This window comes from Streptomyces sp. NPDC002669 (assembly GCF_042889165.1).
GTDB lineage: Bacteria > Actinomycetota > Actinomycetes > Streptomycetales > Streptomycetaceae > Streptomyces.
This window is the reverse complement of the sequence record NZ_JBIAQQ010000031.1, coordinates 55,533-104,389: the sequence shown is the minus strand read 5'-3', so window position 1 is coordinate 104,389 and position 48,857 is coordinate 55,533. Positions and strand designations below refer to the sequence as shown.

Sequence of the window (48,857 nt, the reverse complement as noted above, 5' to 3'; positions counted from 1 at the left end):
ATGACCGCGCCTGCACCCGGCCCCGTAGCCGCGACCACTCCCCAACCCGTACCCTCCTCGGCTACCGCCTCAGCCCCGGCGCGCACTCCGATGGACGTGCTCGCTGAGGGAGCCGTCATCCCCGCTCATCCACTCGCCCTCGGCGCCGACCGCAAGCTCGACGAGCGCCGCCAGCGCGCGCTGACCCGCTACTACCTCGCGTCGGGGGCGGGCGGGGTCGCCGTCGCCGTGCACACCACCCAGTTCGAGATCCGCGAGCCGGAGGTCGGGCTGCTGCGGCCGGTCCTGGAGCTGGCGGCCGAGACGATCGACTCCGAGGCCGGCCGCCCGTTCGTCAAGGTCGCCGGGGCCTGCGGATACACCGCGCAGGCCGTCGCGGAGGCCGAGACCGCCGCCTCGCTCGGCTACGACGCGGTGCTGCTGAGCCCCGCCGTGCCCGGCGCGGACGAGAAGGGGCTGCTGGACCGGGCGCGGGCGGTCGGCGAGGTGCTGCCGGTGATCGGCTTCTACCTCCAGGAGGCCGTCGGCGGCCGCTATCTGTCGCCCCACTTCTGGTCGGCGTTCACCGACCTGCCGAACACGGTCGCCGTGAAGATCGCCCCGTTCGACCGCTACCGCACCGCCGACGTCGTCCGCGCCGTGGCCGCCGCCGACCGCGCCGCCGAAGTCGCCCTGTACACCGGCAACGACGACGACATCATCGGCGACCTCCTCACCCCCTACGGCACCACGGACGACGGGCCCCGCTGGTTCGCGGGCGGCCTCCTCGGCCAGTGGGCCGTGTGGACTAGCTCCGCGGTGACCCTCCTGGACGACGTCCGCAGGGCGCGCGGCGGGGACCACGGGGCGATGGTGCGCTGCCTGGCCCGCCGCCCGGAGCTGACCGACGCCAACAGCGCGGTGTTCGACGTGCGCGGCGCATTCCGCGGCTGCATCGCCGGCGTCCACGAGGTGCTGCGCCGGCAGGGCCTGCTGGCGAACATCCGGTGCCTGGACCCGGCCGAGACGCTCTCCCCGGGGCAGGCCGAGGAGATCACCCGGGTGGCCGCGGCCTACCCCTGGCTGACCGACGACGCCTTCGTCGCGGAGCACCTCGATGCCTGGCTCTCCTGAACCGGCCGGCCGCCCCCGGGTGGTCGTCGCCGTGCCGCCCGCGCTGCGTGTCCAGCTGTTCACCACCGAGGTGTGGCGGGAGCTGGAACGGGCCGCGGAGCTGACGGTCCTGGACGAGCACACCGACCGGGACGCACTCGGTGCGGCGCTGCCCGGCGCCCGTGCCCTGATCACCTCGTGGGGGGCGCCGCGGGTGGACGCCGGGCTTCTCGCGTCGGCCGACCGGCTGGAACTGGTGGCGCACACCGGTTCGGCGGTCGCGCCGTACGTCACCGAGGAGGTGTTCCGGCGGGGCGTCCTGGTCACCCAGGCCGGTGACGAGATGGCCCGGCCGGTCGCCGAGGTCGCGCTCGCGTTCACCCTGTCCCTGCTGCACCGCGTGCACCGCTTCGACCACGCCCTGCGCGGCGGGGCGACGTGGGAGGCGGCGGGCCAGGCCCCGCCGCGCCACGAGATCCACGGCAGCGACATCGGGGTGATCGGCGCCTCCCGCACCGGGCGCGCGTACATCGCCCTGGTGCGGGCGATGGGGGCGCGGGTGTGCGTGGCCGACCCGTACCTCTCCGGGACGGACGCGCGGGAGCTCGGCGTGGAACGCGTACCGCTCGACGCGCTGCTGTCGCGCAGCCGGATCGTCGCCGTGCACGCCCCGGTCACCGAGGAGACCCACCGGATGATCGGTGCCGCGCAGCTGGCGCTGATGCCGGACGGGGCCGGTCTGGTGAACACCGCGAGGTCGTGGCTGGTCGACGAGGAGGCGCTGCTCGCCGAGTTGTCGTCGGGCCGGCTGGACGCGGCGATCGACGTCTTCGACGCGGAGCCGCTGCCGGTGGACCACCCGTTCCGTTCCCTGCCCAACGTGCTGCTCACCCCGCACCAGGCGGCGGGCAGCGTCGAGTGCCGGCAGCGGCTCGGGGCGAGCGCCGTCGACGAGGTGCTGCGCCTGTTCTCCGGGCGGCCGCCGCTGCACGCCGTCACCGCCGACGCCCTCGCCCGTCTGCACTGAACCCCCGACCCCCCTCCCTCCCGAGAGAGTTCCTCCCATGCGACTGATGCGCATCGGCGAGCCGGGCCACGAGCGCCCGGTCCTCGTCCGCCCCGACGGCCGTCACCACGACCTGTCCGGCATCACCGACGACATCGACGGCGCGTTCCTCGCCGCGCTCGCGGACGACCCGCGCCTGGTTCCGGCCGGCCCCGTGCTCCCCGAGACCGACGTCACGGGCCTGCGGATCGGCGCCCCGGTGGCCCGGCCCTCCGCGCTGCTCTGCATCGGCCAGAACTACGCGGCCCATGCCGCGGAGTCGGGTGCCGAGCCGCCCGAGCAGCCGATCCTCTTCTACAAGTCGCCGAACACGGTCGTCGGCCCGTACGACGACGTGCTCATCCCGCGCGGTTCGAAGAAGACGGACTGGGAGGTGGAGCTGGCCGTCGTCATCGGCCGCCGCGCCTCCTACCTGGACTCCCCCGCCGACGCCGCCGCGCACATCGCGGGCTACGCCGTCAGCAACGACGTCTCCGAACGCGCCTTCCAGCTGGAGGAGTCGGGCGGCCAGTGGTCCAAGGGCAAGAGCTGTGCCACGTTCAACCCGCTGGGCCCGGTGCTGGTGACGGCCGACGAGGTCGGCGACCCGCAGGACCTGCGGCTGCGCAGCTACGTCAACGGCGAGCCGCGGCAGGACTCCGTCACCGCGGACATGATCTTCAGCGTGGCGCACCTGGTGCACCACCTGTCGCAGTACCTGGTGCTGGAGCCCGGTGACGTCATCAACACCGGTACCCCGCAGGGTGTGGCGCTGTCCGGCCGCTTCCCCTACCTGGGGCCGGGCGACGTGATGGAGGTCGAGATCTCGGGCCTCGGTCGGCAGCGCAGCGTCTGCCGGCCCGCGTAGCACCGGACCGGCTCGTGCGAAGGACGGGCGCACGGGGGTTGGGGGCCTCCCGTGTGCCCGCCGGTCCCGGGGCCGCCCGGCGGGCTCTCGCAGCCTGCCGGGCGCTCGGTGTTCCGGGAGCTCAGTCCTCCGGGAGCTCGACCGGGGCGATGTCGTCGAAGACGTCGCCGGGGCCGGGGTTCGTCGGGTCCGTCGCGCCGCCGAACTGGTGCATCACGCCCCACACCGCGTTGAGCGCGGTCTGCACGGCGCCCTCGGCCCATCCGGCCGTCCAGGAGATGTCGTCGCCCGCGAGGAACAGCCCGCGCCGGTCGGCGGGCAGCCGGTCCTGCATGAAGTGGGTGAACAGCCTTCGCTGGTAGCGGTAGTGGCCGGGCAGGTTGGCCTTGAACGCCCCCATGAAGTAGGGCTCGTTCTCCCAGGAGACCGTCACCGGGTTGCCGATGACGTGCTTCCGGATGTCCACGTCCGGGTAGATCTCGCCGAGCGACTTGAGCATGACGTCCATGCGCTCGGCCGGGGAGAGCGGCAGCCACTTCAGGCTGTCGTCGCACCAGGTGTACGAGAGGCAGATGACGGCGGGCCGGTCGGGGCCGTCGTCCAGGAGGTACGTGCCCCGGGTCATCCGGTCGGTGAGCGTCATCGACATGGTGTCCCGGCCGGTCGACTCGTCCCGGTCCAGCCAGAACGGCCGGTCGACCGGGACGAACAGCTTGGACGACTCCATGTAGTGGGTGCGCTCCATCGCCGTCCAGTGGTCGATCGGGAAGAGCGTGTCGTCGCAGTCGACCTTCGAGAGCAGCAGCCAGGACTGGCCGGTGAAGATCGCGGCCGGGTAGGTGCGGATGTCGCCGGTGGCGTCGGTGACGGTGATCCGGTTGCCCGCGGTGCGGTTCATCCGGATCACGGCCGGGCGCGGCTCGCCGCCGTGCAGCGAGGACAGCGACGTGCCGAGCGGCCAGTGGACGATCTTCTGCGGTTCGCGGTCCCACAGCCGCAGCGGGAGCTGCTGGCTGCCGCCGACGATGCCCCGGTGGTGGTCGTCCGCCTCGGTGTAGACGACGCGCAGGATCTCCAGGATGGAGTTGGGGAAGTCGGTGTCCCAGCCGCCGGTGCCGAAGCCGACCTGGCCGAAGATCTCCCGGTGCCGGAAGGACTTGAAGGCGTCGGAGTCGCAGAGGAAGCCGTAGAAGGTCTGGTTGTCGAGCTTCTCGACGAGCCTCGCCCAGATCTCCCGGATGCGCGGCACGTCGCGCTCGCGCATCGCGCGGTTCATGTCGGAGAAGTCGGCGCCCTCCTCCAGACAGCGGTTCCAGGCGTCCATCACGTCGCGGTAGACCTGCGGGAGGTCGTCGATGGTCCGCGCGTAGTGGGACTCGCCCTTGAGGTCGACGACGGTCGACGGGGTGGCCGGGGAGAGCGGGTTGGGGAACGGCTTCGTCTCCAGGCCGACCAGATCGATGTAGTGCTGGAGGGCGGTGGAGGACGGCGGGAAGCGCATCGCGCCCATCTCGGCGGTGAGGCCCGGGTCGCAGCCGTCGAACCCGACGGTGCGCAGCCGGCCGCCGATCTGGTCCGCCTCGTAGACGACGGGCTTGAGCCCCATCTTCATCAGTTCGTACGCGGCGACGATGCCGGACAGTCCGCCGCCGATGACGGCCACCTCGGTGCCGTGCGCGGTCGCCGGTATCTGTCCGATGCCGGCCGGGTGCGCCAGGAAGTCGTCGTACGCGTAGGGGAAGTCCGGCCCGAACATGGTGATCGGCTCGGCGGCGGCGTCGGTGTGCTGGACGGCGTTGGGCACCGTGGACGTCATGGGGTACGGACTCCTTGCGCGGAACGAGAGGTGGAACGAAGGGGGGTGCGGGCTCGGGTCAGGGAGCCGTACGGGCCGGGGCGAGGGCGCCGTACAGACCGGGGCGGCGGTCGCGCAGATACGGGTTGGCGGCGCGCGAGGCGCTCAGGAGGCCGGGGTCCACCTCGCCGACGACCAGTTCCTCGCCGCGTCCGGCGCGGGTGCGGGCGGTGCCGTCGGGTCCGGCCAGGCAGCTCAGTCCGACGAACTCGAACTCGCCCTCCTGTCCCGTCCGGTTGGCGTACGCCACGTACATCTGGTTCTCGAAGGCGCGGACCGGCACGAGGGACTCGGCGACGAACGGGAAGGGGTGCATCAGCGCGGTGGGCACCAGGAGCAGATCGGTGCCCGCGAGGGCGTGCGCGCGGACGTTCTCCGGGAACTCGACGTCGTAACAGATCATGATCCCGACGCGTACGCCGTCCAGTTCGGCCTGGACCACGGTCTGCTCGCCCGGGGTGAACCACTTCTGCTCGAAGTCGCCGAACAGGTGCGTCTTGCGGTAGCCGGCCAGCACCGCCCCGTCCGGGCCGACGAACTGTGCGGCGTTGAAGATCCGCTCGCCCGCGCGTTCCGGGTAGCCGTGGAGGACGGCGATTCGGTGGCGGGCGGCGATCTCGCCGACGGCGCGGAGGGACGGCCCGTCGGCCGGCTCGGCCAGCCGGGCGACGTCGGCCCCGATCGCGTAGCCGGTCAGGAAGAGTTCGGGGCAGACCAGCAGCCGGGCCCCGGCGCCTGCCGCCCGCCGCGCGGCGTCGTCGAGCGCCTCGATGTTCTCGTCCACGCGCCCGGGGCGTCCGGAGCTCTGGAGCAGGGCGGTGCGCAACGGCGGCATGGCTGACCTCGGTCGGTACGGGCGGGGCGGGGACGTATCGACGGTACGGTTTGCCGCTCGCGCCGGACAAGACGCGACCGTTGCGCGTGCACCGTCGATCCGTTGCGTGGGCACCGCCTGTTCCGGCGATTCATTGCGCGGGGCGTCTTCGCAGGTCACACGCGTGATCCAGGTCTCACCCGGCCCTTTGTCCGCAGGCCCGTGCCGGTCGGCGGCGGGGGCCGGGAGCGCTACTCGGGCACGCCCGACGAGTACCGTCGCAGCAGCGGCGACAGCACCAGGACGGACTTGGTCCGCTCCACGTAGGGTTCGCCCGCGATCCGCTCCAGGACCTGCTCGAAGTGGCGCATGTCCGCGGCGAAGACCTGCACGATCGCGTCGGCGTCGCCGGTCACCGTGGAGGCCGACGCGATCTCCGGGTACCGGGCGAGGCCCTGTTTGATCGCCTCCGGCGAGGTGTTGCGGCTGCAGTAGATCTCGATGAACCCCTCGGTCTCCCAGCCCAGTGCCGCCGGGTCCACCCGGACCGTGAAGCCGGTGATGGCGCCCTCGGCGCGCAGCCGGTCCACCCGGCGTTTCACGGCGGGCGCGGACAGGCCGATCATGGCTCCGATGTCCGCGTAGGAGCGCCGGGCGTCTTCGGCGAGGGCGTGGACGATGCGTTCGTCGAGGTCGTTCAGGCGCACGGCGGGTGGTTCACTTCTCTGCGATGGCCGGTGTCGGGGGCGGCAGGGGCCGCCACCGAAGTAGACCACGGCCCGGCGCCGTGCGGCGCCCCCCTCACGGCGGCGGCCGTGCCGCCCCGTCCCGGGCGGTCGGGACGGGGCGGCACGGCCGCGAAGAAGCCGGAACGGCGGTACGGCGGACCGCTCAGAACGGGAACCGCGACCGGCCGTGCTGCACCGAGATCCACTTCTGGGTGGTGAACGCCTCGATCATCGAGTCGCCGTTGAGCCGGCCGAGGCCCGAGTTCTTCTCGCCGCCGAACGGGACGATGGGCTCGTCGTGGACCGTGCCGTCGTTGATGTGGATCATGCCGGTGCGGATGCGCTGCCCGACCCGTATGCCGCGTTCGATGTTGCCGGTGTGCACCGCGCCGCTCAGCCCGTACGGGGTGTCGTTGGCGATCCGGACCGCCTCGTCCTCGCCGTCGAACGGCACGAGGAGCGCGACCGGGCCGAAGATCTCCTGGGACAGGACGGGGGAATCGGCGGCCAGCCCGGTCAGCACGGACGGGCTCACCAGGTTGCCCTCGGTCCGGCCGTGCAGCAGCGCCGTGGCGCCGCCCTCCACGGTCTGCTCCACGAGCGAGGAGACGGCCTCGGCCTGCGAGGAGTTGATCAGCGGGCCGATGACGGTCTCGGGGTCGGCCGGGTCGCCGACCTTGAGGGAGGCGACCTTCGCGACGAACTTCTCGGTGAACTCCTTCTCCACCGCCCGGTCGACCAGGATGCGGTTGGCGGCCATGCAGACCTGCCCCTGGTGCACGTACCGGCTGAAGACGGCCGCGTCCACGGCGTAGTCCAGGTCGGCGTCGTCGAGGACGATCAGCGCGCTGTTGCCGCCGAGTTCGAGCACGGCGCGCTTGAGGTTCGCCGCGCACACCGTGGCGACGTGCCGCCCCACCCGGTCCGAGCCGGTGAAGGAGATGACCTGGGGCACGGGGTGCTCCAGCAGCGCGTCACCGATCTCGGCGATGTCGGTGACCACGACGTTCAGCAGACCGGCGGGCAGCCCGGCCTCCTCGAACACCTTCGCCACCAGCGTGCCGCCGCAGACCGGGGTGTTCTGGTGCGGCTTGAGCACCACGGCGTTGCCGAGCGCCAGGGCCGGGGCCACGGACTTCAGCGACAGCAGGAACGGGAAGTTGAAGGGGCTGATGACCCCGACGACGCCGACCGGCATCCGGTAGACCCGGTTCTCCTTGCCCTCGGTCGGCGAGGGCAGTATCTGGCCCGAGGGCCGCAGCGCGAGCTGGATCGACTCCCGCAGGAACTCCTTGGCCAGGTGCAGCTCGAAGCCCGCCTTCACCCGGGTGCCGCCCAGCTCCGCGACGATCGCGTCGCCGATCTCCGCCTCGCGCTCCTCGACGACGCGCAGCGCCCGCTCCAGCACCAGCCGGCGGGCGTACGGGTTGGTGTCCCCCCAGGTCTGCTGGGCGGCCTCCGCCGCGCGGTACGCCTGGTCCACCTCGCCGGCCGTGGCGACGGTGATCTCGGCGAGCTTCTCCCCGTTGTACGGGTTGAAGTCGATGATGTCCCAGGAGCCCTTGCCCGGCCTCCATTCTCCGTCGATGTACTGCTGGGCCAGGTCGGTGAAGAAGGACATGAGATCCCTTACCACAGAGGAACAGGAAGCTGATTGAGGTTCATGTTACTTACATTCCAACGGGGTTGATGAGCGCTGTCGTGCCATGGATTTCCGGGAGCCGGACGCCCTCGGACCCCGGCGCCCGCCCCCGGACGCACCGGTGCCCCTCCGGGCTCGAACGGCCCGGAGGGGCACCGGTTCCATGGACCTCGCGGGTCCCGGGAGATCAGCTCCAGCTGGCGTGCAGCGGCTTGCCCTCGGCGTATCCGGCGGCGCTCTGCACCCCGACGACCGCCTTCTCGGCGAACTCCGCCAGGGAGGCCGCTCCGGCGTAGGTGCAGGAGGAGCGGACGCCCGCGATGATCGAGTCGATCAGGTCCTCGACGCCGGGCCTGGCCGGGTCGAGGAACATCCGCGAGGTGGAGATGCCCTCCTCGAAGAGCGCCTTGCGGGCCCGGTCGTACGCGGACTCGTCCGAGGTGCGGTTCTTCACGGCGCGCGCGGAGGCCATGCCGAAGGACTCCTTGTAGAGACGGCCGTCGGCGGACTGCTGGAGGTCGCCGGGCGACTCGTACGTACCGGCGAACCAGGAGCCGATCATCACGTTGGAGGCACCGGCGGCGAGCGCCATGGCGACGTCGCGCGGGTGGCGCACCCCGCCGTCCGCCCAGACGTGCTTGCCGTGCCTGCGGGCCTCGGCTGCGCACTCCAGCACGGCGGAGAACTGCGGACGGCCCACTCCGGTCATCATCCGGGTGGTGCACATGGCGCCGGGACCGACACCGACCTTGATGATGTCCGCGCCGGCCTCGACGAGGTCGCGCACGCCCTCGGCGGCGACGATGTTGCCCGCGACGATCGGCACCTTCGGGTCGAGCGCGCGCACGGCCCGGACCGCACCGATCATGGACTCCTGGTGGCCGTGGGCGGTGTCCACGACGAGCGTGTCGGCCCCCGCGTCGAGGAGCTGTGCGGCCTTGCCCGCGACGTCGCCGTTGATGCCGACGGCGGCGGCGATCCGCAGCCGGCCCGCGGCGTCGGTGGCGGGGGTGTACAGGGTGGCGCGCAGGGCGGCCTTGCGGGTGAGGATGCCGACGAGCCGGCCGTCCGCGTCGACCGCGGGGGCGAGCTTGCGGTTGGCGCCGTCGAGCCGGTTGAACGCGTCGCGCGGATCGATGCCCGCGTCGAGCAGCAACAGGTCCTTGGACATGACCTCGGAGAGCTGGGTGAAGCGGTCGACGCCGTTCAGGTCGTGCTCCGTGACGACGCCGACGGGCCGGTGCTCCCCGTCGACGACGACGCCCGCGCCGTGCGCGCGCTTGTGGAGCAGGGACAGCGCGTCGGCGACGGTCTGGCCCGGGGCCAGCACGATCGGCGTGTCGAGCACCAGGTGGCGCGTTTTCACCCAGGAGATGACGTCGGTGACGACTTCGATCGGGATGTCCTGCGGGATGACGACGAGGCCACCCCGACGGGCGACGGTTTCGGCCATCCGGCGGCCCGCGATGGCCGTCATGTTCGCGACGACCAGCGGAATGGTGGTGCCGGTGCCGTCGGGCGAGGAGAGGTCGACACCCTGGCGGGAACCGACCGCGGAACGCCCCGGAACCATGAAGACGTCGTCGTACGTGAGGTCGTACGGGACCGAGGGGGAATCTGTGTAGCGACCGGTGCCGGGCTCAAGAAAACGCATAAGGCTCATTTTTTCATACAAAAAAGAGCAGGTCGCCTCCAGCAAGACACAGCAAATGACCCCCGCGTTCGTATGTTCCTCCGAAAGGAAGCGGACGGGGGCCCCGGGCAAGCGGAACCTGCCTTGGCGGGTGACCCTACCCGAAGCGCTTTCGAATCATTCCCGATCATCTTCCCTGGACCTGGTGTCAAGGGGTCAGGTAGCTTCAAATCCGCAGGTCCCGTGGGTCACGACTACGCCCCGGAGGAACAGTCGGAAGGGTCACAACTTCCGTCACCCGTACGACCGGAGAGGATCACGACCCACCCGTGGAGAGCGAACTGCCGGACATCTACTGCCCGTTCCCCCAGCGGACCAACCCGCACGTCGGACACACCCGGATCCACCTCGCCGAATGGATCCGCAACACCGGTCTGGTGCACCGGGATTCAGCCAGAGAACGCTTCGAGCAGGCGGACTTCGGAGCGTTCGTCGGCATGGTCTATCCGACCGCCGACCGCAAGAACCTCGACCTCGTCGCCGACTGGTTCGTGTGGCTGTTCCTGGTCGACGACCAGCTCGACGACGGCCGGCTCGGCCGCAGCCCGGAGCGGGTGCGGGACGTGGTCCGCGTGATGCGTTCCGTGATCGAGAGCCCCGGCCCGGTCGTCCTGCCGGACGAGGAGCTGCCCGCGGCCGTGATCGCCCTGGCCGACCTGTGGGAACGCACCACGCCCGGCACGTCCGCGCACTGGCGCACCCGGTTCGCCTGGCACGTGACCACCTACCTCACGACGGCCACCACCTGGGAGGCCGGCAACCGGGCCGCGGGCGTGGTGCCGTCCGAGGAGACGTACATCGCCAAGCGGCGCCACACCGGTGCGATACATGTCTGCATGGACCTGATAGAGATCGTGGCCGGCATCGAGGCCCCGGAGTCGATACACAACGACTCCCGGTTCATCACGGCGCTGGAAGCCTCGTGCAACGTCGTGTGCTGGGCCAACGACGTGTACTCCTACGAGAAGGAGCAGGTGCTCGGGGAGATCCACAACCTGGTCCACCTGGTCCGGCACCACCGCGGCCACGGCAAGCGGCAGGCGCTCGAACACGTCTGCGCGGAGATCGAGACCGAGACCCGGCGCTTCCTCGCCGCGGAGGCCGAGCTGCTGGGTGCCTACCCCCAGCTGTCGTGGATGCTCGCGCCGTACCTGGACGGGATGCGGAGCTGGATGCGCGGCAACCTGGACTGGTCGCGGCAGACGCCCCGCTACAACCCGGCCGACGTGGGGCAGTACGAGGAGCCCGAGGAGTACCTGGAGGCGACGGTCCTGGGCGTGGCCCCGGACTGAGACCCGCCGCGGACCTCGCGGAAGGGGCCCCCGGCCCGGCACGGTGTGCCGGGCCGGGGCCCCTTCCGTTTCCCGTCCCCCGTCAGTCGCCGTCCGGGTCGGCCCGCTCCAGCGCCGGACGCTGCGGCGCGGGCGACTCCGTCAGCAGGTAGTCGGCCGCCGCCGTGTCCGTCACCAGGCTGGTGACCAGACCGGACCTCAGCACCGCGCCGATCGCCGCGGCCTTGCGCTGGCCGCCCGCGATCGCCACCACCTCGGGGATCCGGCGCAACCGGTCCGCCTCGACCGTGATGCACCGCTCCCCCAGGTCCCGGCCGACCCGCCGCCCCTCGGTGTCGAAGAGGTGCGCGGACATCTCCGCGGCGACGCCGAGCGAGGCGTAGTGCGCCCGCTCCTCGTCCGAGAGCATGTCGTGGACGGTCGAGATGCCCGGCTCCCAGGAACCGATGGAGACCGCGGCCACGGTCACCTTGTCGAAGTACTCGAAGGCCCGGGCGATACCGGTCTGGTGCCGCAGCGCGGCGGCCGTGGCCGGGTCGGGCAGCAGCATCGGGGCGTAGATGGGGTGGGCCTCGCCGCCCGACACCTGCGCCGCCCGCCGGACCGCCTCGACGGAGCCGCGCTCGGCCGTCCCCGCGTCGTACACCCCGGTGAGCTGCACGACCGTGCACGGCGGCAGCCGGTCGAGCGCCGCCGCCATGTGGATGGTCGACCGGCCCCAGGCCAGGCCGAGCACATCGCCCTCGTTCACCAGTTCGCCGAGGAGATCGGCCGCGACCTCGCCCAGGTTCTCCGGGTCGGGTGCGTCGTCCTGCTCCTCCGCGGGGGATTCGACGACGACCGCGTGGCGCAGCCCGTAGCGGGCCCGGAGCGCGTCGGAGCGCTCGGCGTCCAGCTCGGCGGGAACGCGGATCTCGATCCGTACGAGGTCGCGCTCAAGAGCCGTCTCCAGGACCCGGGCCACCTTGAAACGGCTGACGCCGAACTCCTCGGCGATCTGGATCTTCGACTTTCCCTCGAGGTAGAAGCGGCGGGCCATGGCCGCCGCCTGCACCAGCTCCGCGGGCCCCATCCGCAGGGCGGACCGACCCGCCGACATTGCAGACACCGCGATCTCCTCACTGCTGTTCACACTCTCGATACGCCGTTCATCCTGTCAGATGCGGCGCTCCCTGATCGGTCCCGTCGGACCGAGTTCATCTGCCCTTGGCCGGGCCGACCCGCGAACGGAAACCCGGCGCCCGGACGTCAGTGGCCGCAGGACCGGGCCGCCGGGGCGATGGCCCCCTCGGCCCTGGTGCGCAGCGCCCGCACCGCTTCGGCCGGGTCCTTCGCCCCGTACACCGCGGAACCCGCGACGAACACGTCCGCCCCGGCCTCGGCGCACCGCTCGATGGTGGACTCGGAGACCCCGCCGTCGACCTGGAGCCACAGTTCGAGGCCGTGCTTGGAGATCAGCTCACGGGTGCGGCGGATCTTCGGCAGCATGATGTCCAGGAACGCCTGGCCGCCGAAGCCCGGCTCCACCGTCATGATCAGCAGCATGTCGAGCTCGGGCAGCAGGTCCTCGTACGGCTCGATCGGCGTCGCGGGCTTGAGCGCCATCGAGGCGCGGGCCCCCTTGGCCCGGATCTCCCGCGCCAGCCGCACGGGCGCCGCCGCGGCCTCCACGTGGAAGGTGACGGAGCCCGCGCCGGCCTCGACGTACTGCGGCGCCCAGCGGTCCGCGTCCTCGATCATCAGATGGCAGTCCAGCGGGATGTCCGTGGCCCGGCTGAGCGATTCCACGATCGGCACGCCGAGGGTCAGGTTGGGCACGAAGTGGTTGTCCATCACATCGACATGGAGCCAGTCGGCACCTTCGACTGCCTTCGCCTCCTCGGCGAGGCGGGCGAAGTCTGCGGACAGGATGCTGGGGTTGATCTGGGCCATGTGCCAAGCCTGCCATGTTCCGCGCCCCTTCCCCGCCCCGGTGCGGGCCAAAGCCTCACGGGATCATTACAGTTCGCGCGATCCGGGCGCTCCCGGCCGCACGATCCGGACGTTTCGGCCCGGGGCGGGCGCCCGGGGGGCCGTTGCAGGAACACGCAGCGGCACCCCCGGGCCGGCCGGGTCCTCAGGCGGTGCGCCGCAGCAGCGCCAGGTACATCGCGTCCGTGCCGTGCAGGTGCGGCCACAGCTGGACGTCCGGGCCGTCGCCCAGCGCGGGCACCCCGGGCATCAGCGGGCGGGCGTCCACCCACTCCGCCTCCACGGGCCGGCCGCCGCGCCCCTTGAGCACGTCCTCGACGACCACCCGGGTCTCCGCGAGGTGCGGCGAGCAGGTCGCGTAGCCGACGACGCCGCCGACCCGCACCGCCGCCAACGCCTCGCGCAGCAGCGACCGTTGCAGCGGGGCGAAGTTCTCCAGGTCCTCCCGGCGGCGGCGCCAGCGCGCCTCCGGGCGGCGGCGCAGCGCACCGAGGCCGGAGCACGGCACGTCCATCAGCACCCGGTCGAAGCTTCCCGGCCGCCACGGCGGGCGGGTGCCGTCGGCGGTGATCACCTGGTACGGGCCGGGGTTGCCGGACAGGGCGCGCTCGACGAGGCGGGCCCGGTGCGGCTGCTTCTCGGCGGCGAGCAGGGACGCGCCCCGTCCGGCGGCGAGCGCGGCGAGCAGGGCGGCCTTTCCGCCCGGTCCCGCGCAGCCGTCGAGCCAGCGGCTGTCGCTCCCCTCCACGGGGGCGGCGGCGAGGGCCAGGGCGACCAGCTGGCTGCCCTCGTCCTGGACCCCGGCCCGGCCCTCCCGGACCGCGTCCAGGGCGCCGGGCTCGCCGCCCTCCGCCATCCGCACGGCATGCGGCGACCAGCGGCCGGGCAGGCCGTTCCCGTCACCGAGGGCGGTGAGCAGTTCGTCGGCGGTGGCGCGGCCGGGGCGGGCGACCAGGGTGACCTCGGGGCGTTCGTTGTCCGCCTCCAGGAGGTCCTCGATCCCGGCCCGGCCGCCGCCCAGCGCGTCCCACAGGGCGGAGACGATCCAGCGCGGATGCGAGTGCACGATCGCGAGGTGGTCCTCGGGGTCCTCCTCGTACGAGGGGGCCACCCGTGCGACCCAGCCGTCGAGGTCGTCGGCGGAGACCTTCCGCAGGACGGCGTTGACGAACTTGGCCCGTCCCTCGCCGAGCACCACCCGGGCCAGCTCCACGCTGGCGGAGACCGCGGCGTGGGTGGGGATGCGGGTGCCGAGCAGCTGGTGCACGCCCATGTCGATCACGTCCAGGACCGGCGGATCGACCTCGCGCAGCGGCCGGTCGATGCAGGCCGCGACGATCGCGTCGTACGTTCCCTGGCGGCGCAGCGTCCCGTAGACCAGCTCGGTCGCCAGCGCCGCGTCCCGGTGGTCGAAGTCGCCCTTGGCGCGGGCCTTCTTCAGCAGCGGGGGCAGGACGAGGTTGGCGTACGCGTCGCGTTCGTCGACGGCCCTGAGCGCCTCGAAGGCGAGGAACCTGACCGGATCCTTCTTGGGACGGCGGTGCGGCTTGGCGGGACGGGGACGCTGCTGGTCGTTCACGTGAAAGGTGCTCCGCTGAAGGTCGAGAGAACTAATCCTCCCAGCGTATCGCCGCCCCGGCCGTGAAGGGTCCCGGCGCCCGCCGGCCGGCGGGCGCCCGGCGGCTCTCAGACGCCCAGCAGCTCGCCGTGGGCGATGCGCACCCCGCGGGCCCAGTCGGCGGCCCGCATCGGCTTCTTGCCCTGCGGCTGGACCCAGAGCAGCTCGACGGCGTGCGATCCGGTGCCCACGTACACGTTGTTCTTGGCCGCCGACAGCTCGCCGGGGGCCAGGTCGGCACGGTCCTGCACGGGCGCCACCTGGACCAGCTTCAGGCGTTCCCCGCGAAACAGGGTCCAGGCGCCGGGGGCGGGCGTGCAGCCGCGCACCACGCGGTCGACCCGCAGGGCGGGGGCGGACCACTGCACCTGGGCGTCCTCGACGGTGATCTTCGGTGCGAGGGTGACCCCCTCGGCCGGCTGCGGAACGGCGTGCAGGGTGCCGTCCTCGATGCCGTCCATCGTCGCGGCGAGCAGCCCCGCACCGGCGAACGCGAGCCGGGTGAGCAGGTCACCGCTGGTGTCGGTGGGGCGCACCTCCTCGGTGAGGACGCCGTACACCGGGCCGGAGTCCAGGCCCTCCTCGATCAGGAAGGTCGACGCCCCGGTCACCTCGTCGCCCGCCATGACCGCGTGCTGCACGGGGGCGGCGCCGCGCCAGGCGGGCAGCAGCGAGAAGTGGAGGTTGACCCAGCCGCGGGCGGGCACGGCCAGCGCCTCCTTGGGGAGCAGCGCCCCGTAGGCGACGACCGGGCAGCAGTCCGGGGCGATCTCCCGCAACCGGGCAAGGAAGTCCTCGTCGCGCGGCCGGGCGGGCTTGAGCACCTCGATGCCGGCCTCCTCGGCGCGCTCGGCGACGGGGCTGGCGACCAGTCGGCGGCCCCGTCCGGCGGGGGCGTCGGGCCGGGTGACGACGGCGGCCACCTCGTGCCGGTCGGAGGCGATCAGGGCGTCCAGGGCGGGTACGGCTACCTCGGGGGTGCCTGCGAAGACGAGCTTCATGGGTGGCTGACTGCCTCTCGGGCCGGAACGTACGGTGACGAGCGACGCGTGGGACCGACCGGCAGCCCCGTGACGCCGCCCCCTGTTCGCCGGTCGGCCCCACAGTCTATGGGCCGGGCCGCCGGGGGGCGTACGCACGGCCGCGCGCCCCTTTGACGGGCGCACGCGCCCCTGATGCGTGACCAGATCCACAGCTCGGGCGTTGGTCAAGAGAGATTGACCGAAGCGAGCCGCCACGATGCGGCCCGATCCCTTTCAACGCCGGTTCGAGAGGCTTCTTCATGGCCGACCACGCAACCCACGACGCCCAAGCGAGGGCCAGCCTGCATCTGTTGGTGCGGGACATCGAGCGGGTCCGGCGGCAGGTGGACGCGCTGCGCACGCTCACCGCCCAACTGGGCAACGTCTACCGTCCCCGCCGCTCCGGCCCGTCCACGGGCTTCGTCGTCTACGGCCGGGCCCCGGCCCCCACCGTCAGGCTGGCCCAGGAACTGCGCGACAGCGTCGAGACCCTGGTCACCGCGGCGGTGGACTTCGACCGTTCGCTGGGTTTCTCCTGGGACGCGGTGGGCTCCGCGCTCGGAGTCACCAAGCAGGCGGTGCACCGGCGCTACGGCGCCCGCCGCAACGCCCGGCAGACGGGGGCGGGCGAGACCGCCGCGGAGACGGCGGTGCCGCGCGCGCTGCCGGGTCCGGCGAACCCCTCCGCGCTGCCCGTGGTGCCCGCCGCGCGCTCCATGCCCCCGCAGCCGGGGGACCGTCCGGCCCTCCGGGACGACCTGCGCCCCGGCGTCTTCCCCGGCCCGCGCAACGGCTGACCGCTCTGCCCCTGCCCCGCCGTGTCCGACGCCCGGCGGGGCGGCCGTACCTCCACCACACACACCCCCCACCACCGAACCCACCGGCGGTCGGCCGCATCCGCGGCCGGCCGCCGTACGGGTCCTTCGCCCCTCCGCCGCGCCGTCACCCGATGTCCGGCGGATCCACCCTGATCCGGACCTGCTCGCCGCCGCCCCGGGAGGTACGCGCCGCCTGCGCGGCCTTCAGCGCGGCGGCCAGCGCCGCCCCGCGGCCCGGCGGCACCCTCAGGAGCGCCCGCTCCCAGGACTCCCCCTGCGGCGCCTCCCCGGGTCTGCGGGGCCTGCCCGGCACGGCGGACGGCACCGGGACCGGGCCGAGCACCTCGGCCTCCGGCGGCAGCTCGACCGCCGCCATGAACGCGGCGAGCGCCTCCGGCGTCCCCGTCACCGCCGCCATCCGGGAGACCGGGGGGAAGCCCAGCTCGGCCCGTTCCGCCAGTTCGCGGCGGGCGTGGCCGACCGGGTCCCAGCGCACCAGGGCCTGCACCGGCCGCAGCGTCGGCTCGGCGACGATCACCACCGTGCCCCGCTCCCGCTGCCCGCGCACCAGCGCGGCCGCGGCCGTCCAGCGGCGCAGCGCCTCCTCGCCCGCCCGCAGGTCGGGCCGGCCGACCATCGCCCAGCCGTCCAGCAGCAGGGCCGCCGCGTAACCGCCCTCGGCCACGGGTTCGGCGCCGGGAGTGCTGACCACCAGCGCCGGGGCCGCCGGTACGGAGTCGAGGACGTGGTCGCGGCCCGAGGTCCGCACCGGCACGTCCGGGAAGGCCCGGCCCAGCTCCTCGGCCGTGCGGCGGGCGCCGACGACACTGGCCCGCAGCCGGGCCCCGCCGCAGGCGACACAGCGCCAGGCGGTCTCGGCCCGTCCGCACCAGGCGCATTCGAGGTCCTGCTGGTCGACCGCCTGGAGCGGCCCGGAGCAGTGCCGGCACCGGGCGGGTTCGCGGCAGCGCTCGCAGGCCAGCCGGGGAACGTAGCCGCGGCGCGGCACCTGGATCAGGACGGGGCCGCTGCGCAGCCCGTCCCGCACCGTCTGCCAGGCCAGGCTGGGCAGCCGCGCGGCCCTGGCGGCGCCGTCCCTGGCCAGCTCCCCGTCGCCCACCGTGCGCACCAGGGGCGCCGCGGTCCGCAACTGTTCCCGGTCCGCGGCCAGCGGCAGCGCCCAGCCGCTCTCCACCAGCTGGGCGGCCTCCACGGTGCAGCTCGTGCCGCCGAGCAGGAACGCGCACCGGCTCTGCGTCGCCCGCAGTTCGAGCACCTCGCGGACGTGCGGGAAGGGGGCGTTGTCGTCGCTGTGGCTGGAGTCCCCGTCGTCCCAGACGGCGACCAGGCCGAGGTCGGCGACGGGCGCGAACATCGCGGCCCTCGTCCCGACGACCGCGCGCACCGAACCGCGCCGGATCGCGAGCCACTGGCGGTAGCGCTTCTCCGGCCCGGACTCGGCGGTCAGCAGCGCGTGCCGGCCCGGTCCGAGCAGCTCGGTGAGCGCCGCGTCCACCCGGCCCGCGGTCCGTCCGTCCGGCATGACGACGAGTGCGCCGCGCCCCGATGCGAGGGTCGCGGCCATGGCCCTGGCGATCTCCTCGGGCCAGTGGGGGCCGGGCAGCGCCGTCCACACGGCCCGGGGCGCCCCGCCCCCGGCCAGGGCCCGCAGGAACGCCGGTCCCTGCGGATACCGCTCCCAGCTGCCCGCCGAGGGGGCGGGCGGCGGGGGCAGGGGCTCGGGCGAGGGCGCGGCCTCGGCCTTGCCGTTGCGGGGCGGCACGGCCAGCTGGAGCACATCGGCGAGGCTGCCGGCGTAGCGGTCGGCGACGGCGCGCGCGAGGGCGAGCAGTTCCGGCCCCAGCACCGGTTCGGGCGACACGACATAGGCGAGCGCGGCCAGGGCCCCGGGATAGTCCGACTCGGCGAGCCGCTCGACGAGGAAGCCGTCGATCAGGCCGCCGCCCTCGCGCCGTCCGCCCCGGACGTTGCGCCCGCCGGCCCCGAAGCGCACCCGCACCCGCACCCCGGGCCGGGCCTCGGCGTCGAGCTCCTCGGGCACCGCGTAGTCGAAGTACTGGTCGAGGTGGAGGGCGCCCTTGTTGACCAGGACGCGGGCGACGGGCAGCTCCGGGGCGAGGGCGGCGTCGCGCCAGGTGCGCGGCTTGGCCCGCGGCACCTTGGCCCTGCGCACCGTCTCCCGGATCAGCGCAAGCTGCTCCGGGGCCCCACTGCCGGGGTCCTCGGACCGCTCGTCTTCGCTGCTCACAGCCAAATTCCTACCAGACGCCACCGACAGCGGCCCCGGCCCCGGACACCGCACGCGCCGGGGCCCGGACACCGCGCGTGGTGTCCGGGCCCCGGCGTACGGGCGAAGTGCGGGGGGCCTACAGCCCGGCCGCCGCGCGCAGCGCGTCCACCCGGTCGGTGCGCTCCCAGGTGAAGTCGGGGAGCTCGCGGCCGAAGTGGCCGTACGCCGCGGTCTGGGAGTAGATCGGGCGCAGCAGGTCGAGGTCGCGGATGATCGCGGCCGGGCGCAGGTCGAAGACCTCGCCGATGGCGTGCTCGATCTTCTCGGTGTCGATCGCGGCGGTGCCGAAGGTCTCGACGAACAGGCCGACCGGCTCGGCCTTGCCGATCGCGTACGCGACCTGGACCTCGCAGCGGGCGGCTAGGCCGGCCGCGACGACGTTCTTGGCGACCCATCGCATCGCGTACGCCGCCGAGCGGTCCACCTTCGACGGGTCCTTGCCCGAGAAGGCGCCGCCGCCGTGCCGGGCCATGCCGCCGTAGGTGTCGATGATGATCTTCCGGCCGGTCAGACCGGCGTCGCCCATCGGGCCGCCGATCTCGAAACGGCCGGTCGGGTTCACCAGCAGCCGGTAGCCCTCGGTGTCGAGCTTGATGCCGTCCTCGATCAGCTGCGCGAGCACGTGCTCCACGACGAACTCGCGGATGTCGGGCGCGAGCAGCGAGTCGAGGTCGATGTCGCTGGCGTGCTGCGAGGAGACGACGACGGTGTCGAGACGGACGGCCTTGTCGCCGTCGTACTCGATGGTGACCTGGGTCTTGCCGTCGGGGCGCAGGTACGGGATGGTCCCGTTCTTGCGGACCTCGGAGAGCCGGCGCGAGAGCCGGTGCGCGAGGTGGATCGGGAGCGGCATGAGCTCGGGCGTCTCGTCGCAGGCGTAGCCGAACATCAGGCCCTGGTCGCCGGCGCCCTGCTTGTCGAGCTCGTCCTCGTCGCCCTCGACCCGCTTCTCGTAGGCGGTGTCGACGCCCTGCGCGATGTCGGGCGACTGCGCGCCGATGGACACCGAGACGCCGCAGGAGGCGCCGTCGAAGCCCTTCTTGGAGGAGTCGTAGCCGATTTCCAGGACCTTGTTGCGCACGAGGTTCGGGATGTCGGCGTAGGCCTTGGTGGTGACCTCACCCGCGACGTGCACCAGACCGGTGGTGATCAGGGTCTCGACGGCGACCCGGGAGGTCGGGTCCTCACGGAGCAGTGCGTCGAGGATGGTGTCGCTGATCTGGTCGGCGATCTTGTCGGGGTGGCCCTCGGTGACGGACTCCGAGGTGAAGAGACGGCGGGACACATCGCTCCCTGGGGTTGCAGCGGCTGCTGGCTGATCATTTGGCGGACCGCCGGGAGCTGCGCCCGACACGGTCCTGGATCAGTTTATCGGTCGCTTTCGCCCGGCGGACAGTGTGTCTCGCCCCTTGGGAGTTCTGTGACCGGCCCCACGTTCCCCCCGCGGCCGCCGACCGGCCTCCGGAAGCCGGTTTTTCCCCGAGTTTCAGGGGTTCCGGCCCGGTCGGCGGCATGCAGCAAGAATTTCACCCCAGGCGTACCGACACGAGGTCCCAGACCGTGTCGGCGAGTGCTTCCTTGGGTCCGTGGGGCACCTGGGTCTCGCCGCCGTCCGCCGCGAGCACCACCGCCTCGTTCTCCTCCGACCCGAAGGTCCTGCGCTCCCCCACCTCGTTGACGACTAGGAGGTCGCAGCCCTTGCGGCGGAGCTTCTCCCGGCCGTTGGCGAGGACGTCGTCGGTCTCGGCGGCGAATCCCACGACGATCTGGCCCGGCCGGGCGCGTTCGCCGGCCACCTCGGCGAGGATGTCGGGGTTGCGGACGAGCGTGATGGGCGCGGGCTCCTGCCCGTCCTTCTTCTTGATCTTCCCCGTGGCGTACTCGGCGGGGCGGAAGTCGGCGACCGCCGCCGCCATCACGACCACATCGGCGTCCGCGGCGGCCTTCAGCACGGCCTCGCGCAGCTGGACGGCGGTCCCGGCGTGCAGGACGTCGGCCCCGGCCGGGTCGGGCAGACCGGTGTTGGCCTCGACGAGGGTGACCCGGGCGCCGCGGGCGACCGCGGTGCGGGCCAGCGCGTAGCCCTGCTTGCCCGAGGAGCGGTTGCCGAGGTAGCGCACCGGGTCGAGCGGCTCGCGGGTGCCGCCCGCGCTGATCACGACGTGGCGCCCGGCCAGGTCGGGCTCGACGGGCCCGCGGGCCAGCACCCGGCGGCAGATCTCGAAGATCTCGCCGGGGTCGGGCAGCCGGCCCTTGCCGGTGTCGACGCCGGTGAGCCGGCCGACGGCGGGCTCGATGACGACGGCGCCGCGGCGGCGCAGCGTGGCGACGTTCTCCCGGGTGGCGGGGTGCTCCCACATCTCGGTGTGCATGGCGGGCGCGAAGACGACCGGACAGCGGGCGGTGAGGAGGGTGTTGGTGAGCAGGTCGTCGGCGAGGCCGTGGGCGGCCCTGGCGAGCGTGTCGGCGGTGGCGGGGGCGACGACGACGAGGTCGGCGCCCTGCCCGATCCGGACGTGCGGGACCTCGTGGACGTCGTCCCAGACCTCCGTGGACACCGGGTGGCCGGAGAGCGCCGACCAGGTGGCCTCCCCCACGAAGTTCAGCGCCGACCCGGTCGGGACGACGCGCACGTCGTGTCCGGACTCGGTCAGCCGGCGCAGCAGCTCGCACGCCTTGTACGCGGCGATGCCCCCGCTGACCCCAAGAACGACCTTCGGCTTGTCCACTGCGTCTCCCCGCACTCGGATACGAACAACCCCCATGCTGCCTCACCGCACCGGCCCCGACGCCGTCGCCCCGGACACGCCTCGGGCCCGGCTGCCGTGGCGGCCGGGCCCGAGGTGAAGGTGCGATTCCTGCTTACTGCGCGGGGCCCTCGATGGCCTCGGAGGTGAGCAGGCCCGCGTTGATCTCGCGGAGCGCGATCGACAGCGGCTTCTCGTGGACGTGGGTGTCCACGAGCGGGCCGACGTACTCCAGGAGACCCTCGCCGAGCTGCGAGTAGTACGCGTTGATCTGGCGCGCGCGCTTGGCGGCGTAGATCACGAGGCTGTACTTCGAGTCGGTGGCCTCGAGGAGCTCATCAATCGGCGGGTTGATGATGCCCTCGGGCGTGGTGATGGAAGAGGACACTCTCTGCCTTCCGAAGGGGGTAAAGATCAAAGAAAACTTTGACGGTGCGGGGTTCCGCCGTGCTTGCCAGGGCCGGTCACGACTGCGTCGTGCTGTGACTCAACGGTTCAAGCGGTTCGAACCGTTCAGATCCTTCAGACCGTTCAGTCGTGCGTCAGTCGCTAGCCGGCACGGTGGCCGGAAGCCTCCAGCATCAAGGCTAGCAGCTCACGGGCCACGTCCTCGACGGAGGTGTTGACCAGCGTCGTGTCGAACTCGGCCTCGGCGGCCAGTTCGACCCGGGCGGCGGCAAGCCGGCGCTCGATCACCTCGGGCGCCTCGGTCCCCCGGCCGGTGAGCCGGCGGACCAGTTCGTCCCAGCTCGGCGGGGCCAGGAAGACCAGCTGGGCCTCCGGCATCGACTGCCGGACCAGCCGGGCGCCCTGGAGGTCGATCTCCAGCAGCACCGGCTCGCCCGCCTCCAGGCGGTCGAGCACGGCGCGGCGGGGCGTGCCGTAGCGGTTGCCCGCGAACTCGGCCCACTCCAGCAGCTCGCCGTTGGCGATCAGCTTGTCGAACTCCCCGTCGTCCACGAAGAAGTAGTGGACGCCGTCGCGCTCGCCGGGGCGCGGCTTGCGGGTCGTCGCCGACACCGAGAGCCAGACCTCGGGATGGACCTTGCGCATATGGGCGACGACCGTGCTCTTGCCGACCCCGGAGGGGCCGGAGAGCACGGTCAGCCGCGGACGTACGTCCGGGGGTACGGGGGACGTCCCCCGGGATGTTGCAGCCATGCAGCGATTATCCAGGTTCTCGGGGGTGCCCGAGAACGTCAGGCGGCGCTGCCGCCGAACTCACGCTCCAGGGATGCGATCTGGTTGGAGCCGAGACCCCGGACCCGGCGGCTCTCGGAGATGCCGAGCCGCTCCATGATCTGCTTGGCGCGGACCTTGCCCACGCCCGGCAGGGACTCCAGGAGGGCGGAGACCTTCATCTTGCCGATGACGTCGTTCTCCTGGCCCTGCTTGATGACCTCGTGGAGGGAGGCGCCGGAGTGCTTGAGTCGATTCTTGACCTCGGCCCGCTCCCGGCGAGCCGCGGCGGCCTTTTCGAGCGCGGCTGCGCGCTGTTCAGGGGTAAGGGGCGGAAGAGCCACGCCTACGTCACCTCGGATGTCGATCTGTCGGATACGGACCGGTGAGGACGCAGATCGCCCCGCACCAGGTGAGCGACGAACACTTCGTGCGCATCGGCTCTCGACGGAGACTAGCGGCCAAGACCGCCCGAGTCAGCGAGAACCAACGAAAAGTCCTGGTCAGCCTTGGCCGACCAGGACATTTCAGGCATAACAACCGAGTTTTTTGGTCAGGAAACAGTCAACGGGCTGTTACGTGGCCCGTTCACCCATCCGAGACGGCGGCCCGGATCTCGTCCGCGAACCGTTCCGCGGCCGCCCGCAGCCCCGCCGCGTCCGGTCCGCGGCTCAGTACGCCGCGGCTCACGCTGGGCACCACGTTGCCCACCGCGTCGCCGAAGACTCCGGGCAGATCCGCGGGCGTCGCCCCCTGCGCCCCGATCCCGGGGGCGAGCAGCGGCCCGTTGATCGCCAGGTCCGCTCCCGCGTCCCCGAGCGTCGCGCCGACCACCGCGCCCACCGAGCCCAGCGGGCTGGCCCCCGCGTTCTCGGCGGCCATGTGGTCCAGCATCAGCTGGGCCAGCGAGCGGCCGTCGGCGGCGGTGGCGCGCTGCACCTCGGCGCCCTCCGGGTTGGAGGTGAGGGCGAGCACGAAGACGCCCGCGCCGGAGGCGGCCGCCGCGTCGAGCGCCGGGCGCAGCGAGCCGAAGCCGAGGTACGGCGAGACGGTGACCGCGTCCGAGAACAGCGGCGAGGCCGGGTCCAGGTAGGTCGCCGCGTAGGCGCCCATGGTGGAGCCGATGTCGCCGCGCTTGGCGTCCATCAGCACCAGCGCGCCGGCCGCCCGCGCCTCCGCCACGGCCTTCTCCAGCACGGCGATGCCGCGCGAGCCGAAGCGCTCGAAGAACGCCGACTGCGGCTTCAGCACGGCGACCCGGTCGGCCAGTGCCTCCACGACGGTGCGGGTGAAGCGCTCCAGGCCGGCGATGTCGTCGGCCAGGCCCCAAGAGGTCAGGAGCGAGCTGTGCGGATCGATGCCCACGCAGAGCGGTCCGCGGGTGTCCATGGCGCGGCGCAGGCGTGCGCCGAAGGGTTCGGGGCTCATGCGGTGGCCTTCCGGGTTTCCGCGCCGACGGCCTCGGCGAGCGTTGTGTACGGGGAGGCGGCCAGGCGCGCGGCCAGGCCCTTGTGGATCGCCCTGGCGTAGAACGGGCCCTCGTAGATGAAGGCGCTGTAGCCCTGGACGAGCGTGGCGCCCGCCAGGATGCGCTGCCAGGCGTCCTCGGCGTTCTCGATGCCCCCGACGCCGACGAGGGTGATCCGGTCGCCCACGCGCGCGTACAGGCGGCCGATGACCTCCAGGGAGCGTGCCTTGAGGGGCGCGCCGGAAAGTCCGCCGGTCTCCCCGGTCAGGGCGGGCGCGGACCTCAGGCCGAGGCCGTCGCGGGCGATGGTGGTGTTGGTGGCGATGATGCCGTCCAGACCCAGCTCGACCGCGAGGTCGGCGACCGCGTCGATGTCCTCGTCCGCGAGGTCCGGGGCGATCTTGACGAGCAGCGGGACCCGGCGCCCGGTGACGACCCGGTCGGCCGCCTCGCGCACGGCGCCCAGCAGCGGCCGCAGCGCCTCGGTGGCCTGGAGGTTGCGCAGGCCCGGGGTGTTGGGCGAGGAGACGTTCACGACGAGGTAGTCGGCGTGGCCGGCGAGGCGCTCGGCGGACTTCACGTAGTCGCCGACCGCCTCGGCCTCCGGCACGACCTTCGTCTTGCCGATGTTCACGCCGACCGTGGTCCGGAAGACCGGCCTGCGGGCGGCCAGCCGGGCGGCCACGGCGGCCGAGCCCTCGTTGTTGAAGCCCATGCGGTTGATCAGCGCACGGTCCGCGACGAGGCGGAAGAGGCGCTTCTTGGGGTTGCCGGGCTGCGGCTCGCCGGTGACGGTGCCGATCTCGACGTGGTCGAAGCCGAGCATCGCCATGCCGTCGATCGCGACGGCGTTCTTGTCGAAGCCGGCGGCGAGGCCGAAGGGGCCGTGCATGCGCAGGCCGAGGGCCTCGGTGCGCAGCTCCTCGTACCGGGGCGCGAGCGCGGCGGCGACGAAGGTGCGCAGGACGGGGATGCGGGCGGCCAGACGGATCCACCGGAAGGCCAGGTGGTGGGCCTGTTCCGGGTCCATCCGCTTGAAGACCAGCTGGAAGAAGAACTTGTACATCGGGGGTGTCCTCGGTGTCCTCACGGACAGGGGGACACCGTTTCCGGTGTCCCCCTGTGGAGTGCCTAGTCGCGGGCCGCTGTCAGGTGTTCCGCGTGTTCCTGGAGGGAACGGACGCCGACGCCTCCGTGGGTGAGGGCGTCGATGCCCTGGACGGCGGCGGCGAGCGCCTGCACCGTCGTCAGGCACGGCACGGAGCGGGCCACGGCCGCGGTGCGGATCTCGTAGCCGTCGAGCCGGCCGCCCGTTCCGTACGGGGTGTTGACGATGAGGTCGACCTCGCCGTCGTGGATCAGCTGGACGATGGTCTTCTCGCCCTGCGGGCCGGTGCCCTCGGACTGCTTGCGCACGATCGTGGCGTTGATGCCGTTGCGCTTGAGGACCTCGGCGGTGCCGGAGGTGGCGAGCAGCTCGAAGCCGTGGGCGACGAGCTCGCGCGCCGGGAAGATCATCGAGCGCTTGTCGCGGTTGGCGACCGAGATGAAGGCGCGGCCCTTGGTGGGCAGCGGGCCGTACGCGCCGGCCTGCGACTTGGCGTACGCCGTGCCGAAGACCGAGTCGATGCCCATGACCTCGCCGGTGGAGCGCATCTCCGGGCCGAGGACGGTGTCGACGCCGCGGCCGTGGATGTCGCGGAAGCGCGACCACGGCATGACGGCCTCCTTGACGGAGATCGGCGCGTCCATCGGCAGCGTGCCGCCGTCGCCGTTCGCCGGGAGCAGGCCCTCGGCGCGCAGTTCGGCGATGGTCGCGCCCAGCGAGATGCGGGCGGCGGCCTTGGCGAGCGGCACCGCGGTCGCCTTCGAGGTGAAGGGGACGGTGCGCGAGGCGCGCGGGTTGGCCTCCAGGACGTACAGGATGTCCCCGGAGAGCGCGAACTGGATGTTGATCAGTCCGCGGACGCCGACGCCCTTGGCGATGCCCTCGGTGGAGGCGCGCAGCCGCTTGATGTCGAAGCCGCCGAGCGTGATCGGGGGCAGCGCGCAGGCGGAGTCGCCGGAGTGGATGCCGGCCTCCTCGATGTGCTCCATGACGCCGCCGAGGTAGAGCTCGGTGCCGTCGTAGAGCGCGTCGACGTCGATCTCGATCGCGTCGTCGAGGAAGCGGTCGACCAGGACCGGCCGGGTGGGGCTGATCTCGGTGGACTCGGCGATGTACGAAGCCAGCCGCGCCTCGTCGTACACGATCTCCATGCCGCGTCCGCCGAGCACGTAGCTGGGGCGCACGAGGACGGGGTAGCCGATCTCGTCGGCGATGGCCTTGGCCTCGTCGAAGGTGGTGGCGGTGCCGTGCTTCGGGGCGGGCAGCCCGGCCTCGGCCAGGACCCGGCCGAAGGCGCCGCGGTCCTCGGCGGCGTGGATGGCCTCCGGGGAGGTGCCGACAACCGGTACGCCGTTGTCCTTCAGCGCCTGCGAGAGGCCCAGCGGGGTCTGGCCACCGAGCTGGACGACGACGCCCGCGACCGGTCCGGCGAGGCTCTCGGCGTGCACGATCTCCAGCACGTCCTCCAGCGTCAGCGGCTCGAAGTACAGGCGGTCGGAGGTGTCGTAGTCGGTGGAGACGGTCTCCGGGTTGCAGTTGACCATCACGGTCTCGTAGCCCGCGTCGCTGAGCGCGAAGGAGGCGTGGACGCAGGAGTAGTCGAACTCGATGCCCTGGCCGATGCGGTTCGGGCCGGAGCCGAGGATGATCACCGCGGGCCTGGTGCGCGGCGCGACCTCGTTCTCCTCGTCGTAGGAGGAGTAGAAGTACGGCGTCTTCGCGGCGAACTCGGCGGCGCAGGTGTCGACCGTCTTGTAGACCGGGCGGATGCCCAGCGCGTGCCGCACCTCGCGCACGACGTCCTCGCGCAGGCTGCGGATGTCGGCGATCTGGGCGTCGGAGAAGCCGTGCCGCTTGGCCTCGGCGAGCAGCTCGGGGTCCAGCTCGTCCGCGCCCGCCAGCTCGTCGGCGATCTCCTTGATCAGGAAGAGCTGGTCGACGAACCAGGGGTCGATCTTCGTCGCCTCGAAGACCTCCTCCTGGGTGGCGCCGGCCCGGATCGCCTGCATGACGGTGTTGATCCGGCCGTCGGTCGGGCGGACCGCCTCGGCGAGCAGCGCGGCCTTGTCGCCGGGCTCGCCGGTGAAGGAGAACTGCGAGCCCTTCTTCTCCAGCGAGCGCAGCGCCTTCTGGAGCGCCTCGGTGAAGTTCCGGCCGATCGCCATGGCCTCGCCCACCGACTTCATGGTGGTGGTGAGGGTGGAGTCGGCGGAGGGGAACTTCTCGAAGGCGAAGCGCGGGGCCTTGACGACGACGTAGTCGAGGGTCGGCTCGAAGGATGCCGGGGTCTTCTCGGTGATGTCGTTGGGGATCTCGTCGAGCGTGTAGCCGACGGCCAGCTTGGCGGCGATCTTGGCGATCGGGAAGCCGGTGGCCTTCGACGCGAGCGCCGAGGAGCGGGAGACGCGCGGGTTCATCTCGATGACGATGACGCGGCCGTCGTCGGGGTTCACGGCGAACTGGATGTTGCAGCCGCCGGTGTCGACGCCGACCTCGCGGATGATCGCGATGCCGATGTCGCGCAGCCGCTGGTACTCGCGGTCGGTGAGCGTCATCGCGGGGGCGACGGTGATCGAGTCACCGGTGTGGACGCCCATCGGGTCGAAGTTCTCGATGGAGCAGACGACCACGACGTTGTCGTTCTTGTCGCGCATCAGCTCCAGCTCGTACTCCTTCCAGCCGAGGATGGACTCCTCCAGGAGCACCTCGGTGGTCGGGGAGAGCGTCAGGCCCTGGCCGGCGATGCGGCGCAGTTCGTCCTCGTCGTGGGCGAAGCCGGAGCCGGCGCCGCCCATGGTGAAGGACGGGCGGACGACCACGGGGTAGCCGCCGAGCTCGTCGACGCCCGCCAGGACGTCGTCCATGGAGTGGCAGATGACCGAGCGGGCGGACTCGCCGTGGCCGATCTTGGCGTTGACGGCCTCGACGACGCCCTTGAACAGGTCGCGGTCCTCGCCCTTGTTGATGGCCTCGACGTTGGCGCCGATGAGCTCGACGCCGTACTTCTCCAGGACGCCGTTGCCGTGCATGGAGATCGCGGTGTTGAGCGCGGTCTGGCCGCCCAGGGTGGGCAGCAGCGCGTCGGGGCGCTCCTTGGCGATGATCTTCTCGACGAACTCGGGGGTGATCGGCTCGACGTACGTGGCGTCGGCGATCTCCGGGTCGGTCATGATCGTCGCCGGGTTGGAGTTCACCAGGATGACGCGCAGGCCCTCGGCCTTGAGGACGCGGCAGGCCTGGGTGCCGGAGTAGTCGAACTCGGCGGCCTGGCCGATGACGATCGGGCCGGAGCCGATGACCAGGACGGACTGGATATCGGAGCGCTTAGGCACGCTGGCCCTCCATCAGGGTGACGAAACGGTCGAAGAGGTACGCGGCGTCGTGCGGGCCCGCGGCGGCTTCGGGGTGGTACTGGACGCTGAAGGCCGGCTGGTCGAGGAGCTGGAGCCCCTCGACGACCTGGTCGTTCAGGCAGACGTGGGAGACCTCGGCGCGGCCGAACTTCGTGTCGGACACCTTGTCGAGCGGGGCGTCGACGGCGAAGCCGTGGTTGTGCGCGGTGACCTCGACCTTGCCGGTCGTGCGGTCCTGCACGGGCTGGTTGATGCCGCGGTGGCCGTACTTCAGCTTGTAGGTGCCGAAGCCGAGGGCGCGGCCCAGGATCTGGTTGCCGAAGCAGATGCCGAAGAGCGGGGTCTTCCGCTCCAGGACGCCCTGCATGACGGAGACCGGGTGGTCGGCGGTGGCCGGGTCGCCGGGACCGTTGGAGAAGAACACGCCGTCGGGCTCGACCGCGTACACCTCCTCCAGGGTGGCGGTGGCGGGCAGCACGTGCACCTCGATGCCGCGCTCGGCCATCCGGTGCGGGGTCATGCCCTTGATGCCGAGGTCGATCGCGGCGACGGTGAACTTCTTCGTGCCGATCGCGGGGACGACGTAGGTCTCCTTGGTGGCGACCTCGGTGGAGAGGTCGGCGCCCACCATCTCGGGGGCCTCCTGCACGCGGGCCAGCAGCGTGGCCTCGTCGGCGATCGTGTCGCCGGAGAAGATGCCGACGCGCATGGCGCCGCGCTCGCGCAGGTGGCGGGTGAGCGCGCGGGTGTCGATGCCGCTGATGCCGACGACGCCCTGGCGCTCCAGCTCCTCGTCCAGCGAGCGCCGCGAGCGCCAGTTGGAGGGGACCCGGGCGGGGTCGCGGACGACGTAGCCGGAGACCCAGATGCGGCCGGACTCGGGGTCCTCGTCGTTGACGCCGGTGTTCCCGACGTGCGGGGCGGTCATCACGACGACCTGGCGGTGGTAGGAGGGGTCGGTCAGCGTCTCCTGGTAGCCGGTCATGCCGGTGGAGAACACCGCCTCGCCGAAGGTCTCCCCCACGGCCCCGTAGGCGCGGCCGCGGAAGGTGCGGCCGTCCTCCAGGACGAGTACGGCGGGAGCTTTGGCAGCTCCCCGGGTGGAGATCGTCATCGTGCGGTGCCTTCCGTAGTGCGGGTGAGTTGTTCGATGGCCCCGACCCAGGCCGGGTGCTCGGCGGAGTGGTCCGAGCGGAAGCCGGAGTCGATCAGCTTGTCGCCGTGCGCCCAGGTGATGATCAGCAGGCCGCCCTCGGGCAGGACCTTGCCGGCGATGCCCTTGTCGAGCCGGGCCCCGCGCAGTGCGGCGGCCGGGACGAAGAAGTCGGCCGCGCCGGGGCGCCGGACGTCGAGGCCCTGGCCGGTCAGGGCGAGCTCGACGCGGCTGCGGGTGCCCAGGCCGTGGGCGACGATCCGGTCGAGCCACTGCCCGGCGGTGGTCGAGGCGTGGTAGCGGCCGGTCAGGGTGAGCGGCTGTTCGCCGTCCCCGAAGCCCTCGGGCGTGGTGGCGAGTTCCGGCAGCCCGGACTGGAGGCTCCCTCGCCACTTCCATCCCTGGCGCATCAGCCAGTAGACGAAGGCGACGAGGACGAGCAGTCCGACGACCCAGCTGATGCGGGCGGACCAGTCGGTCACTTCGGCCGACTTCTGCTCCGCGGCGAGTCGGAGGTACAGGTGGGTGGGTGATGTCACGCGAGCTTCCCGTCGACGACCGTGGCACGGCCCCGCAGGAAGGTGTGGGTGACTCGCCCCGGCAGCTCACGCCCCTCGTACGGAGTGTTGCGGCTGCGGGAGGCGAAGCCCGCGGGGTCCACGACACCACGGTAAGCCGGATCGACCAGGGTGAGGTTGGCGGGCTCACCGGCCGAGACGGGCCGGCCGTGTCCTTCGAGACGGCCGATGGCCGCCGGGCGGAACGACATCCGGTCCGCGACGCCCGCCCAGTCGATCAGGCCGGTGTCGACCATCGTCTGCTGGACGACGGAGAGCGCGGTCTCCAGGCCCACCATGCCCATGGCGGCGGCGGCCCACTCGCAGTCCTTGTCCTCGTGCGGGTGCGGGGCGTGGTCGGTGGCGACGCAGTCGATGGTGCCGTCGGCGAGCGCCTCGCGCAGGGCCAGGACGTCGGCCTCGGTGCGCAGCGGCGGGTTCACCTTGTAGACCGGGTTGTAGGACCGTACGAGCTCGTCGGTGAGGAGCAGGTGGTGCGGGGTGACCTCGGCGGTGACGTCCCAGCCCTTGGACTTGGCCCAGCGGACGATCTCGACGGAGCCGGCGGTGGACAGGTGGCAGATGTGCACCCGGGAGCCGACGTGGGCGGCGAGCAGGACGTCGCGGGCGATGATCGACTCCTCGGCGACGGCGGGCCAGCCGCCGAGACCGAGTTCGGCCGAGACGACGCCCTCGTTCATCTGGGCGCCCTCGGTCAGGCGGGGCTCCTGGGCGTGCTGGGCGACGACGCCGTCGAAGGCCTTCACGTACTCCAGCGCGCGGCGCATGATCACCGCGTCGTCGACGCACTTGCCGTCGTCGGAGAAGACCTTCACCCCGGCGGCCGAGTCGTGCATGGCGCCGAGCTCGGCGAGCTGCTTGCCCTCCAGTCCGACGGTGACGGCGCCGATCGGCTGCACGTCGCAGTAGCCGGACTCCTTGCCCAGCCGCCAGACCTGCTCGACGACGCCGGCGGTGTCGGCGACGGGGAAGGTGTTGGCCATGGCGTGCACGGCGGTGAAGCCGCCGACGGCCGCCGCCTTCGTCCCGGTGAGGACGGTCTCGGAGTCCTCTCGGCCCGGCTCGCGCAGGTGGGTGTGGAGGTCGACCAGGCCGGGCAGCAGGATCTGCCCCTCGGCCTCGACGACGGTCGCGCCGGCGGCGTCGAGGCCGGTGCCGACCCCGGCGATGGTCTCCCCGTCGATCAGCACGTCCTGGGGTTCGCCGCCGAGGATCTTCGCGCCGCGGATAAGAATCTTGCTCATGGTTACTTGTTCTCCTCGGTACGGGACGGGGCGGCGGGGGCGGCGGGCTCGGATCCGCCGAGCAGGAGGTACAGGACGGCCATCCGGATCGAGACGCCGTTGGCGACCTGTTCGACGGCCGTGCAGCGGTCGGAGTCGGCGACCTCGGCGGTGATCTCCATGCCCCGGACCATCGGCCCGGGGTGCATGACGACGGCGTGCTCGGGCATCTTCGCCATGCGGTCGCCGTCCAGGCCGTAGCGGCGGGAGTACTCGCGCTCGGTCGGGAAGTACGCGGCGTTCATCCGTTCACGCTGCACACGCAGCATCATCACCGCGTCGGACTTCGGCAGCACCTCGTCGAGGCCGTAGCTGACCTCGCAGGGCCACTGCTCCACGCCGACGGGGACGAGGGTCGGCGGGGCCACCAGGGTGACGTGGGCGCCCAGCGTGTTCAGCAGGTGCACGTTGGAGCGGGCCACCCGGCTGTGCAGGATGTCGCCGACGATGGTGATCCGGCGGCCCTCCAGGTCCCGGCCGAGACCGCTGTCGGTCCCGACCAGGCGGCGGCGCATCGTGAAGGCGTCCAGGAGGGCCTGGGTGGGGTGCTCGTGGGTGCCGTCGCCGGCGTTGACGACCGCGCCGTCGATCCAGCCGGAGGTGGCGAGGCGGTACGGGGCGCCGGAGGCGCCGTGCCGGATGACGACGGCGTCGGCGCCCATCGCCTCCAGGGTCAGCGCGGTGTCCTTGAGCGACTCGCCCTTGGAGACGGACGAGCCCTTCGCGGAGAAGTTGATGACGTCGGCGGAGAGGCGCTTGGCGGCGGCCTCGAAGGAGATGCGGGTGCGCGTCGAGTCCTCGAAGAAGAGGTTGACGACGGTACGGCCGCGCAGGGTCGGGAGCTTCTTGATCGGCCGGTCCGCGACCCGGGCCATCTCCTCGGCGGTGTCGAGGATCAGGACGGCGTCGTCGCGGGTGAGGTCGGCGGCCGAGATGAGGTGACGCTTCATCTGGGTGTTCTCCGGAGGGTGGAGGGTGAGGGCGTGCGGGCGTGCGAAAGCCGCCGTACGGGCTCGAAGGGCGTCGTACGGGTGGGGTGCGGCTACTGCTCGCCCGCCGGGGAGGTCTGCTGGACACCGAGCAGCACGGCGTCGCGGCCGTCCTCCTCGGCGAGCTGGACCTTGACCGTCTCCCGCAGCGACGTGGGGAGGTTCTTGCCGACGTAGTCGGCACGGATCGGGAGTTCGCGGTGGCCGCGGTCGACGAGGACGGCGAGCTGCACGGCGCGGGGGCGGCCGATGTCGCCCAGCGCGTCGAGCGCGGCGCGGATCGTGCGTCCCGAGAAGAGGACGTCGTCGACGAGTACGACCAGACGGCCCTCGATGCCCTCGCCGGGGATCTCGGTGCGGGCCAGGGCGCGCGCCGGGCGCAGCCGCAGGTCGTCGCGGTACATCGTGATGTCCAGGGAGCCGACCGGCATCTTTCCGCCGGTGATCTCCTCCAGTTTCTCGGCCAGCCGGCGGGCGAGGAAGACGCCTCGCGTCGGGATGCCGAGGAGCACCACGTCGTCGGCGCCCTTGGCGCGTTCGACGATCTCGTGGGCGATCCGGGTCAGTACCCGGGCGATGTCGGGAGCCTCCAGAACGGGGCGTGCCGCATTGCCGGGGGCTTCATGCTGTGCGTCCATAAGAAACGGACCTCCTTCTCCGCCTCACGGGACGGACCTTAAAGGACGTCGAAATTGCGTCATCCACGTTACCAGGGCTTGCGCGGAGCCCCGGTGGCACCCCCGGGAGGTGTCGGTACGGACCTTTCGGCTTGACGCAGCCAAGTAACGCTGCGTAACCTCACAGTGAGTTACCAGCCACTGCGGCGGAGCCGCAGAATGTTCCAGCGTCCGGGGAGCTTTATGTCCAGCGAATACGCAAAACAGCTCGGGGCCAAGCTCCGTGCCATCCGCACCCAGCAGGGCCTCTCCCTCCACGGCGTGGAGGAGAAGTCCCAGGGCCGCTGGAAGGCCGTCGTGGTCGGCTCGTACGAGCGCGGCGACCGCGCCGTGACCGTGCAGCGCCTCGCCGAGCTCGCGGACTTCTACGGGGTCCCGGTGCAGGAGCTCCTGCCGGGCACGACGCCCGGCGGTGCCGCCGAGCCGCCGCCGAAGCTCGTGCTGGACCTGGAGCGCCTCGCCCACGTCCCGCCGGAGAAGGCCGGTCCGCTGCAGCGCTACGCGGCGACGATCCAGAGCCAGCGCGGCGACTACAACGGCAAGGTGCTCTCGATCCGTCAGGACGACCTGCGCACGCTTGCCGTGATCTACGACCAGTCGCCGTCCGTGCTGACGGAGCAGCTGATCAGCTGGGGCGTGCTGGACGCGGACGCGCGCCGCGCCGTCGCCCACGAAGAGGGCTGACGCCCCGCCGAAGAAACGTACCGCCGTGCCGGTGCGGGTTCCCCCTTCCGGGTGCCCGTACCGGCACGGTTTTTTCGCGCGCGGTCCCGTGTCCGCGTACGTACGACAGCGACCGGGCACCGTACGCCGAAGGGCCCGCGGTCACCCGACCGCGGGCCCTTCGCCGGCTGAACGCCGCCGCGGGTCACTGCTCCCGGCGGAGCTTCGGCTTGAGTTCCTTGAACCGGGCGAGCAGCCCGTTCACGAAGGACGGCGACTCGTCGGTGGAGAACTCCTTGGCGAGCTGGACCGCCTCGTCGAGCACCACCGCGTCCGGGGTTCCGTCCACCCAGATCAGCTCGTACGCACCGAGCCGCAGGATGTTCCGGTCGACCACCGGCATGCGGTCGATCTCCCAGTCCACCGCGTAGGTCGCGATGAGGTCGTCGATGCGGTCCGCGTACTGCGCGTACCCCTCGACGAGCTCCATCGTGTACTCGGTGACCGGGGGCTGACGGCTGTCGGTCCGCGAGTGCCGCACCCAGTCCGCGAGGACCGTCTGCACGGACGCGCCGCGCTGGTCGGCCTCGAAGAGGATCTGGAAGGCGCGCTTGCGAGCCGTGTTACGGGCAGCCACGGTTAGCTGTTCACCCGGCCGAGGTAGTCGCTGGTGCGGGTGTCGACCTTGATCTTCTCACCGGTGGTGATGAAGAGCGGGACCTGGATCTGGTGGCCGGTCTCCAGCGTGGCGGGCTTGGTGCCACCGGTGGAGCGGTCGCCCTGGACGCCCGGCTCGGTCTCCTGGATGACGAGCTCGACGGCGGCCGGGAGCTCGACGTAGAGCACCTCGCCCTCGTGCTGCGCCACGGAGGCGGTGAAGCCCTCGATCAGGAAGTTGGCGGCGTTGCCGACGGCCTTGCGGTCGACGTGGAGCTGGTCGTAGGTCTCCATGTCCATGAAGACGAAGTAGTCGCCGTCCATGTAGGAGAACTGCATGTCGCGACGGTCGATGGTGGCCGTTTCGACCTTCACGCCGGCGTTGAACGTCTTGTCGACGACCTTGCCGGAGAGCACGTTCTTGAGCTTGGTGCGCACGAAGGCCGGGCCCTTGCCGGGCTTGACGTGCTGGAACTCGACGACGGACCAGAGCTGGCCTCCGTCGAGCTTGAGCACCATGCCGTTCTTGAGGTCGTTCGTGGAAGCCACGGTTGCGGAATCTCCTGGACTGAAGCTGGTGGAACGACCGAGGATGCGCGCTAGAGCGCGAGCAGCTCCTTGGTCGTAATGGTGAGTAGCTCGGGTCCGCCGTCCGCCTCGGGGCGCACGACGAGCGTGTCATCGATCCGGACTCCGCCCCGGCCCGGGAGGTGGACCCCCGGTTCGACGGTGACCGGCACACAAGCGTCCAGTTTACCCATGGCCGCAGGTGCCAGCTGCGGGTCCTCGTCGATTTCGAGTCCCACTCCGTGCCCGGTCCACGGCACGAGGTCCCCTCCGTGGTCCGCGGAGTCCAGCAGGTGCCGGGCCGCTCGGTCCACGTCGCGGTAGGCCGCGCCGGGTACGAGGGCCTCGCGTCCGGCCCGCTGAGCGGCGAAGACGAGGTCGTAGAGCTCGATCTGCCAGTCGGCCGGCGCCGTGCCGATGACGAACGTGCGGCCGATCTCGCAGCGGTAGCCGCGGTAGTTCGCGCCGAGACAGACGGAGAGGAAATCTCCTTCCTCCACCCGCCGGTCCGAGGGCCGGTGACGCCCCTGACCGGAATTCGGGCCGGTGGCCACGGAGGTGGGGAAGGCGGGACCGTCGGCACCGTGGTCCACCAGCCGGCGCTCCAGCTCCAGGGCGAGGTGGCGTTCGGTGCGGCCGACCAGGATGGATTCGAGGAGCTCGCCCAGGGCCTGGTCGGTGATCTCGGCGGCGATCCGCAGACAGGCGATCTCCTCCTCGTCCTTCACCACTCGCAGGTGCTCGACGGTGGCGCCCAGGTCGGTCAGCCGCAGCCGGGGCGCGGCCGAGCCCATGGCCCGGTGGCGGGAGACCGTCAGGTGGTGCTCCTCCACGGCCAGGGAGTCCGCCCCGGTGGAGGCGGCGAGGCCGGCGGCCGCCACCGCCGGATCGCCCTCGGGGGTCGGCAGCGGGAGAACGCGCAGCCGGTCGTCGGTGCGCCCCTCGGCGGGGCCGCCGGGCGGGGCCTCGGGGCGGAACAGGACGTCCCCGCCCGGCCCCAGCAGCAGCACGGCCCCCGGTGGCGCCCCGCCCGCGAGATAGCGGACGTTGGCGGGACGGGAGACCAGGGCGGCCGCGGATCCGGCGGCGGCGCACCGGTCGCGGAGCATCCCTCGGCGGACGGCGTACACCTCTGACATGTCACGAGCCTACGAGCGGTGGCACCGGCCTGCTCGGTCAGTGCACCCGACCGGGGCCGTCCGGTGGTGGCGGGCTACCAGGCCGGGGGGCTGGCTATGGACCGGGCGAGGACGTCGTCGAGGACGCGGGCGGTGGTCTCCACGTCGTAGGTGGAGTTGTCGATGATCGGCAGCCCGGAGCCGTACCACCCGGCCATCCTGCCGTGGATCCGGGCGACCTCCTCGTCCGAGAGGCGGCGGTTCCCGCTGCGGGCGGCGTTGCGCTCCAGGACGATCTCCAGGCCCGGGAGCAGGACGACGGGCAGCAGCCCGGGGCCGACGTGACGCTTCCAGCCGCCGAGGCCGACGACCGGCCGGTCCGGGAAGACGGCGTCGTCGAGGATGCAGGAGATGCCGTTGGCGAGGAAGTTGCGGGCGGCGAAGCCGCAGGTGCGACGGGCCAGGCGGTACTGCGCCTCGGAGTTGTCGTTCCATCCGGACTGCGGGTCGGCGAAACCGGAGCAGACCCATTCGCGGACGTCGTCGAGGCTGACGTGGGCGGTGGGGACCCGGCGGCGGCTGGCCCAGAGCCTGGCCACGGTGGTCTTGCCCGCGCCCGCGGGGCCGATCAGCAGGACGGCGAGCGTCGCGCCGCCGGTGCCGGGTTCGGCGGGCGGGGCGGGCAGCGGGACGGGACCGGCGGGCGGCAGCTGGACGTGCCCGGTGGTCTCCCTGGCGGGCGGCGCCGGGGCGTGGTTCGGGGCCGGCCCGCTCCAGCCCTGGGGCGTCGGCGGGGCGGTGGGCGGCGGTGGCCCCGGCGGGCCGGGGTGCTGGGACTGGTGCGTCCAGCCGACGGGCCCACTGCCGGGGCCCTGGGGCGGCGGCAGCGGAGCCCCCACTGCGTGCTGCATCCGGTGCCACTCCGTCTCGTACAGGCAACTGGCGCTGATGGGACGGCAACCGTACCGTCCCCGGCCGCCACAAGGACAACGGCCGGGGGCGGTCCGCAGTGCCCGATCGGCCGGTATTCCGCCCGATCCGCCGGTCCGTCAGCCGGTCAGTTCGTCCGCGAGGGCGCGCAGGGCCAGGCGATAGGAGCCGATGCCGAATCCGGCCACGGTTCCGGTCGCCACCGGTGCGATCACGGAATGGTGGCGGAATTCCTCCCGTGCGTACGGGTTCGAGATGTGCACCTCGATCAGCGGGGCGGTGCGCTGGGCCGCCGCGTCCCGCATCCCGTACGAGTAATGGGTGAACGCCCCCGGATTGACAATGACCGGAATTGAACCGTCCGCGGCCTCGTGGAGCCAGCGGATCAGCTCGCCCTCGTCGTTGGTCTCGCGGACGTCGACGTCGAAGCCGAGCTCCTTGCCGAGCTCCTGGCAGGTCTCGACGAGCCCGGCGTAGGACGTGGCGCCGTACACGTCGGGCTCGCGGGAGCCCAGGCGGCCGAGGTTCGGCCCGTTGAGGACGAGGACCCGGCGGGTCACGCCGACACCTCCCCGTAGGCGGCGAGCAGCACGGCCGGGTCGGGGCCCTCCAGCACGGTGGGCTTGCCGAGGCCGTCCAGGACGATGAAGCGCAGCAGGTCGCCGCGGGACTTCTTGTCGACCTTCATGGTCTCCAGGAGCTTGGGCCACTGGTCGCCGCGGTAGGTCAGCGGCAGGCCGACGGACTCCAGCACGGTGCGGTGCCGGTCGGCGGTGGCGTCGTCGAGGCGTCCGGCGAGCCGGCCCAGCTCGGCGGCGAAGACCATGCCGACCGAGACGGCGGCGCCGTGGCGCCACTTGTAGCGCTCGTTCTTCTCGATGGCGTGGGCCAGGGTGTGGCCGTAGTTGAGGATCTCGCGCAGCCCGGCCTCCTTGAGGTCGCTGGAGACGACCTCGGCCTTGACCTTGATGGCGCGCTCGATCAGTTCGGCGGTGTGCGGCCCGGCGGGCGTACGGGCGCCCTCCGGGTCCGCCTCGACGAGGTCGAGGATCACCGGGTCGGAGATGAAGCCGGCCTTGATGACCTCGGCCATGCCGCTGACGTAGTCGTGCACCGGCAGCGAGTCCAGCGCCGCGAGGTCGCAGAGGACCCCGGCCGGCGGGTGGAAGGCGCCGACGAGGTTCTTGCCCTCGGCGGTGTTGATGCCGGTCTTGCCGCCGACGGCCGCGTCGACCATGGCGAGCACGGTCGTGGGCACGGCGATCCAGCGCACTCCGCGCAGCCAGGTCGCCGCGACGAATCCGGCCAGGTCGGTGGTGGCACCGCCGCCGACACCGACGATCACGTCGGTGCGGGTGAAGCCGGTCTGTCCGAGCGCCTTCCAGCAGTACGCCGCGACCTCGACGGTCTTGGCCTCCTCGGCGTTGGGCAGCTGGATCGCGATGGCCTCGTAGCCCTGCTCGGCGAGGTCCTGACGGACCGCCTCACCGGTCTCGGCGAGCGCCTCGGGGTGCAGCACCGCGACCCGCTTGACGCGGTCGCCGATGAGTCCGGGCAGTTCGCCGAGGAGCTGCCTGCCGATCAGCACGTCGTACGGGTCGGTGCCCGCGCTGCCGGCGATCGGGATGCGGATGGGGCCCTGCTCGGTCATGGGTGTGCTCTCCCGGCCGGGGGTGACGGGGTCGTCCGTGCGTTCCGGCAGTTCCAGTGCGTCGAGGATCGCCTGGGCGACCTCTTCGGGGGTGCGCTCGTCGGTGGCGACGGTCGCCCGCGCCACCTCGGTGTACAGGTGACGGCGGGCGTCCATCAGCTCGCGCCACTGCCGGCGCGGGTTGACGGCGAGCAGCGGGCGGGCGGTGTTCAGCCCGACCCGCTTGACGGCCTCGTCCACCTCCATCGAGAGGTAGACGACGGGGTGGTCGGCCAGCAGGGCGCGGGTCGTCGCGTCGAGCACGGCGCCGCCCCCGAGCGAGAGGACGCCGGTGTGCTCGGCGAGGGCGGTGTGCACCGCCCGGCGCTCCAGCTCGCGGAAGTGCTCCTCGCCCTCGTCGTAGAAGATCTCCGGGATCGGCTTGCCGGCCGTGGCCACGACGTCCGCGTCGGTGTCCCGGTAGCCGGTGCCGAGCCGGTCGGCGAGCAGTTCCCCGACCGTGGACTTGCCGACGCCCATCGGGCCGACGAGGACGACCAGCGGGCCGCTCATCGGATCTGGAGGTGGTCGAGGTACGACTGCACGTTGCGCCGGGTCTCGGCGACGCTGTCGCCGCCGAACTTCTCCGCGACGGCGTCGGCCAGGACCAGTGCGACCATCGCCTCGGCGACGATCCCCGCGGCCGGAACGGCACAGACATCGGAGCGCTGGTGGTGCGCCTTGGCAGGCTCGCCGGTGACGACGTCGACGGTGGCGAGCGCGCGCGGCACGGTCGCGATGGGCTTCATCGCGGCGCGGACCCGCAGCAGCTCACCGGTGGTGAGGCCGCCCTCGGTGCCGCCGGAGCGGCCGGAGGCGCGCCTGATGCCGTCCTCGGTGACCAGGATCTCGTCGTGCGCCTTCGAGCCGGGCACCCGGGCCAGGTCGAAGCCGTCGCCGACCTCGACGCCCTTGATCGCCTGGATGCCCATCAGGGCCCCCGCGAGCCGGGCGTCCAGCCGACGGTCCCAGTGGACGTGCGAGCCGAGGCCGACGGGCACGCCGTACGCCAGCACCTCGACGACGCCGCCGAGGGTGTCGCCGTCCTTGTGGGCCTGGTCGATCTCGGCGACCATCGCATCGCTCGCGTCGGTGTCCAGGCAGCGCACCGGGTCGGCGTCGAGCCGCTCGACGTCGGCGGGCGTCGGGTAGACCCCGTACGGCGCCTTCGCCGCGGCCAGCTCGACCACATGGCTGACGATCTCGATGCCGGCGGTCTCCTTGAGGTACGACTGCGCGACGGCGCCGAGCGCGACGCGGGCCGCCGTCTCCCGGGCGCTGGCGCGCTCCAGGATCGGCCGGGCCTCGTCGAAGCCGTACTTCTGCATGCCCGCGAGGTCGGCGTGGCCGGGTCGCGGGCGCGTCAGCGGGGCGTTGCGGGCCAGTTCGGCCAGTTCGGCGGGGTCGACCGGGTCGGCCGCCATCACCTGCTCCCACTTGGGCCACTCGGTGTTGCCCACCATCACGGCGACCGGGGAGCCCATGGTGAGACCGTGGCGCACCCCGCCGAGGAAGGTGACCTCGTCCTTCTCGAACTTCATCCGCGCACCGCGGCCGTAACCGAGCCGCCGCCGGGCGAGTGCGTCCGCCACCATCTCCGTGGTGATCGGGACGCCGGCGGGAAGACCCTCCAGCGTCGCCACGAGTGCGGGGCCGTGCGACTCCCCCGCGGTCAGCCAGCGCAACCTGCTCAACGGTGCTCCTCATGCTCGCGCCTGGAACTGCGACGGCGCGACCGGGTGCGCGGCCCTGGCCCGCCGCCCCGATCCTCCCACGGCCGGGGGCCCGGACCGGTCGCCGGTCCAGCAGACGGACGCATCGCACCGGCGGGTGCGGGGGTTCAGCGGGCGGCGAGCGCCGTTTCCCCGGCCCGTCGCATGGCCGCCAGCGGGGCGGGCGCACGGCCCGTCATCTGCTCGACCTGGAGGACGGCCTGGTGCACCAGGAGGTCGAGACCTCCGACCACTGAGCCGGATCGGTCCGCCCAGGCCGCGGCGAGCCCGGTGGGCCAGGGCTCGTACAGCACGTCGAAGAGGGTGCCCGGCCGGTCCGGCACGGCGGCGGCCAGGGCGTCGGTGGCCCCGGCCGGGGTGGTGGCGATGACCAGGGGGGCCCGCAGTGCCTGCTCGGCGTCCGCCCAGTCGGCGATCCGGACATCGACGCCGAGGCGTTCGCCCCAGCCACGCATCTCCCGGCCCCGCTCCTGGCTGCGGACGTACGCCGTGACCGGTCCCGCGCACATCCCGGCCAGCGCGGCGAGCGCCGACGAGGCGGTCGCGCCCGCGCCGAGGACGGCGGCGGTCTCGGTCTTCTCCACCCCGCGTTCGCGCAGGGCGGCGACCATGCCGGGGATGTCGGTGTTGTCGCCGGTCCGCCGGCCGTCCTCGGCGAGGACGACGGTGTTGACCGCCTCCACCGAGGCGGCGGTCTCGCTGACGGAGTCCAGCAGCGGGATGACCGCCCGCTTCAGCGGCATGGTCAGCGAGAGCCCGGCCCAGGTGGCGTCGAGTCCCTCGATGAATCCGGGAAGCGCGGCCTCGTCGATCTCGAACCGCTCGTACGACCAGTCGGTGAGGCCGAGCTCGGCGTACGCGGCCCGGTGCAGGACCGGGGAGAGCGAGTGCGCGATGGGCGAGCCGAGGACGGCGGCGCGGTGGCGCCGGTCAGCCGAGGCCATGCTTTTCCTTGAACTTGTCGTTGAGCTTCTCGTGCTCGGCGGCGGTCTTGGTGAAGTCGGTCTTCTTGCCGTCGAGCGAGATGAAGAACATCCACCCGTCACCGGTCGGGTTGAGCGTCGCCCGCAGGGCTTCGTCGCCCGGGTTGCCGATCGGTCCCGGCGGAAGGCCCTCGTGGTAATAGGTGTTGTACGGGTCCGGATTGGTCCGGATCTCCTTCGTACTGATCTTGATCTTGCTCTGGTTGTTCAGGTAGTTGAACGCGGAGTCGAATTCGAGCTTGCGGTTCGTGACCGTGTTGTCCGGCTTGAGGCGGTTGTACACGACCTCGGCCATCTTGCGGAAGTCGTCGTGCGTGAGCCCCTCCGCCTGGACCAGGCTGGCGACGGTGAGGACCTCCCAGGGCCCGTCCAGCTTGTGCTTCTTGGCCGTCGCCTCGAGGTCGAGCTTGCCGTACTCCTCGTTGGCGCGGGAGACCATCTTCTTCAGGATGCTCTCCGGCTTGGTCTCCTTGGTGACCGGGTAGGCGGCCGGGAAGAGGAAGCCTTCCAGCGGGTCCTTGATGTTCTTGCCGTCGCTCGCCCACTTGGGCAGTCCGAGGTCGGACGCCTCCGACTTGGCGATCCCCTTGGTCGTCCCCTTCTTGAGACCCAGCTTCTTGTCGACCATCTCGTAGACGTTGACGTTGCGGGTGCCCTCGGGGATCACCAGGAGGTTCTGGCTGTTCGGGTCGACCATCATCTTCACGGCCTCGGCCGCGGACATCTCCTTGCGAAGCAGATAGACGCCCGCCTGGATCGACTTCCCCTTGGGGTTCTCGTTCTGCGCGGAGACGAAGGCGTCGACGCTCTTGACGACACCCTTCTTCTTCAGGATGTTGCCGATGTCGTAGCCGAAGGCGCCCTTCTCGATCTCGACCTCGACCTCGCCGGTGCCCTTGCCGGTGTAGTCGGGCGCCGCGCCGAACTTGTCCTGCCAGTACGAGTAGCCGAAGTAGGCCGCCCCGCCGAGGCCACCGACCAGGACCAGCGAGACCACCAGACAGGCGAAGCCGTTGCGGCTCTTCTTCTTGCCCTTGCCGCCACGGCGTTCGCCCCCGCCCCGGCCGCCGCGGCGGGAGGCACGCGAGTCGTCCTCGTACTCCTCGTCGTCCTCGACGTCCTTGTTCTTGCCGTCGGGGTCGTCGGAGCCCGTGAAGAAGGGGTGGGTCTCCTCCGGCTGGGCTTCCGGGTCCCAGTCGGGGTTCTGCGCCGGAGCCTGCTGGGGAGCGGCCTCGCGACGGCCCGGGGGCTGCGGCGGCGGGTACGCCTCCGGCGTGCCGTAGTAGTCGGAGGTCTCGCCGTAACCGCCCTGCCCGCCGTACGGGTCGGCCTGGTGCGCGTCATAGGGCATCGCGGCCTGCTGCCCGGTGTCCCAGCCGGTGTTGCCGTACTGGGGCTGCTGAGGCTGCTGGACCTGTTGGGCCTGCTGGGCGTAGGGGTCCTGCTGGGCCCCGTACGCGGGCTGCTGCGGGTAGTGCTGCTGCTGTGCGTAGGGGTCCTGCGACTGCTGTGCGTACGGGTCCTGCGGCTGCTGGGCGTAAGGGACCTGCTGCTGGTGCGTGTACGGGTCCTGGGGGTAGGACTGCTGCTCGCCGCCGTACTGGCCCTGGCCGTGGGCGGACTGCTGTCCTCCCCACCCCTGATCCCCGTACAAGGGGTCCTCGGGATGCCACGGTTCGGAGCCGGGGCCCCGGCCATACTCAGTCATCGATCCCCTAGAGCCGCGAGACGACGTTCCGTCTCTTTGCTGTGCGGCCCTGTGGAAGGCGCCGCCGCATCGCGCGGAACGTTACCGTATCGCGATCAGACAACCACTTCGACGCCTTCGCCCGGAGGCATGCCCGACGCCCGTTCGGACTCCAGAGCGTTCTGAAGGATCACCACAGCGGCAGCTTGGTCGATGACGGAACGGCCTTTCTTGGACTTCACGCCCGAAGCGCGCAGCCCCTGACTGGCCGTCACTGTGGTCATCCTCTCGTCCACCAGGCGCACCGGAACGGGTGCGACCGAGCGGGCGACCTCCTGGGCGAAGACCCGGATCTTGGCGGCGGCCGGTCCCTCGCCGCCGCCGAGGGACCGCGGGAGGCCGATGATGATCTCGATCGGCTCGTACTCCTCGACGATCTGCCCCAGCCGCCGGTGGGCCGCCGGGACGTCACGTCCCGGAACGGTCTCCACCGGCGTGGCGAGGATCCCGTCGGGGTCGCACGAGGCGACCCCGATCCGGGCGTCCCCGACGTCGATCGCGAGCCGGCGACCGCGACGCATCTCCGTCACTCCCGTCGTCACGCCGTCTCGGTGACGAGGCGCTCGACGGCGGCCACGGCCGCGCCGATGGCCTCGGGGTTCTGGCCGCCGCCCTGGGCGACGTCCGGCTTGCCGCCGCCACCGCCGCCGAGGGTCTTGGCGGCGGTGCGGACCAGGTCACCGGCCTTGAGTCCGCGCTCGCGGGCGGCCTCGTTGGTGGCGATCACGGTCAGCGGGCGGCCGTTGGCGGTGGTGAACAGGGCCACGACGGCCGGTCGGCCGCCCTGGATGCGGCCGCGGACGTCGAGGACGAGCTTGCGCAGGTCGTCGGCCGAGGTGCCGTCGGCGACCTGTCCGGTGACCAGGGCGACGCCGCGGACGTCCTGGGCGGAGTCGACGAGTCCGGCGGCGGCCTGGAGGACCTTCTCCGCGCGGAACTTCTCGATCTCCTTCTCGGCGTCCTTCAGCTTGCCGAGCACACCGGCGATCTTCTCCGGCAGCTCCTCCGGGCGGCCCTTGACCAGCTCCTGGAGCTGGGCGACGACCGTGTGCTCCCGGGCGAGGAAGTTGTACGCGTCGACGCCGACGAGGGCCTCGATGCGGCGCACGCCGGAACCGATGGACGACTCGCCGAGCAGCTTCACCAGACCCAGCTGGGCGGTGTTGTGGACGTGCGTGCCGCCGCAGAGCTCCTTGGAGAAGTCGCCGATGGTGACGACGCGGACCTGCTCGCCGTACTTCTCGCCGAATTCCGCGATGGCACCCTGCTTCTTGGCCTCGGCGATCGGCATGACCTCGGCCTGGACGTCGAGTTCGCGGGCGAGGACCTCGTTGATCTTCTGCTCGACGTCGGTGAGGACCGTGCCGGGTACGGCGGCGGGCGAGCCGAAGTCGAAGCGGAAGCGGCCGGGGGAGTTCTCCGAACCGGCCTGGGCGGCCGTCGGGCCCAGTGCGTCGCGCAGCGCCTGGTGCGTGAGGTGCGTGGCGCTGTGGGCGCGGGCGATGGCCCGACGGCGGGTGATGTCGATGGCGGCGTAGGCGGACGATCCGACGGTCACCTCGCCGACCTGCACCGAACCCTTGTGGACGGAGACGCCGGGGACGGGCTGCTGGACGTCGCGCACCTGGATGACGGCGCCGCTGTCGAGCCGGATCCGGCCCTGGTCGGCGAGCTGGCCGCCGCCCTCGGCGTAGAAGGGGGTGCGGTCCAGGACGACCTCGACCTCGTCGCCCTCGGAGGCGGCGGGCGAGGGCACGCCGTCGACGAGCAGGCCGACGACGGTCGATTCGCCCTCGGTGGCGGTGTAGCCGGTGAACTGGGTGACGCCGGAGTTGTCGGCGACCTCGCGGTAGGCGGACAGGTCGGCGTGACCGGTCTTCTTGGCCTTGGCGTCGGCCTTGGCGCGCTCCCGCTGCTCCTTCATCAGGCGGCGGAAGCCCTCCTCGTCCACGGAGAGGCCCTGTTCGGCGGCCATCTCCAGGGTGAGGTCGATCGGGAAGCCCCAGGTGTCGTGGAGCAGGAACGCCTTGTCGCCGGCGAGAACCTTGCCACCGGCGGCCTTGGTCTCCGTGACGGCGGTGTCGAGGATGTTGGTGCCGCCCTTGAGGGCCTTGAGGAAGGCGGCCTCCTCGGCGAGGGCGACGCTCTCGATGCGCTTGCGGTCGGTGATCAGCTCCGGGTACTGCTGCCCCATCGTGTCGACCACGACGTCGACCAGGTCCTTGACGACCGGTCCGGTGGCGCCCAGCAGCCGCATGTTGCGGATGGCGCGGCGCATGATGCGGCGCAGCACGTAACCGCGGCCCTCGTTGCCCGGGGTGACGCCGTCGCCGATGAGCATCACGGAGGTGCGGATGTGGTCGGCGACCACGCGCAGGGAGACGTCGCTGGTGTGGGCCGCGCCGTAGGCGACGCCGGTGAGTTCGGTGGCCTTGTCGATGACGACCTTGAGCGTGTCCGTCTCGTACATGTTCTGCACGCCCTGCAGGATCATGGCGAGGCGTTCCAGGCCGAGGCCCGTGTCGATGTTCTTCGAGGGCAGGTCGCCGAGGATCGGGAAGTCCTCCTTGCCGTCCCCGGCGCCGCGCTCGTACTGCATGAAGACCAGGTTCCAGATCTCCACGTACCGCTCGTCGTTGACGGCCGGGCCGCCCTCGACACCGAACTCGGGACCGCGGTCGTAGTTGATCTCGGAGCAGGGGCCGCAGGGTCCGGGCACGCCCATGGACCAGAAGTTGTCCTTCTTGCCCAGGCGCTGGATGCGCTCGGCCGGTACGCCGACCTTCTCCCGCCAGATCTGCTCGGCCTCGTCGTCGTCGAGGTAGACCGTGATCCACAGCCGCTCGGGGTCGAGTCCGAAGCCGCCGTCCGCCACGGGGCTGGTGAGCAGCTCCCAGGAGAGCGTGATGGCGCCCTCCTTGAAGTAGTCGCCGAAGGAGAAGTTGCCGCACATCTGGAAGAACGTGCCGTGCCGGGTGGTCTTGCCGACCTCTTCGATGTCCGGCGTGCGGACGCACTTCTGCACGCTGGTGACGCGCGGGGCGGGCGGCTTGACCTCGCCGAGGAAGTACGGCTTGAAGGGGACCATGCCCGCGGGGACCAGCAGCAGAGTCGGGTCGTCCGCGATGAGCGACGCCGAAGGGACGACGGTGTGACCGCGCTCCTCGAAGAAGCTCAGCCAGCGGCGACGAATTTCAGCCGACTCCATCAGTGGTCCTCATTCCGGTTGTACGAGTTGTAGGGGAGCTTGCGGTATTCGGTTGTCCCGAGGGTCCGGTCCGGGCCGACGGGTTCGGGCGCCTCGACGGCGAAGTGCCGCCGGACCGGGAGGTCCGGATCGACCGGCGCCTCCAGGCCCAGCGCCTCACCCAGTTCGGCCTCGCGCCGGGCCATGGACTCACGGACGTCCAGAGCGAAGTCCTTGAGCTTGTGCCCGGTCTCGATCGCCTTGTCCGCGGCCTGCGCCGCGAGGCTCTCGGGGGTCAGCTGCTTGAGCTTCCTGTTGACCTTGGTGGTGGCCCAGACACCGGCGGCGGCGCCGGCGGTGAACCAGAACGTACGGCGGAACATCGCTGCGTCAGCCCTTCGATCCGCGGGGGTCTCTGCCGCCGCGCTTCCTGCCGCGCGCGGACGGCACGGCGCGGCCGACGATCACCCTCCGACGGGCCGTCTCCGGCTCGGGAGCGGATTTGCGGCCGATGGCCTGCCGGACCCCGTAGCCGAACGCGGCGACCTTGACGAGCGGGCCGCCGAAGGTCGAGGCGACGGTACTGGAGAGCGCGGAGGCGTTCGAGGTGACTTCCTGGACGTCCGTCGCGATCGCGTCGACCTTGTCGAGCTGGGTCTGCGCGGAACGCACGGTGGCGGAGGCGTCGGCCAGCAGCGGAACCGCCTGCTCCGTCACGTCCGCCACGAGTTTGGTGGTCGCCCTGAGCGTCTGGGCCAGCCTCACCAGTACGACGGCGAGGAACGAAACCAGGATCGCCCAGAAGACGGCCACCAGGATCCCGGCCACCTCTCCACCGGACACAGTGCACCGCTCTCTGACTTGTCGCTGTTTTGTACTGCTCTGCCTGACTCTGCTCGGTCCGGCGACCGCTGTCACGGCAGCCGGTCGTCGCTCCTTGAGCCTATCGCGCCGGTGGTCGCACCCCGTACCGCATTACCGGGCCGGCGGGCGGGAGTTGCCCCGAGGAGTTTGTACGGAGAGCTTACGTGCCAGTACTCTGCGTGTTTCATGCGACGCCCCCAGCGCCCCCTTCCGTCCCCCCGCGATCCGAGCGCTCCCGCCTCGTCCGGAAACCTTCCGGCGGAGCTGAGCAGTTTCGTGGGGCGGGAGAACGAACTCACCGACCTCGTCCGGCTGCTCGACGAGTCGCGGCTCGTCACCGTGGTCGGGGTGGGCGGCGTGGGCAAGACCCGCTGCGTCACCAGGATCGCCGCGCTTCTGGAGAAACGGTACTGCGACGGGGTCCGGGTGGCGGAGCTCTCCGCGGTCCACGACCCCGAGCTGCTGGAACACGCCCTGGCGGACGCCCTGGGGCTCACCGACCACACCGGCAGACCGCCCCGCACGGCCCTCCTCGACCATCTGGCCCCGCGCCGGATGCTCCTGGTGATCGACGGCTTCGAACACCTGGTGGACGACTGCGCCGGGCTGGTGCGGGAGCTGCTGCGCCGGGCCCCGTACCTGCGGGTGCTGGCCGCCGGGCGGCTGCCGCTGGAGCTGGACGGGGAGCTCGTTCTCCCGCTCCCGCCGATGAGGGACGAGGACGCGATACGGCTCTTCGCCGAACGGGCCGCCGCGGTGCGGCCCGGGTTCCGGCTGACCGACCACAACCGTGCGATCACCCGGGAGCTGTGCCGCCGCCTGGACGGGATCCCGCTCGCCCTGGAACTGGCCGCCGGACGGCTGCGCGCCCTGTCCACCGAGCAGGTGCTGCAGCGCCTGGACGACCGCTTCCGGCTGCTGACCGGCTCCAGCCGCAGCGCGCCCGCGCGCCACCAGACCCTCCGCACGGCCATCGGCTGGAGCCATGAGCTCTGCGCCCCGGAGCAGCGGCTGCTCTGGGCCCGGCTCTCGGTGTTCGCCGGACAGTTCGATCTGGAGTCCGTCGAATACATCTGCGGTGGTGCGGGGCTGCCGGCCGAGTCGGTGCTCGACGTGCTGTCCGCGCTGCTGGCGCAGTCCGTCGTGCTGCGCGAGGACACCGAGCAGGGCACCCGCTACCGGATGCTGGACACGATGCGGGAGTACGGCGCCGAGTGGCTGGCGGCCACCGGTGACGCGGACCGGCTGCGCCGTCGCCACCGGGACTGGTTCGTGGGGCTCGCGACCTGGTGCGAACTGGACTGGTTCGGTCCGCGGCAGGCCGAGGTGGCCGCCCGCGCCGAGAGCGAGCTGCCGAATCTGCGGCAGGCGATGGAGTACTCGCTGGAGAGTCCGGGCGAGGCCCATCTCGCGC

General features: G+C 71.9%; 43 protein-coding genes (1 of these 43 only partly in view). 7 read left to right on the top strand and 36 right to left on the bottom strand.

Annotated features, from left to right (window positions below; all coding sequences use genetic code 11):
• Window positions 1-90: 90 nt before the first annotated feature.
• Genes ACFYW1_RS33170 through ACFYW1_RS33160 form a run of 3 tightly spaced genes read left to right on the top strand, consistent with a single transcriptional unit; the run spans window position 91 to window position 3,005 of the window.
• A complete protein-coding gene (locus tag ACFYW1_RS33170) occupies window positions 91-1,113 on the top strand; it encodes a dihydrodipicolinate synthase family protein (protein WP_389001694.1) in 1,023 nt (340 codons plus the stop codon).
• Complete coding sequence (locus tag ACFYW1_RS33165) at window positions 1,097-2,119, top strand: hydroxyacid dehydrogenase (RefSeq protein WP_389001691.1); 1,023 nt, start codon at window positions 1,097-1,099, stop codon at window positions 2,117-2,119. Before ACFYW1_RS33170 ends, ACFYW1_RS33165 begins: the two co-directional genes overlap by 17 nt.
• A 37-nt stretch (window positions 2,120-2,156) precedes the next feature.
• Window positions 2,157-3,005: a fumarylacetoacetate hydrolase family protein gene (locus ACFYW1_RS33160; protein ID WP_389001688.1), complete on the top strand. Its 849-nt coding sequence runs from the start codon at window positions 2,157-2,159 to the stop codon at window positions 3,003-3,005.
• Between the two features lie 121 nt (window positions 3,006-3,126).
• Here ACFYW1_RS33160 and ACFYW1_RS33155 read toward each other — a convergent pair whose 3' ends face one another.
• From ACFYW1_RS33155 to ACFYW1_RS33135, 5 genes are all read right to left on the bottom strand, one after another.
• Window positions 3,127-4,821, bottom strand: a complete 1,695-nt coding sequence (locus ACFYW1_RS33155) for a flavin monoamine oxidase family protein (RefSeq protein ID WP_389001685.1) — start codon at window positions 4,819-4,821, stop codon at window positions 3,127-3,129.
• Between the two features lie 58 nt (window positions 4,822-4,879).
• On the bottom strand, window positions 4,880-5,695 hold the full coding sequence (locus ACFYW1_RS33150; protein WP_389001682.1) for a carbon-nitrogen hydrolase family protein: 816 nt from the start codon (window positions 5,693-5,695) through the stop codon (window positions 4,880-4,882).
• 230 nt (window positions 5,696-5,925) lie between these two features.
• Window positions 5,926-6,381 (bottom strand): Lrp/AsnC family transcriptional regulator, encoded by a 456-nt coding sequence (locus ACFYW1_RS33145; protein ID WP_283850625.1) that lies wholly within the window; start codon window positions 6,379-6,381, stop codon window positions 5,926-5,928.
• Between the two features lie 184 nt (window positions 6,382-6,565).
• The gene (locus ACFYW1_RS33140) at window positions 6,566-8,023 is read right to left on the bottom strand and encodes an aldehyde dehydrogenase family protein (protein ID WP_389001678.1); all 1,458 of its coding nucleotides are present in this window, start codon (window positions 8,021-8,023) and stop codon (window positions 6,566-6,568) included.
• Between the two features lie 208 nt (window positions 8,024-8,231).
• Window positions 8,232-9,698 (bottom strand): GuaB1 family IMP dehydrogenase-related protein, encoded by a 1,467-nt coding sequence (locus tag ACFYW1_RS33135; protein WP_389001675.1) that lies wholly within the window; start codon window positions 9,696-9,698, stop codon window positions 8,232-8,234.
• 308 nt (window positions 9,699-10,006) lie between these two features.
• On the opposite strand from ACFYW1_RS33135, the gene ACFYW1_RS33130 reads away from it, so the two are divergent.
• A complete protein-coding gene (locus tag ACFYW1_RS33130; protein ID WP_389001672.1) occupies window positions 10,007-11,029 on the top strand; it encodes a terpene cyclase in 1,023 nt (340 codons plus the stop codon).
• Window positions 11,030-11,111: 82 nt separating this feature from the next.
• Here the strand turns inward: ACFYW1_RS33130 and ACFYW1_RS33125 are convergent, their stop codons facing one another.
• The 4 genes from ACFYW1_RS33125 to fmt all read right to left on the bottom strand — a co-directional run bounded on the left by ACFYW1_RS33125 (window position 11,112) and on the right by fmt (window position 15,619).
• Window positions 11,112-12,128: a sugar-binding transcriptional regulator gene (locus ACFYW1_RS33125; RefSeq protein WP_389001712.1), complete on the bottom strand. Its 1,017-nt coding sequence runs from the start codon at window positions 12,126-12,128 to the stop codon at window positions 11,112-11,114.
• A gap of 149 nt (window positions 12,129-12,277) precedes the next feature.
• Window positions 12,278-12,961 (bottom strand): ribulose-phosphate 3-epimerase, encoded by a 684-nt coding sequence (gene rpe, locus ACFYW1_RS33120; protein WP_389001669.1) that lies wholly within the window; start codon window positions 12,959-12,961, stop codon window positions 12,278-12,280.
• 184 nt (window positions 12,962-13,145) lie between these two features.
• On the bottom strand, window positions 13,146-14,579 hold the full coding sequence (locus ACFYW1_RS33115; protein ID WP_389001666.1) for an RsmB/NOP family class I SAM-dependent RNA methyltransferase: 1,434 nt from the start codon (window positions 14,577-14,579) through the stop codon (window positions 13,146-13,148).
• A 107-nt stretch (window positions 14,580-14,686) separates the two neighbouring features.
• A complete protein-coding gene (fmt, locus tag ACFYW1_RS33110) occupies window positions 14,687-15,619 on the bottom strand; it encodes a methionyl-tRNA formyltransferase (RefSeq protein WP_389001663.1) in 933 nt (310 codons plus the stop codon).
• Between the two features lie 281 nt (window positions 15,620-15,900).
• On the opposite strand from fmt, the gene ACFYW1_RS33105 reads away from it, so the two are divergent.
• The gene (locus ACFYW1_RS33105; RefSeq protein WP_148833304.1) at window positions 15,901-16,437 is read left to right on the top strand and encodes a hypothetical protein; all 537 of its coding nucleotides are present in this window, start codon (window positions 15,901-15,903) and stop codon (window positions 16,435-16,437) included.
• Between the two features lie 145 nt (window positions 16,438-16,582).
• Here ACFYW1_RS33105 and ACFYW1_RS33100 read toward each other — a convergent pair whose 3' ends face one another.
• The 14 genes from ACFYW1_RS33100 to pyrR form a co-directional block, all read right to left on the bottom strand.
• Window positions 16,583-18,727, bottom strand: a complete 2,145-nt coding sequence (locus ACFYW1_RS33100) for a primosomal protein N' (protein WP_389001659.1) — start codon at window positions 18,725-18,727, stop codon at window positions 16,583-16,585.
• Window positions 18,728-18,845: 118 nt separating this feature from the next.
• Entirely contained in the window at window positions 18,846-20,054 is a 1,209-nt protein-coding gene (gene metK, locus ACFYW1_RS33095) for a methionine adenosyltransferase (protein WP_389001657.1), read from the bottom strand.
• 241 nt (window positions 20,055-20,295) lie between these two features.
• Window positions 20,296-21,498, bottom strand: a complete 1,203-nt coding sequence (coaBC, locus tag ACFYW1_RS33090) for a bifunctional phosphopantothenoylcysteine decarboxylase/phosphopantothenate--cysteine ligase CoaBC (RefSeq protein ID WP_389001654.1) — start codon at window positions 21,496-21,498, stop codon at window positions 20,296-20,298.
• Window positions 21,499-21,631: 133 nt separating this feature from the next.
• Window positions 21,632-21,904: a DNA-directed RNA polymerase subunit omega gene (rpoZ, locus tag ACFYW1_RS33085; protein WP_003970369.1), complete on the bottom strand. Its 273-nt coding sequence runs from the start codon at window positions 21,902-21,904 to the stop codon at window positions 21,632-21,634.
• A gap of 161 nt (window positions 21,905-22,065) precedes the next feature.
• Window positions 22,066-22,677 carry a guanylate kinase gene (gene gmk / locus ACFYW1_RS33080; RefSeq protein WP_148833312.1) on the bottom strand — a complete coding sequence of 204 codons (612 nt, stop codon included), beginning with the start codon at window positions 22,675-22,677 and terminating at the stop codon, window positions 22,066-22,068.
• Window positions 22,678-22,715: 38 nt separating this feature from the next.
• A complete protein-coding gene (locus ACFYW1_RS33075) occupies window positions 22,716-23,039 on the bottom strand; it encodes an integration host factor (RefSeq protein WP_014157387.1) in 324 nt (107 codons plus the stop codon).
• 244 nt (window positions 23,040-23,283) lie between these two features.
• A complete protein-coding gene (gene pyrF, locus ACFYW1_RS33070) occupies window positions 23,284-24,123 on the bottom strand; it encodes an orotidine-5'-phosphate decarboxylase (RefSeq protein ID WP_389001647.1) in 840 nt (279 codons plus the stop codon).
• A complete protein-coding gene (locus tag ACFYW1_RS33065) occupies window positions 24,120-25,229 on the bottom strand; it encodes a quinone-dependent dihydroorotate dehydrogenase (protein WP_389001644.1) in 1,110 nt (369 codons plus the stop codon). Before ACFYW1_RS33065 ends, pyrF begins: the two co-directional genes overlap by 4 nt.
• Window positions 25,230-25,294: 65 nt before the next feature.
• A complete protein-coding gene (gene carB / locus ACFYW1_RS33060) occupies window positions 25,295-28,603 on the bottom strand; it encodes a carbamoyl-phosphate synthase large subunit (protein WP_389001640.1) in 3,309 nt (1,102 codons plus the stop codon).
• Entirely contained in the window at window positions 28,596-29,738 is a 1,143-nt protein-coding gene (gene carA / locus ACFYW1_RS33055; protein ID WP_389001637.1) for a glutamine-hydrolyzing carbamoyl-phosphate synthase small subunit, read from the bottom strand. Before carA ends, carB begins: the two co-directional genes overlap by 8 nt.
• On the bottom strand, window positions 29,735-30,316 hold the full coding sequence (locus ACFYW1_RS33050; RefSeq protein WP_389001634.1) for a hypothetical protein: 582 nt from the start codon (window positions 30,314-30,316) through the stop codon (window positions 29,735-29,737). The genes carA and ACFYW1_RS33050 overlap by 4 nt, the downstream gene beginning before the upstream one ends.
• Entirely contained in the window at window positions 30,313-31,599 is a 1,287-nt protein-coding gene (locus ACFYW1_RS33045; RefSeq protein ID WP_389001630.1) for a dihydroorotase, read from the bottom strand. Before ACFYW1_RS33045 ends, ACFYW1_RS33050 begins: the two co-directional genes overlap by 4 nt.
• 2 nt (window positions 31,600-31,601) lie before the next feature.
• Window positions 31,602-32,588, bottom strand: coding sequence for an aspartate carbamoyltransferase catalytic subunit (locus ACFYW1_RS33040; RefSeq protein ID WP_384225874.1), 987 nt, complete (start codon window positions 32,586-32,588; stop codon window positions 31,602-31,604).
• A 92-nt stretch (window positions 32,589-32,680) separates the two neighbouring features.
• Window positions 32,681-33,265 (bottom strand): bifunctional pyr operon transcriptional regulator/uracil phosphoribosyltransferase PyrR, encoded by a 585-nt coding sequence (pyrR, locus tag ACFYW1_RS33035; RefSeq protein WP_389001626.1) that lies wholly within the window; start codon window positions 33,263-33,265, stop codon window positions 32,681-32,683.
• Window positions 33,266-33,487: 222 nt separating this feature from the next.
• Between pyrR and bldD the strand changes: the two genes are divergently transcribed.
• Entirely contained in the window at window positions 33,488-33,988 is a 501-nt protein-coding gene (gene bldD / locus ACFYW1_RS33030; RefSeq protein ID WP_014044812.1) for a transcriptional regulator BldD, read from the top strand.
• 184 nt (window positions 33,989-34,172) lie between these two features.
• Here bldD and nusB read toward each other — a convergent pair whose 3' ends face one another.
• From nusB to ACFYW1_RS32965, 13 genes are all read right to left on the bottom strand, one after another.
• Window positions 34,173-34,604: a transcription antitermination factor NusB gene (gene nusB / locus ACFYW1_RS33025; protein ID WP_389001621.1), complete on the bottom strand. Its 432-nt coding sequence runs from the start codon at window positions 34,602-34,604 to the stop codon at window positions 34,173-34,175.
• Window positions 34,605-34,606: 2 nt separating this feature from the next.
• Entirely contained in the window at window positions 34,607-35,173 is a 567-nt protein-coding gene (gene efp / locus ACFYW1_RS33020) for an elongation factor P (protein ID WP_148833335.1), read from the bottom strand.
• Between the two features lie 50 nt (window positions 35,174-35,223).
• Complete coding sequence (locus ACFYW1_RS33015; RefSeq protein ID WP_389001616.1) at window positions 35,224-36,330, bottom strand: M24 family metallopeptidase; 1,107 nt, start codon at window positions 36,328-36,330, stop codon at window positions 35,224-35,226.
• A gap of 74 nt (window positions 36,331-36,404) precedes the next feature.
• Entirely contained in the window at window positions 36,405-37,220 is an 816-nt protein-coding gene (locus ACFYW1_RS33010) for a Pro-rich N-terminal domain-containing protein (protein WP_389001613.1), read from the bottom strand.
• A gap of 138 nt (window positions 37,221-37,358) precedes the next feature.
• Window positions 37,359-37,799, bottom strand: a complete 441-nt coding sequence (gene aroQ / locus ACFYW1_RS33005; RefSeq protein ID WP_389001610.1) for a type II 3-dehydroquinate dehydratase — start codon at window positions 37,797-37,799, stop codon at window positions 37,359-37,361.
• On the bottom strand, window positions 37,796-39,442 hold the full coding sequence (gene aroB / locus ACFYW1_RS33000; protein ID WP_389001607.1) for a 3-dehydroquinate synthase: 1,647 nt from the start codon (window positions 39,440-39,442) through the stop codon (window positions 37,796-37,798). Before aroB ends, aroQ begins: the two co-directional genes overlap by 4 nt.
• Entirely contained in the window at window positions 39,439-40,623 is a 1,185-nt protein-coding gene (gene aroC / locus ACFYW1_RS32995; RefSeq protein ID WP_389001604.1) for a chorismate synthase, read from the bottom strand. The genes aroB and aroC overlap by 4 nt, the downstream gene beginning before the upstream one ends.
• Window positions 40,624-40,769: 146 nt before the next feature.
• The gene (locus tag ACFYW1_RS32990; protein ID WP_389001601.1) at window positions 40,770-41,606 is read right to left on the bottom strand and encodes a shikimate dehydrogenase; all 837 of its coding nucleotides are present in this window, start codon (window positions 41,604-41,606) and stop codon (window positions 40,770-40,772) included.
• Entirely contained in the window at window positions 41,593-43,353 is a 1,761-nt protein-coding gene (gene mltG / locus ACFYW1_RS32985) for an endolytic transglycosylase MltG (protein ID WP_389001598.1), read from the bottom strand. Before mltG ends, ACFYW1_RS32990 begins: the two co-directional genes overlap by 14 nt.
• Window positions 43,354-43,448: 95 nt before the next feature.
• Window positions 43,449-43,913, bottom strand: a complete 465-nt coding sequence (ruvX, locus tag ACFYW1_RS32980; RefSeq protein WP_389001709.1) for a Holliday junction resolvase RuvX — start codon at window positions 43,911-43,913, stop codon at window positions 43,449-43,451.
• 17 nt (window positions 43,914-43,930) lie between these two features.
• Entirely contained in the window at window positions 43,931-46,600 is a 2,670-nt protein-coding gene (gene alaS / locus ACFYW1_RS32975; protein WP_389001595.1) for an alanine--tRNA ligase, read from the bottom strand.
• Complete coding sequence (locus ACFYW1_RS32970; RefSeq protein WP_389001592.1) at window positions 46,600-46,962, bottom strand: DUF6167 family protein; 363 nt, start codon at window positions 46,960-46,962, stop codon at window positions 46,600-46,602. The genes alaS and ACFYW1_RS32970 overlap by 1 nt, the downstream gene beginning before the upstream one ends.
• A 7-nt stretch (window positions 46,963-46,969) precedes the next feature.
• Window positions 46,970-47,407 (bottom strand): DUF948 domain-containing protein, encoded by a 438-nt coding sequence (locus ACFYW1_RS32965; RefSeq protein ID WP_389001706.1) that lies wholly within the window; start codon window positions 47,405-47,407, stop codon window positions 46,970-46,972.
• Window positions 47,408-47,629: 222 nt separating this feature from the next.
• Between ACFYW1_RS32965 and ACFYW1_RS32960 the strand changes: the two genes are divergently transcribed.
• A protein-coding gene (locus ACFYW1_RS32960; RefSeq protein ID WP_389001589.1) for an ATP-binding protein crosses the window boundary here: on the top strand, window positions 47,630-48,857 show its 5' portion. It continues 962 nt past the right edge of the window; only the first 1,228 of its 2,190 coding nucleotides appear in the window; it begins with the start codon at window positions 47,630-47,632; the stop codon falls past the right edge of the window.

Coding starts and splice junctions, on each gene's coding strand:
- ACFYW1_RS33170 (WP_389001694.1), top strand. CDS start 91: ATGGACGTGCTCGCTGAGGGAGCCGTCATCCCCGCTCATCCACTCGCC.
- ACFYW1_RS33165 (WP_389001691.1), top strand. CDS start 1,097: ATGCCTGGCTCTCCTGAACCGGCCGGCCGCCCCCGGGTGGTCGTCGCC.
- ACFYW1_RS33160 (WP_389001688.1), top strand. CDS start 2,157: ATGCGACTGATGCGCATCGGCGAGCCGGGCCACGAGCGCCCGGTCCTC.
- ACFYW1_RS33155 (WP_389001685.1), bottom strand. CDS start 4,821: ATGACGTCCACGGTGCCCAACGCCGTCCAGCACACCGACGCCGCCGCC.
- ACFYW1_RS33150 (WP_389001682.1), bottom strand. CDS start 5,695: ATGCCGCCGTTGCGCACCGCCCTGCTCCAGAGCTCCGGACGCCCCGGG.
- ACFYW1_RS33140 (WP_389001678.1), bottom strand. CDS start 8,023: ATGTCCTTCTTCACCGACCTGGCCCAGCAGTACATCGACGGAGAATGG.
- ACFYW1_RS33135 (WP_389001675.1), bottom strand. CDS start 9,698: ATGCGTTTTCTTGAGCCCGGCACCGGTCGCTACACAGATTCCCCCTCG.
- ACFYW1_RS33125 (WP_389001712.1), bottom strand. CDS start 12,128: ATGTCGGCGGGTCGGTCCGCCCTGCGGATGGGGCCCGCGGAGCTGGTG.
- rpe (WP_389001669.1), bottom strand. CDS start 12,961: ATGGCCCAGATCAACCCCAGCATCCTGTCCGCAGACTTCGCCCGCCTC.
- fmt (WP_389001663.1), bottom strand. CDS start 15,619: ATGAAGCTCGTCTTCGCAGGCACCCCCGAGGTAGCCGTACCCGCCCTG.
- ACFYW1_RS33105 (WP_148833304.1), top strand. CDS start 15,901: ATGGCCGACCACGCAACCCACGACGCCCAAGCGAGGGCCAGCCTGCAT.
- gmk (WP_148833312.1), bottom strand. CDS start 22,677: ATGGCTGCAACATCCCGGGGGACGTCCCCCGTACCCCCGGACGTACGT.
- pyrF (WP_389001647.1), bottom strand. CDS start 24,123: ATGAGCCCCGAACCCTTCGGCGCACGCCTGCGCCGCGCCATGGACACC.
- ACFYW1_RS33065 (WP_389001644.1), bottom strand. CDS start 25,229: ATGTACAAGTTCTTCTTCCAGCTGGTCTTCAAGCGGATGGACCCGGAA.
- carA (WP_389001637.1), bottom strand. CDS start 29,738: ATGACGATCTCCACCCGGGGAGCTGCCAAAGCTCCCGCCGTACTCGTC.
- ACFYW1_RS33045 (WP_389001630.1), bottom strand. CDS start 31,599: ATGAGCAAGATTCTTATCCGCGGCGCGAAGATCCTCGGCGGCGAACCC.
- ACFYW1_RS33040 (WP_384225874.1), bottom strand. CDS start 32,588: ATGAAGCGTCACCTCATCTCGGCCGCCGACCTCACCCGCGACGACGCC.
- pyrR (WP_389001626.1), bottom strand. CDS start 33,265: ATGGACGCACAGCATGAAGCCCCCGGCAATGCGGCACGCCCCGTTCTG.
- bldD (WP_014044812.1), top strand. CDS start 33,488: ATGTCCAGCGAATACGCAAAACAGCTCGGGGCCAAGCTCCGTGCCATC.
- ACFYW1_RS33015 (WP_389001616.1), bottom strand. CDS start 36,330: ATGTCAGAGGTGTACGCCGTCCGCCGAGGGATGCTCCGCGACCGGTGC.
- ACFYW1_RS33010 (WP_389001613.1), bottom strand. CDS start 37,220: ATGCAGCACGCAGTGGGGGCTCCGCTGCCGCCGCCCCAGGGCCCCGGC.
- aroB (WP_389001607.1), bottom strand. CDS start 39,442: ATGAGCGGCCCGCTGGTCGTCCTCGTCGGCCCGATGGGCGTCGGCAAG.
- ACFYW1_RS32990 (WP_389001601.1), bottom strand. CDS start 41,606: ATGGCCTCGGCTGACCGGCGCCACCGCGCCGCCGTCCTCGGCTCGCCC.
- mltG (WP_389001598.1), bottom strand. CDS start 43,353: ATGACTGAGTATGGCCGGGGCCCCGGCTCCGAACCGTGGCATCCCGAG.
- ruvX (WP_389001709.1), bottom strand. CDS start 43,913: ATGCGTCGCGGTCGCCGGCTCGCGATCGACGTCGGGGACGCCCGGATC.
- alaS (WP_389001595.1), bottom strand. CDS start 46,600: ATGGAGTCGGCTGAAATTCGTCGCCGCTGGCTGAGCTTCTTCGAGGAG.
- ACFYW1_RS32970 (WP_389001592.1), bottom strand. CDS start 46,962: ATGTTCCGCCGTACGTTCTGGTTCACCGCCGGCGCCGCCGCCGGTGTC.